Here is a 57,671-nt window from a genome sequence, read left to right on the forward strand (position 1 = left end):
AAATCCGATTAAAGTCAAGGTGACAGTTAAGATTAGAGGAGAGGAAATGATGCTGGATTTTGAGGGCACTGATCCTCAAGTCAAAGGCTTTGTCAACTCAGCATTGGTAACAAGTACTACTGCTGCTTGGATTGGTGCGCTTTGGGCGCTTGGTCCTGATATTCCTCGAAATAGTGGAGCTTTTCGAGCGATTAAGGTTCTTTTACCTGAGGGCAGTTTAGTTAATCCTCATGATCCAGCGCCAGTAACGTTAAGTACACTGACTCCGGCAAGTGAAATTATTAGTGCTATATTCCAAGCATTAGACTCCGTAGCAGGTGAGCGATTGCCTGCTGGTTTTGGACGTTATTGCGGTCCATCGTTTTATGGAATCGACCCTCGCAATCAAGAATTTTATGTGGGATTTGCTTTTTGTGCCTTGGGTTCAGGTGGGGGAATAGCGGGAAGGGATGGTTATCCATATATGGCTCCATTGTCGAACTATGGAGGAGTTCGTGCACCAAACATAGAAGCCAATGAAATCCAATACCCGCATTTAACCTTGTGCCATGAAATCGAAATCGATAGCGCAGGAGCTGGCATGTGGCGCGGGGGACCAGGAATTCGTTATAGCATACAGTTTAATGGTGAACCCACAAATATTGTGATGTTTGGGGATGGGATGAAGGTTCCTCCGTTTGGTACAGCTTCAGGGCAAGCTGGAAGTTTAAACCGTGTTGAATTGGCAACATTAGACGGAGAAAAAATTTCTCTGACGAGTAAAGAAAGTGCGCGTTTGTTGCCGAAGGGGACAGTACTCACAGTAGTTTCCTCAGGCGGCGGAGGGTGGGGAGATCCTTGGCTGAGAGCCCCAGAGAGTGTATGGCAAGATTTCTTAAATGGAGTTATTTCTGCGAGCAAGGCCAAGCAGGATTATGGAGTCGTCCTATTCAAGGAGGGTGTGGATTGGGCAGCAACTGCTGAGCTTCGGTCAGTGGGTTATCGGATGTAAAGTGAGTCCGTAAATGTCTTAGAGATATCTAACGAATACATCATTAAAAAAGCTAAAACAGCGATCAGCATAAGATAGGAGAACCCAATCTTTAACCTGAAACTGGGCGCCACGCTCAAATATTGAGCAGTCACTGATTTTTGCCGATACATGGTGATTACTTCGTAAACCCCAAAGAATAAGATAATCAGCAGTATATAGGCATGCAGTTTCCAAATGAGAAAGAGAGCCATAACTAGTCCTATCAACCAAATAAAGGGGGAAATCGCCTTTGAAATTCTACCCCCGTCTAAGGAGCCGAAGGGGAGTAGATTAAAGAGATTTATGAAAGCGCTAAGATAGGCTAATCCTGCCCAATAGGGATTACTCGTTAGCAAGTAGAGTCCTAAACAAACAAACGTGATAAACGTCCCGGCTGTTGGACCGCCTATGGCTGATATTGCCTCTTCCCGGACACTTTTGGGTATACTTTTCATTTTTATGAAAGCACCAAGAAAAGGAATGAAAGTAGGAGCAGATACATCTATCCCAAGCCTTTTACTCGTTATGTAATGACCCATCTCGTGAACGAAAATGACAACAACAAATCCCACAGCAAATAACCAACCATATATTTGAGCATATAGAATGACTGTCAATCCCATACTTATAAAGGTTCCTGCAAATTTAGACGCCTTTAACAGCGTAAAGAGGAGCTTGGCAATTACAGCAAGTTTACTAAAATTTAGCAGGCCCAAGAGAGCAGTGACAACGATACTAAAGATGGTTTTGGTATTTCTCTTTGTTGGTTTTTCTACGTAATTGTCATCACGTCTGTTTTCGTCGTGAAGCATATAATAGTCTCCCCCCTCATTATCTAATTTTCTTGTTTAATTTGATCGTCATTGGCGGTAATTTTGGGCTTATCGGAAGCCCCCATGCTCCGGGAGTTGGAAGTGGTTAAAAATTTTGTTATTATATAATTAATTATGTCAGCTCGACCAGTATAACGTGTTATGATAGATAGCCTAACTTAGCTTAGCATAGAAACCTGAGATATTGAAAGACATGGTTGTTACTGTTAGCAACTAGATTTTTCAAAATCACCTTAGGAATCGAGTTGTAAAATGAAAGGTGGTTGTTAAATGTTCAAAATTACTGAAGATTGCATTCAAAAGAAGACTTTTACTGAGTACTTCAGCTCAGAGGCCAAAAAGGGGACTGAGGAATTTGAACAGCTTATTAAAAAGTTTGAATCTGAACCGCAGTATATATTCCGTATGCGAGACCACGATCAAGAAGTCTACTACATCGGATATTCAGATGATTGTACTCGCAAGAGTGGATTTGATCCTCTCGATATGTATGGAGAGTACTACGGGTGTATTGATATCCAATATATAAATGCGAATGGTGAGTATGAAAGACTATAAGTAATTGAACAAATAAATTCCCCAATTAAAATTTTGTGCAGAGCATGAATAAATCGAGGAATTTATTTGTTATTTTGTAGAAAACAAATAAAATATTGTGACAGAGAAATTAGTTTATAATTTGTTAATAAATTGTTTATATATATTCAAGATAATTAGTTTAAAATATGAGTATAGGACTTCCTTAAAAGGGGGAGTTGTTCCAACGAGTCTGGTATCAAGGCCTGATCCATGACGGCAGTTGGATATCTGAGCGGTAAGTCTAGACGTGGACGTTACCGCTCAGTGGTACATGCTGTTGCTCAAAGTTTATTAAACACTTCGTTACCGTCTTAATTATGGTTAATTGAAAGGGAGGGGCTCGTATGGAAGGATTAGATTTTTTGCTAACTGCCATCTGTTTTTCAGTTTTAGGGTATGGATTATGCTATATGACTCTTTCGGTTAATCATAAATCTGAAACTCAAAATGTCAAACCGGAAAATTCATTGCAAAGATGAGAATGATCTGTTCAGAAGAGACTTGATAGATGAATGATCAATAGACTTGAATCTAAGAGGACTTAACAAAATATACTGGTGCCTATAGGCTGGACAAAAGAGTGTTTAGCCTGTAGGTGCTTTTTTGATATAGTCAGTTTATTTATGTCCCATGGCGCACTATTTACGCGCAAATTTCCAATCACAGGTTTTAGTTGCGGATAAATTGCTTACTATTAATTTGAAAATATCTTGAAGCTCTATGCTATAATTTTAACGGAACAACATTCATTATTGGTGATAGCTTGAGTCAGACGGGAGGAATCTAATCTAATGATGTCTGTAAAGGGTATTGCCAAAACTGGGTTGTAAGGCTATATTCAGTATTGTATTGAAGCATAATACTGAATGGTTACAAATTTAGAATATGAGGGATTATAAATGTATCCAATCAATTTAAACTATAAGATGCCGCCAGAGTGGACGAAGCATGCGCGTACCTTTATTTCGTGGCCAATAAAGGCGTCTATGTGTTACCCAGAGGATTTTGATGCTGTTTGTAAGGGCTATACAGAGATTATTCAAGCAATAGCTGAATTTGAGCCGGTAACGGTTGTGGTGAGTTCAGAGGATTTGGAGAAACTTTCAGGCTTATTTCATGGTGAACAGATTGAACTCTTGGCTATTGAGCATAATGATGCGTGGCTGAGGGATAATGGACCTACATTTCTTGTCCGTGATGGCGGGGATGTGGCAGGGGTCAATTGGAAGTTTAATGCTTGGGGCGGTAAATACTCCCCGTGGGATTTAGACGATCTTGTAGCCACTAAAATCTTAGATCATGTCGGAGTAAAACGATTTGATGCTCCTCTGGTTATGGAGGGAGGCTCCTTCCATGTGGACGGAGAAGGTACACTGCTGACTACGGAGCAGTGTCTCTTAAATCTTAATCGCAACCCTGACTTAACAAGAGAACAGATTGAAGTTGGGTTGAAGAGATTTCTCAATATCCAGAAAGTGGTCTGGTTAAAAAAAGGGCTAGATGGGGATGAGACTGATGGTCATGTAGATAATCTTGCCTGCTTTGCAGCTCCGGGTAAAATCCTGCTTCAGATTTGCGAAGATCCTAAGGACGAAAATTATGGGATTACCAAAGAGAACCTTGAAATTTTAAAAAAGGAGACGGACGCCAAAGGAAGGTCCTTTGAAATTATACCTATTCAACAACCTCCTAAAATGTATGATCCAGTTTCTAATGAACGATTAACCTTGAGTTATTTAAACTTTTACTTTGTTAATGAAGGAATTATTTTGCCGATTTTCGGAGGAAAGGCAAAAGAGTCTGATGAGTTAGCGGTACAAATGTTGAGCCAAACATTTCCTCAAAGGCGGATCCGTCCAGTTAATGGAATGGGGCTTATTCGAGAGGGCGGAAATGTTCATTGTGCAACTCAACAGATGCCAGCGAGGAGGAATCAAATGTGAGAAACGTTAAAGTTGCGGCTACTCAGATGAGTTGTGCTGAGAGTATCGAAGAAAACATTGCTAAGGCGGACGTCTTAGTGAGGGAAGCCGCTGCTAAGGGTGCTCAGATTATCTTGTTGCAAGAGTTGTTTGAAACCCCATATTTCTGTCAAAAAGAAAAATCTAAGTATTATACGTATGCCACAGAACTAGAGCAGAATCATGCGGTAAGGCACTTTAAAAAGGTAGCTGAAGAGCTTCAGGTAGTGTTGCCGATCAGCTTCTATGAGAAAAAAAACTATGCCCGTTATAACTCTCTGGCCGTCATTGATGCTAATGGAGAGGTGCTGGGAAAGTATCGCAAGAGTCATATACCAGATGGCCCGGGGTATGAAGAAAAGTTCTATTTTAATCCAGGAGATACAGGTTTTAAAGTCTGGAATACGCGTTTTGGCAAAATTGGTGTCGGAGTCTGCTGGGATCAATGGTATCCCGAAGCTGCTCGATGTATGGCTCTGATGGGTGCTGAGTTGCTTTTTTATCCAACAGCTATTGGTTCAGAGCCCCAAGATGGATTGATTGACTCCAAAGAACATTGGCAGACTTGTATGCTTGGGCATGCGGCAGCAAACCTAATTCCCGTGATTGCTTCTAACAGAATCGGAGTTGAGGAGGACGATGATTCCAATATCACGTTCTATGGATCTTCCTTCATTGCGGGTCCGCAAGGGAATAAAGTTATTGAAGCTGGCCGTGCAGAAGAAACCGTGCTTGTTGCTGAATTTGACTTGGAGCAGCTAGAAACGCAGCGACTTGAGTGGGGAATTTTTCGAGATCGTCGACCTGATTTATACAGAATCATTTCAACGTCTGATGGGGAATTAAACCCTAAATGGGACTAGTCATGATATTGGAGGCCCCGGTTAAAAAACCGGGGTTTTTTGTTTGCCAGTTAGAAAGTATAACCTATTGTCAGATACTTTCTGAAAGCATAAGCAGTAAAGTGGCTTCTTTTAAGATAATAAGAATTATGACAAAGGGAAGCATAGGTGCTCAAGCCGACTCACTGGTAGAAACGAAATAGGCCATAGCAACTTCATAGAGGAAATTAATTGATTTAGGATTTTTTCCAGCTAAGAGAGCATTGAGCTTTTCGAGTGTTGGGTCGGAATCCTCTGAAGCAGTATAGAGCAAAACGGTAGGTTCAACTTCTAGGGCGGTGCCTATTCTTGCTAATAGGTCTAGTGAAGGAGCCCTAAGGCCACGTTCCAGATAACCTATATAGGAACTACTGACATTAACCAGTTCAGCAAGTTTTTCTTGTGTGAGGCCCCTTGTCTGGCGGAATAAGCGTATATTTTTTCCTGCAACCTCTTGTATGTTGTTAGACACACTATCACCTCTCCATCCAATTTTATGTTAGTCATCAGAAACATCTTACCGACTGTGTGTGCTTAATTATGTTGAAAAAGGCGACATATAGTTATACAATATGAAATTAGTAGTCTGAAATATATAGCGATAATGAGTCTAGAAGTTAAATAATGTATATTTAATAGAAAGGAGGAAGCAAAATTGTCGGGATATATTTTAGTTGTCGATGACCAATTCGGGGTCAGACTTCTTATTCATAAGGTTTTAGAGGAATCAGGCTATAACGTAAAAGCAGTGGCAAGCGGGTCGGAATGTTTGAATCATGCCATCTCATTAAACCGCCCATCTCTTATTCTATTAGATCAAAGAATGCCGGCAATGACAGGGCTTCAAGTATTGTCTCGACTTAGTCAGGATGATCAGGCTAAGGATATTCCAGTAATTATGATAAGTGCAGAAACTGATTTGGAGGACCTTGCGCGATGTTTTGGTGTGCAAAATTTCTTAAGCAAACCTCTGGACTTAAATATTTTGCTTAAAACTGTTCAGGAAACTTTAGCAGGAGCGAGCTTGGGATAAAGCAACAATGCAGGGACTAATAGCTTGTTGTGGCAGAAAGTTAAAATTTTAAGTTTTTAATGTACAGCTTTGCATGGATCTGGAGGTATTCGATGAATGTAGTTCTTGAAAAATTACCACCAGGATTGTTTTTACAAAAACTAGCCCCCGTGGACTTGTTTGATACCAGTGGTCTTCTTTTATTAACAAGAGGGCAGCTAATAACAGATAGGGTCAGGGAACGATTGGTAAGAAGCGAGGTTTACACTTTAATATCTGAGAAAGATCATGTCAATTCATCTGGTACTGAGTTAAAGACTTTTCCAAGAGATCTTTATTTGGACATTGTAGGTTCAATATGGAGTATTTATCATGATACAGGGCTAATTACATCGGAGCAAATAGCCCAAACGATGGTTCTTATAGAGTTGATTATTATGGAAATTAACGGTAAATGGATGTGCATAGATAATGATTCTCTGCGAGTGGATTTGGCTAGTTTAAAAGAACATGACTACTGTACTTTTGTACACGCAGTTAATGTTGCTATTCTCTCTACAATAATCGCAAGAGGATTAGGCTATCAGGGGCAACGTTTAAGGTATCTGACAATGGGGGCAATCCTCCATGATATTGGGAAGATTAAAGTACCCTGTGAAATTTTAAATAAGCCTGGGTTATTAAGTGAAAAGGAATTAATAATTATTAAGCGGCACCCTATTGAGGGAGAGAAAATGCTGCATAATACAGATGTTTCACCAATTATATTAAATTCGGTAAGACTGCATCATGAACGTTGGAGTGGTAATGGATATCCCGATGGACTTAGTGGATCCCGAATCCTCCTTGATGCCCAAATTATTGCGATAGCAGATGTTTATGATGCCCTAACGGCAGATCGACCTTATCGTAAAGCACTTCCACCTTATCATGCTCTTGAAATGATTTTAACCATGGAAAAGGATTTTAATCCAATAGTTGTCACTGCATTTCGTAATTCCTTAAATCTATATCCTAAAGATACCTTAGTAACTTTAAATACTGGGGAAATAGGTGTAGTTGTTGCTGTGCCGACTAATTTCCCGACGCGTCCACTTGTGAGACTTATGTTTGATTGCAATGGGAAATATTCAGATAAAGAAATTTATATAGATTTAATGAATGAGTTGACGTATTTTATTAAGAGTCCTTCAGTATAATTCGAGAACAATTGATAATTTGGAGATGGTAAATTTATATAAGACATACTAAAAATGGATAAGATAAAGACATGTTAAGAGAATGATAGAAAAGGAAGAATAGCATGTCTTTTCCAAATACACAACAATCCAAACTAAGTCCAAATCGCCAAGCATTTCCTTTAGTTAACGAATTTATCCTGAAGAGCAAACTTCTGAGGGTTGGAGTGAAAAAACAAAATGAGGTAACTGTAATAGACTGCGGAGTTCAAGTACAAGGCAGCTGGGAAGCTGGCGTTTTGTTTGCTGCAGTCTGCCTCGGCGGGTTGGCACAGGTTAAAATACATTGGTTAGACTTTAGCGGGTTTCGCTGGCCCACGGTGGAGGTTGTTACTGCTCATCCGGTTCAAGCTTGCCTGGCGTCTCAATATGCTGGCTGGCCTATCAAAAATGGCGATTTAACCGCAATGGGTTCCGGACCAGGGCGTGCCATTATTCATCAGGGCAGTCTGTATGACAGGAATGGATACAAAGATTATTCGAAGACGGCCGTTATATGTCTGGAAAGTGAGGAGCTCCCAACTGCGGCCGCAGTCCAATACTTAGTAGAAGAATTAGGGTGTGAGCCTAAGGATCTCTATATTTTGGCAGCTCCAACCGCGTCTCTAGCGGGTTCAGTCCAGATAGCTGCACGGGCTTTGGAAACGGGTTTATCTAAGCTTGCTGTACTGGGGTATGATTTAGAAAGAATAGATTCTGGCTGGGGAACTTGTCCGCTTCCGCCTGTTGCAGGCAGTAACCTCAATGCTTTAGGAAGGTCAAATGATGGGATACTTTATGGTTCTACAGTACTTTATAATCTTAAAGATAATGATAAAACCTTAGATTCGTTAGTAAATCAAATTCCGTTCTGTTTTTCTCGGGAATATGAACGGCCTTTTATAGAAATCTTTGAGGAATATGGGGATTTCTATAACATTGATCCCATGGTATTTAGCCCTGCCGAGGTATGGTTATGTAACTTGAATAGCGGGCGTTCTTTTCATGCTGGGGGCTTACGTCCGGACCTTTTACGCAATTCATTTGGGATATAAGATCTTCTGCCTAAAGATAGACAGAAGATCTATATCTTGAAATTGACTAGATCGAATAAAGTATGGTAAGATTTAATTTGTTCCGAGTAAATCAAAACTATATAGTTCTCTATCGCTTAATTCAATTTTTTGAAGCGGAGAAACCAATTTAGGGGTGAATCCTTCGCAGTATGTTTTCAGATTTGCGAGGGTAGGGTTACTTTTCAATCCGAATCCGTCAGCTAACTTCGTAAGCGTTGAAAGGGAGGAACCAATGGCATGATCTAGCTTTGCTTTGCAATCTATAGGTCTTAATTGGCTGAACCTTTGACAATAGTCGGGGTTTTTCTTGATTTTAGGGTCACTTAAGTAAGTGGAGGTTATTTAAATAGTTCAAAATGTTCTCTTTCTCACTTATTTCGACGTGAATTAGTGGTTGTTGTTTTCCTGCAATGACCCCAGCCCATTTAAGATAAATTGTTTGGTTATAGGATTTATGAACAATAGGATCAGCGTAGCTTAGGCTAATGATGATAAAATGGGGATGGATATTGGCTTCGTCTAATACTTTGTCTTTGAGGTTAAGAAGTAAACTTGTGGTTGTATCCCTGGGAATATCATTTACAACGGTATAATCGTCAATAAGAATGGGCTTTTCTAACAACTGTTGCTCAAAAACTATGATTCTACTTGAAAGAGTTGTTGCAGGATGGGTCCCAACGTTCTTGAATCTGAATTCAAATTCGAAACTTGATTCCTTTGTAAAATGGAGTGAAGGAGATTCGATAAAGGTCAAATATGGGCGTGCCGCTTCACGCTGTATTTTCCAGGTAGTAACAGAAATATATACAGAAATTAGAGAAACGAGGGCAAAGATTAGAGTAGATATTGTGACGACGGAGCCTGACCAATTCCAATTTTTAAAGTTCCAAGACATGCTTGCCCCCTTATTTTGAACATCTTATTTTGTTAATATATATTAATTAATTAAGGGAAAAATTCATTTGCTTTCCAAATTAAGAAAGCTGTCTTAACCTGAAGAGTTTACGCGGAAGTATAAGTCGATTATATTTCAAGCGGCACAGGGTATGATTTAAGAATAGGCATTGCGAACAACCTTGTATACTATAATACAGAATCTACAATAACAATGACATATTACGATAGGCACTTAAGATATAAAAAAATTTAGAAAGGGAGATTATATGAATTATGTTAATATGAATTTGTCTGAAGAGAATACATTGACCAAGTTGAGCAGAATGGCTGAAGAAAGTGGTTTTATTAAACCTGAATTATATAGGAAATATGAAGTAAAGCGGGGGTTGCGTGATTTAGATGGAAAAGGGGTACTTGTTGGCTTAACAGAGATCGGTGAGGTCCATTCGTACATTATGGATGAAGGGGAAAAGGTTTCTGTCCCAGGACGTTTAATATATCGAGGTATAGACATCAGAGATATCGTAATGGGTTTTATTGAAGATAATCGCTATGGGTTTGAAGAGACAGCCTACTTGCTGCTTTTTGGAAATCTACCAGATCTTAACGCACAAAAGGAATTTGAGCAACTTCTTTCACTTTATCAAAGACTCCCGGAAGATTTCACTCGCGATGTTATCCTAAAGGCACCAAGCAAAGATATCATGAACACGCTAGCAAGAAGTGTTTTGGCATTATATTCCTTTGACGAAAATCCAGATGATACATCTATGCAAAATGTTTTAAAACAATGTCTGAGGCTGGTTGCTTGTTTTCCATCCTTGGCAGTTTACGGATATCACGCCTTAAGCCATTACCATGGAAGCCAAAGTCTTTATATCCATAGTCCCCGGGCTGATTTAAGCATTGCTGAGAACATCTTAGCTATGTTGAGACCGGATAGTAGTTATACTCAGTTAGAGGCAACACTGCTGGATCTGGCTCTCGTTCTTCATGCCGAGCATGGTGGAGGGAATAACTCATCATTTGTCACTCATGTTGTTACTTCTACTGGTACGGATACCTATTCTGCTATGGCGGCAGCAATTGGAGCGCTTAAAGGGCCGCGACATGGAGGAGCCAATATTAAAGTTGTTCAAATGTTTGAAGATATGAAAGAAAAATTAAAGGATTGGGAGGATGACGAGGAGATAGAGCAATACCTTACGCGCATCCTCTCCAAGGACGCATTTGATCGTACTGGCTTAATCTATGGGATTGGGCATGCAGTATACTCAATATCGGATCCTAGGACAGTCATTCTTAAAGGTTATGTTTCTCAACTGGCTCAAGAAAAGGGACTGGAAGATGAATTTAATCTCTATGCTAAGGTTGAGACCTTAGCGCCTCAGGTTATTTCAAAGTTTAATACAATGTATAAGACTGTAAGTGCCAATGTCGATTTCTACTCAGGTTTTGTATATAAAATGCTTAATATCCCAATGGAAATGTTTACACCGATTTTTGCAATTTCTAGAATTGTTGGTTGGAGTGCTCATCGCATCGAAGAAATCGCTAACAGTGGAAAGATTATTAGACCGGCTTACAAAAGTGTAGCTCCGAGACGAAGTTACCTTAGGATGAATGAGAGATAGAGGGATATGTAGCGACAATCATAATGTGGCAGGTGGTTCCCCAGGGAATCACCTTTTTAATGTTAATGTACTAAGGCGAAAAAGAGACTATATCCCCAGTGCCCCAATTACCTTATCTGATTAAATATTAATTTAGAAACTAAAAAAACTGTTTTTAACAAACTAAATAATAGAGGATATTACCCTTTTTTGTTGAAATGTAATGCAATCTAGAATTAAAAGGAAAATGAGGCGATGATATGGAAACTAAGCTTGTGAAACAAAAGTCTAATATAAGCTATGGAGTCCGAATCAAATTATTGTCAGGTTTTTTTGCAGTCTTACTTTTAACCCTACTTGTAGGGGGCGTGGGTTACTATGGTGTTTATAAGATCAATCTTGAAGCAGAAGATTTAGGGGGGCACTGGCTGAAAGCAACTAGTGCCTTGGCAGTAGTGATAGAGGATACGGAAGATACTCGACGCTATCTTATGGGGGGATTTCTGATGCGTTCAGAAGCCCAAGCTTTTCTAGACTATAAAAATCAATTTGTAATAGCAAAAGCGAAATGGGAGATGGATTTTGCTGAGTATAATAACTATGTGACATCTGCTGATGGAAAAGCAAGCAGTGAGGAAATGAGAAAATCATTTAATGCTTACATAGAGGATGCTGAGAAGGTTTGGCTGTTAACTCAAGAAGGTAAAGATGTTGAGGCTAGACCCATATTGACTCAAACAAGCAAGGCTAGTTTTGATAAGTTGCTTAAAAATATGGAAGCTCAGATGGTCTATATGGAAGCTGGAGGGGCAGAAGCTACCCATCATGCTCAAACTACAAAAAACTCTGTAATAAAGCTTCTTATCATTTTCGTGATACTTGCTTTGATTGTTGGGGCAGTTTTAGCAATTATGCTTGCCCAACATATTAGCCGCCCTCTTGTTGCAGTGACACAGGTTGCACAATCTGTTGCAGATGGAGACTTGAACGTTAAAATACCAGAGATTAAGAATAAAGACGAAATCGGCATACTGTCTATAGCTGTCAGTGAGATGGTGCAATCCTTAAGAGGAGTCATTGGAGAAGTTCTAACTCAATCAGAGAGTGTGGCAGCAACCAGTCAGGAATTGTCGGCTGCCTCAGAGCAAGCAACTGCATCAAGTGAGCAAGTTGCTGAAACGCTTGGTCAAGTTGCAGCGGGTTCAACGAATACAGCGGTTTCGATAGGAGATATTGTAAAAGTCATTGACCAATTGTCGGCTAATGCTCAACAAGTAGCAGAAAATGCTGAGACGGTTAGTCAAAGCAGTGAAAAGACAGCTCAGGCGGCAGACTTGGGAGCCCTTCAATCGGAAAATGCAGTGCAAAAAATGGAAGCAGTACGAGAGGTTTCAGCTCAGTCAGCTGAAGTTATTTCTCGGTTAGGTGATGAATCAAAACAAATTGGGCAAATTGTTGATGTGATCAGAGGAATTGCTGATCAGACTAATTTATTAGCTCTTAATGCAGCAATTGAGGCCGCTAGGGCGGGAGAACAAGGACGAGGATTTGCAGTTGTCGCTGAAGAGGTGCGTAAATTGGCGGAACAGTCCTCTGCTTCCACAGTTGAGATCGCAACTCTAATTGAAAATATCCAACGAGAGGCGGAACATGCAGTTGGAGTAATGGAGAAAGGAAAGGTTGAAGTCGCTGCAGGAGTTGAAGCAGTTAATTTAGCCGGAAATTCCTTCCGAACCATTGTAGAAGAAGTTAACAAAGTCGTTGAGCAAATTCAGCTAATTACAGAAGCTTCACAGCAAATGGCTATTGGGACCTCTGCAGCGGCCAAATCAGCCGAAAACATTGGTGTTACTGCTCAGCAAGCCGCTGCCAGTACACAAGAGGTTGCTGCAACTTCTGAAGAACAAGCTGCCACAATGGTATCAGTAAGTCAATCTGCAGAAGCCTTAGCTCAGCTTGGAGAAAGACTGATGAGTGCTGTTGTGAAATTCAAGCTATATTAAGCTGTTATCAAAATAAACTTGGAAGCAAATCCGGCCTAAAATATGGGCCGGATTTTTTAGCGTTTTGTTTACATTAATAACCAAACATTGTTTGTTTAATTAAGGCAATACTATATGAGGTTATTAAATTTTTAGGAGGAATTAATATGAGTAATGGTAAAGAAGGTATCAAAGAATTAAAATCTCTAGCCGCTGAAGATGTTCGGGCTGATATGGAGGTAGCCATGGAATTAGGGCAGTTGAAAGATCAATTTTATCGGATGGAGCAAGCCTTTTCCACCTTCAAGAATCAGACTCAACAGAGTTCCCAGGGTCAAACACAACAATCTCAGGATCAGGGGCAACAACAATTAAATCAATTAGTACAACATATGACTCAATTTAAGACCCAGTCACAACAACAGCAACAACAAGCTTTTACTCAATTGCAACAAACCATACAACAAGGTATGCAAGCCTTGAACCAAGCAAATCAATATATTCAATCAACTCAAGTTCTAACTCAAATGAATAATTTTATTGAACAAGCTCAACAACAACTTCAAACTATGACTCAAAATCCGCAGCAAGGTCAAGGGCAACAAGGGCAGGCTCAGGGTCAAGGTCAAGGTCAACAAATGTATGGTCAAGGCCAAGGTCAAGGCCAGCAAATGCAACAAGGACAACAGGGTCAAGGATGGTTTCAGTAGCAATCAGGAAACAGCCATTAAGAGCTTTCTAATAAGCGTTTTCGGTCAAATTATAAAGGTGCGACCCCAAAGCTTTTGCTTTGAGGTCGTACCTTTATTTACTCTGATGGAGTTTTGTGTCAAAAGTATGATTCATGAAAAAAACCTGTTTAAACATTTCGGAATGGCTATTGGAGTTTTGAAAATATGAGGTTACCGTAGAATTGAGTAGAATAGCCTATTTTCAACCCATAATGTTAATTGTAAAACATGCTAGACAAGATTTACGCGAATTCGACATTTAGAGTGTGCGATAATAACAATTAATATCTGGTAGTTAGGGTTATGGCGTTATATCAACTTCAGAGGGAGTTAGATGAAGATTCCTATGATTATTTTACTCTTACAAGGAATACCTGAAGGAACTGCACTTACGGCTCTAGCTTTTGTGATTTCTAGAATTCCTCTAAAACTCAAACAGATTCTATTGGTTGGGACTGCTTTAGCCGTTTGTGTGAATATAATAAGACTGTTTTCTATCCCTATGGGTCTTCATACTATTTTGGCAACCTTGATCTTGTTTTTAATTCTAACTAGATTAAGTAAGGGGGATGTCGGTCTATCCTTTATAGCAAGTATGTTGAGCTGCCTAACTCTAATAATATTTGAGACAGCTTGCTTACCTTTGTTAAAGCCTGTTTCTATTTTAGCACCAAAAACTTTATCAACTTATCATGCTGTTAGGATCATATTAGGAGATATTCATGTCCTTCTTTTATTTATCTCAGCTTTTCTACTAAAAAAAATCATTTCTAACAAGAGTTAAAGGTTCCCTATTCGTCAATTTCAATATTTAGGTCTTCTAATGTTGACGTTTAGTACGAGAGGTTGTGTGATATTATTAATATTCCTTTCATTGCTTTACTCTTACAAGGCATACCTGAACAAATTGCAGTTGTAACTTTAGCTTGTGTAATTGCCAGAATACCTTTAAAGTGGGAAAAAATTATTATGTCTGGTATCATTTTAGCATTTGTTTCGTATGCAGTAAGAATGTTTATCATCTCCTTTGGTCTTCATACTATTTTATTAGTCGTTATATTATTTATAGCTTTAACTTGGCTAGGTAAGGGGGATTTTAGTTTATCTCTTATTGCAAGTTTATTAAGTTTCTTAGCTTTAGTAATCATTGAATTTGTTTGTCTATCGCTGTTAATGCCTGTTTTTGGAATCACACCTGAAAAGTTATTCCCCAACTTGGTTATAAGGATTGTGATAACAGAACCGCAAGTATTTCTCATATTTATCTGTGCGTTTTTATTGAATAAGTTTATGAAAACGAGGTGGGAAGTATGAATTTTTCTGAGAATATTAGCAATAGACTTACTGAACTAATAACAAATGAACTAAATTATAACGAAGATAAGAAGGAGATTATAACATATGCCATTGAAACTGCACTATTATTTGCCTTAGGCTCATTATTCTTGATAGTTTTAGGATATTCTTTTAATGCGTTAATGCCAACTGTTAATGCTGCCGTTTTTGGAGGCTTATTAAGACGAGTATCAGGTGGGGCACATTTTAATACCCCTCTTAAATGTTTGGGTTTTGGTTCTATAGTATATATTTCTATAGGAATGCTTTCGAAAAAAATTGTTGATTATGACTTAACAAATCAGTATGTTCTTATTAGTTGTTTGCTTGTTTCTCTTTTACTTGTAGCTTTCCTAGCTCCTGTAGACAGCGAAGCAAAACCAATCCATTCTAGTAGCCTGAAATTTAAACTCAAGATTGCATCAATGGTTTTTGTAATTATTTCGTTCTTATTAATTTCTTTTATTGATAATAAATTAGTAAATGTTAGTGTAGTTTTAGGTGTAGTTTACCAAAGCCTAACCCTTCTGCCTATTTTTAATAGGGAAGGAGGTGAGTATAGATTATGAAAAGGTATTTGCTAGTTGCAGTTGCCTCCTTCCTTATGCTCCTAGCTAGTGCAACCTCTGTTTTTGCGTGTGGATTTTGGGCATATCAGCCTAAAACTCCGAAAGCATTGCAAAGATGATTCGAGGGTCATAAACACATTTCGTTGCCAACAATATAAGGAGCTGGGTGGATATCCCAGCTTCTTATATTGCAATAAGCTTTCATATGCCTACTTGTTTTTCTATTTTTGGACAGCTGGAGGATAACTTGATGGCTATTAATATCAAAGATATTTTCAAAAGACAATCTATTCTTCAATCTACTTTATTTAAAGTAATTTTTAGTATTTTTGCTTTTCTTATTTTATTTATACTTCTTTATGGACAGAATTTTTGGGAGAAACAAGCACTAAAATTTAATTACGATTTATTGTTAAATGCTTCAGGAGTTCAAACAAAAATACAATCTATGATTTTGGACATAAAAGAATTAAAAAGAGATAATAATTTAACGAAGGATAATAAAATTATAAAAATAAATGAAGTTATCCAGTTAATGCTTAATAAAAATGATAATTATATCATAGGTTATTATGATAATGAATTAGATTTAGTTGTTAAAGAACCAGAACCATATAGTGATGCTATTTCATGTGAGGAAATTCGCTTTGAAATAGTATCATCACTAAGCGAACCTAATAACATATCAAATAATGACAGGGAAATTAGGGCTATCCTACCAATATATGATCAGGGAATAATAGTAGGTTATGTTTGGGCCTATGCTCAGGATGCTGATTTAGTATTAACGTCATTTAATGAATTGAGCGCAATAGTAATACTAGCTTTAACTTTATCAGTATTAATTATAATTTCAATCAGAAATCATATGAAGCAGATTGAATTATATTTAGAAAGATTTTGCACAATTATAATGGATAATAATAGTGATCATGAAAATATTTTAATTAAATTACCAGAATTGAAACCTGTTTTAAATAAGATCACTTGTTTTACAGATGATTTAAAACAAGTAAACGTAGCCTTGGAAGCCTCAAAACTTAACATAATTAAAATTATGGAAGGGATTTCAGACGGGTTTTATGCCTTAGACCGCAATGTGCAGTTTACCTTTATTAACAAGGAAACACAAAAGTTTATTGGCGGGAATAATGTTGAACTTATAGGAAAAAGCATATGGGAAGTATTTCCAAATATTAAAGGTTCTGTAACTTACGATAAGATATACGAAGCAATGTCTCAAAATGAATCAGTTCATTGGGAAGCAGAAGGCTTAGCAAACCCTGATCAAAACCATGAATTTCATGCTTACCCCTATAACGAAGGCTTGACAGTATTTTTCAGAGATATAACGGAGTTGAAACGACAGCAACAAGAGCTTGATCGGTTAGAAAGGCTTAATCTGATCGGCCAATTAGCAGCTGGAATCAGCCATGAAATAAGAAATCCGCTAACGACTGTCAAAGGTTTTTTACAGTTTTTTGGTGCAAAATCTCAATACATAAATGATAAAGAATATCTGGATTTGATGATTTCTGAGATTGACCGTGCCAATACAATAATAACTGACTTTTTATCTTTGGCGAAAGCAAACTCAGATAATATCATGCGCCAAAATATTAATGAAGTTATTAATAAAGTTTTACCTATGATCCAAGCCGATGCTTATAACAATAACAAAGAAGTTATTGTAGATTTAAATCTGGTGCCGGATATTATGATCAATGAAAATGAGATAAAACAACTTATTTTGAACTTAGTTCGTAATGGATTAGAGGCCACTGCGGAACGGGGATGTGTTAAAATTAGCACCTATCTAAAAGAGGATAAGGTTGTTTTAGAAATTAAGGATCAAGGAGATGGTATTCCTCAAGAAATACAAGGGAAAATGGGCACTCCATTTTTCACAACAAAAGACAGTGGTACAGGTCTCGGGCTAGCAATATCTATTGGAATTGCTCAAAGACATGGAGCTGGTTTCGAATTTAAAACAGGGAACAGCGGAACAGTTTTTTATACAACTTTTACTTCTTAGAGAGTAGTTAGTTATGTTGAATAGTGATTTTATTATCAATTTTATTAACATTTGAGCATCAAGGTATATCGAAGAGCTCTCTAAGCTCACTTTCGGTTAGCTTGGAGAGCATGGTTTCTCCAGGCTGAATAACTGAATCAACCAGCTTCTTTTTCCTTGCTTGTAAGACGTTGATTTTTTCTTCGATGGTTCCTTGGGTAATAAGTTTGATCACTTGAACAGCGTTATTTTGGCCGATGCGGTGAGCTCGATCTGTAGCTTGATCTTCAACAGCGGGATTCCACCATGGGTCGTAGTGAATAACCATGTCCGCCCCAGTCAGGTTTAATCCTGTGCCGCCAGCTTTTAAGGAAATCAGGAAGACCTTGCCTTGATTGGAATTGAATGAATTGGCCATGTTCAAACGTTCAACTGCTTTAGTAGAACCCGAAAGATAGAAATGCTCGATATTCTCGGAAATGAGATGGCTTTGAATAATATCTAACATGGTTGTGAACTGAGAGAATATTAAAATGCGGTGGCCGCTGTCTAGAGCATCCGTGAGGATTTCCTGCAAAAGTAGCATCTTACCGCTTTCACCAGTGTAATTTTCAATGAACATTGAAGGATGACAGCAAATTTGTCTAAGCCTGGTCAGGGCTGCCAGAATCTTCATGTGACTTTTGTTAAAACCCACTGTGGCAATTTCTTGGGCTATTTTGCTTTTTGCTTCTTGCAAATAGGCGACATATAGCTTTTTTTGTTCTTCTGTCAAGGGAGCATTTAGTTGGGTTTCGATCTTGTCAGGGAGCTCTTTTAGCACGTCCTTTTTTAGACGTCGTAAAATAAAGGGATTAACATGCCGACTTAATTCTGTAATGACGGCAGGGTTCTCGCCTTTGATAATTGGAATTTCGTATTGCTTTCGAAATTCTTGGAGAGTAAGGAGATATCCCGGCATTACGAAATTGAAGAGGGACCAGAGTTCGGAAAGAGCGTTTTCAATGGGTGTTCCTGTTAAAGCGAAATACCCTTTCGCTTGAATTTGTTGAGTTGATTTAGCGTTAAGTGTTTGAGGATTTTTAGTATGTTGTGCCTCATCTAAGAAACAGTATGAAAACTCAACCTTGGCAAATTCATCAATGTCTCGCCGCAGTATGGGGTAGGAAGTAACCACCAAGTCCCAATGGGTTTCTAAATTCTTTAAAAGAGCCTGTCTTTCTTGGGGAGTACCTTCTACGACTAGCACTCGCAGGGCGGGAGTGAATTTCTTTGCTTCTTCTTGCCAATTATAGATCAAAGAGGTAGGGGCGATGACGAGAGCCGGTCCTTTGGCGGTTGGTTTTTCTGACAAAATAAAAGAGAGGACTTGCAGGGTCTTTCCTAACCCCATATCATCGGCCAGGATACCGCCTAATCCAAAGGCGGCTAAAGTCTTCAACCACTTAAAACCGGTCTTCTGATAATCTCTTAAGATATTTTGTAGTTCTGCAGGGATTTCAAACTCTCCATCTTGGGGTTCGAGAATGCTTTGCACCAATTGCTTAAAGGCCTTATTCCGCTGTACTCCCGGGAGGTTAGCCTGACGTAAAAAACTGTCTATGTACATTGCTCTGTATTTGGGTAAATTGAGCAGTTTCTTGTTTAGATCATCGGCACCAAGGTTTAAGTTATCTAAGAGTTCAGCAACTGTTGTTAATTCGGGCTGATTCAGGTCGAGGAATGAACCGTCACGAAGGCGATGATATTTTTTCTTTAAATGGAGAGAATCGAAAATACTGGCCAATTCGTCTTGGGGGATATCATTATATTGGAAGGAGATTTCCAATATGTCTAAAGTTTCATCTAACCGAACATGACCGGAAAAAGTGGTTGCAGTACGTATTTTCAGCTTAAATTGATCAGAATAGTACAGTTCAGCCAGGTCCCGAAGTTGGGGAAGCCAGTTGACGGTAAATTCAAAGATTTTTTCATCCTCTTCAAGGTGGATGCTTCCTTTAGAGACTGTAAAATCAGCATGTTCGAGAATACTTATAATTCTGCGTTCTTTTTCTGCAGAACGAATAAGAATTACATCATTGGCATCGAAATCATTGACGGTTTCTCGAGTTGAGGCAAATGGGTTTATGATGGTATTCCCATAGTGAAATTCTAAGCGGGCTGTAATACCGATATCTGATGCGCGATCAAGATAGATCTTGGCTTGTAAATCCTGATAGGCGAATTTGTCTTCAAGGAGGGGATCGATTGAAACTTGCCCCAGTTTTCCAATCAAGGGTAAGGCTTCTGAGGCGAAAAACTCCTTCTGTGCTGAAGGAATAACAATATGGGTTTTAGCCCCTTCACGAAGTGCAGTTATAATTGGAGGGAGCAGGTCCTTCTGAGTAAGAGAGGCTTGGTAAATTTTATTTTGGTAGGCGTAATAATTGCCATCTCGCGTAAGTAGAAGGGGCACCTCATCCGTTTCTAGGGCTAAAGCGAGATCTTGACCTTGTAACTGTAAAGAGAATTCCATGGGTAACCCATCCCGAACAATCTGGGTGGGCTCTAGAGGACTGGATCCGATTCCCCAAAGAAACATTTTGTCCCCCAGGGCGTCTAAAAATTTGGTTAGGTAATAACCAGTTAAAGGCAATGCTTTTTGGTTTAACACCGCTGTGGAATAATACGGGCCCTGCATTTCAGTTAAGGCTGTATGCTGGTCGAACATTTCCTGCAGCATAGTAATCACAGCGCGGTCTTCTTCTTTGAAGGTCTGCCTTGCAGGTTCAAAAGTAAATTGCTTGCCAAATTCCAGTGATTGTCCTGTTTTAATAGCCTTAAGTAATTGTCCTATGTCTTTAACAACATAGAGGCGTTGAAGACCCAATTTCAGTTGCAGATGAGTAGAAAGCCTGTGGTTCGGCATGGTTTGAAGTTCCACGTTCATAGTTAACTTATCCAAGAGGGTCTCCTGGGGATGATTGGCGAAGGCAGCAAGAAGGTCGTTAACAACGTGGTTCAGGGCGATGGGAGCCGGCCAGGCAACGGGTAATTTTGCTTGGGAAGCCTTCAGTACAGCTATAACATGTTTGCATGCTCCTGGATAGTCTGTGAAGGCGGGGCAGGTGCAACGGTAAGAGCGAATCGAGCCCTCACGTTCAAAGGCAAGTTGTACTACGTACCGTAAACCGCCTACGACTGAAGCATTAACAAGCCCTTTATCGGGTGAAAAGGTGAAATTTATCACTCTGCCTGCCATGTAATAAGACAGGCCCTTTCTATATACACGATCATTATCTGCAAGATCTAGAATTATTTGTTCAGTGAGAATAAAACGAGACATACAATACTCCTTTGACAGTATATTTCCGTGTGTGGAGATTAACTAAGAATATCATAGTTGATAGCTGCTCGTCTAATAAGAGGGAGTTCTCATTTGGGCGGTTCAATAACCCAATTTCAGTCCTGTTATGATTACGCTGTTATGACTCTAGTTACTGTAAACTGCCGAGTTGTAAAGGTATGTCGAATATTGTATCATTGAAGATAGAGGAAAAAGGTACAACTGCGCAGAATCAATATAAGAATAATGAGACTGGAATTCGAAGCTTAGGGGGGGATGTTCCTTGCTTATTACCTGCGATAATAACATGCAAATGGGCTATATCTACCTAATGCCTAATGAAACTGTTGACGACTATACCCTCGAAAAAAGTGATATCGGTCTTTACTATGATGTGAACACTCTTAACATTCCAAGAATTAAATGGCTCAGCATGGGCCAAAGTTTGAGTCAAATGCGTTTGGCCACGAAGACATATAGAGAGGCTGTTGATAAGGCGTTTCATTGTGAATATTGGAATGATCTAGATGGTGAAGGTTATATGATGGGAATCGAACTATCTTTGACCGAGGACATCTTTTTAACTCTGGTTGCACATCAGGCTTTTAAACTTTATGATACTCGTTGGCGTAATTGTGATTTTAGAGTTCTTACCTTGGATGCACACCATGATGTTTTTAATAAAAACAATGTTATTTATCCTTTATCTGCAAAAAAAGATGCCTTTGTCATTTTAATGATTGATCCGTCAACAAAGGTTGCTAAGATTATGGCACTCATTTCTGCAAGAGATGATTTGTACCCAATTGATTACTTGCGGAATCCACTTTTTATTTTAGCAAATTCAAGTCGCTATTTTAATGAAGTTAGTATGAAGTGATCCACAAAAAAATCTAAGAAGGTTTGAACGATCCTCTTGTTATACAACTCGAATAAAATGGGGCTGAAATGAACTGAATGGTTTGTTTCAGCCCCTCACTTATTTAATATATTAGTCCTTTTGATAGACTATTTTTCCACTGGCTAAGGTCATCATAACTTTGGACATGGTGTTGAAGGGGTCACCAGTATAGATGGCGATATCAGCATCAAACCCTTCTTGAAGCTTCCCTATTCGATTGTCGCAATCCAGCAATTCAGCTGGATGGACTGTCAGGCATCTTAACGCGTCCAGTTCGGAAAGACCTTCGGAGATAGCAAGTCCTGCCACTGTCCTTAGTTGATCGATGGAATTGTACGGATGATCTGAGATTAAGGAAACTTTAACACCCGCTTCGGTTAGTTTCAACACTGAATTGTAATTTCTAGCCTTCAGCTCCATCTTGATCCGAGGTGTAAGCATAGGGCCAAATGCAACGGGGATATTTCTTTCAACTAAGTAATCAGCGACTAAATGGGCCTCTGTACCATGCTCAACCACAAGCTTTTTAATCTTAAACTCTTCGGCAATCCTCACAGCAGTAACAATATCGTCTGCTCTGTGAGCGTGAGCCCGCAATGAAATATCGCCACTTAATACAGAGATTACTGCTTCTAAGCGGATATCCCTGTAATCTATCTTGCCCGATCTCTTTAATTCTAAATAATCCTGAGCTCTCATAAATAAATCTCTTATTAATCCAGTGATGCCCATTCTCGTGACAGGGCACTTACCATGTGCTCCATAAGTAGCCATAGGGTTTTCACCGAGCGAGATTTTAAGACCAGCCGGACTTCTAACAATCATCTGGTCAATAATGTTACCATGGGTTTTAATAACTAAGTTTAATCCACCTATAGCGTTATTACTTCCTGGACCAGTCATCACCGTTGTGACTCCTGCTCGAATAGCATCCCTAAAAGCTATGTCCTGCGGGTTAATGGCATCTAGACCTCGTAAATGTGGGGTAACAGAGTCAGATGTCTCATTGTTATCGACCCCTATATTACCAATAGCCTCCTCAATGATGCCTAAATGTGTATGGCAATCGATTAATCCCGGCAGTACATAACGTTCTCCAATCTCGTATGTTTTACAAGTTGAAGGAGGATTCTCGATAGTTTGAGAGATTTGGCTAATGATTCCATTTTCAATTAAAATGTCACGAACTATTTTTTCACCGGTTTCTGGGTTGATGGTCAGACAATTCTTTAATAAAAGGGTATCCATTTAACACCTCACTGTTCTTTAGCTATAAGTAGAAAATAATCAATTTACATACTTAAACACTAACATAATAGTTATATCCAAATAGGAGATAAAAATTAACAATTAAAACAAATGCCAACATATATTTAGTCTAAATCCTTAACCCAAACTTTACCTAGCGATAATTCCTTTTTAACAATCAGCCTATATAATAAGTTATACGGAGATTTAAGAGACTAATTTTAGAAAAGTGATGAGGTGTAAAAAATGGAACTGTTAGTTGATTTGCATACCCATACCATTGCCAGCGGACATGCGTACAGTACTGTAACAGAAAATGCACTGGCAGCTTCTCGCCGAGGAATTAAATTATTGGGAATGACAGACCACGGCCCCAAAATGCCAGGTGCTCCTCACCTTTTTCATTTTGACAACTTATCAATCCTTCCAGATGAGCTATTCGGGGTTAAAATTTTACCTGGTGTTGAAGCTAATATCACGAACTATGAAGGCGATTTAGATATGCCGATGAGATATTTAGAGCAACTGAAGCTTATCCTCGCAGGGTTGCATCCCATTTGTTATCCAGGTGGGACATGCGAACAAAATACTCAAGCTTATCTCAAGGCAATGTTAAATCCCTATATAGATATAATGGTTCATCCAGGTCGACCTGATTTTGAGATGGATCTCGAAAAGATCGCACACGCTTCTGCCCTTTTGAACGTCCCTATGGAGGTCAATAACAGTTCACTTGCAACGATTAGTGGAAAGGACAGAGCAAGGAATAATTGCAATTCTATTGCCCGCTACATGTCAAAGTATAAAAGCCCGGTAATTTTGGGAAGCGATGCTCACTTTTGGGACCGAGTCGGCGAGTTTAACGAAGCGTTAGAGTTGGTGAGGGAGACCGGGATTTCTGAACAGCAGATTCTTAACACTTCGCCCGAGCGAGTTCTTGATTATTTAGTTGAACGACGTAAACGTCGTACAGAATTCAACCCAATATCGCTCAAGTACAGGCTGAGTATTGCCTAAGGTTAATTCACTAAGGGGTGTAGCCCTTTAACAAGAGAGAATTTGTTTTAAGATAGCAATTAACTGCAAAGTGGAGAAGTCATCGATGTTATTATACATCTGATGGCTTTCTTTGGTTTATGTCGGGATATTTGCAGGAATACTTGAGCCTAACATTGTATCGCAAATATGTTCAAATATCCTTAAAATTGGATCATAGGCTAGTTTTAGCGTATAATTGGTACAATCGGTGCAGGGGATTTATTGGATTGCATTAAATTCTAAGCGTTTGAAGGAATGTGCTGAGTTTCGACGAATTATGATAGTGCAGAAATAAGAAATACAGAAGAGAGGTTCGAATAATTTTATGTTAACTGTGGAGAAAATCGGTGGAACATCTATGTTGCAATTTCAAAATGTACTCAAGGATATAATCGGCTTTCCAAGTTCAGAAGGTTTTCGTTATGGAAGAGTATTCGTTGTCTCGGCATATGCAGGGGTAACCAATATGCTTCTCGAAGATAAAAAGACCAAAGCTCCGGGAGTTTATCAACGATTTATCAAAGGCGAAGATTATGAATCAGCTATGGATGACTTGTTAGGTATGGCCTTGGATATCAATGAAACTTTTACTAAACTTGGCCTGGATTCTAAAGTGTGTCGAGATTTTTTAGTAGAACGAGTTGTGCAAACGAAGGCATATCTTAATAGTATGGAAGATATTGTTGCTTCCGGTTATGTGGGACGAGACAGTATCTATTCTGCCGCGAGAGAGTTACTGGCATCGATAGGAGAGGCGCATTCCGCTTTCAATACGGTGAATATTCTTCGTAATAATGGAATTCTCGCCGAGTTGGTTGACCTAACGGGTTTCCGAGATTCTAAACAACTCTCAATTAGTGAACGTATTGAAAAGTCTTTCAAGAACATAAATCCTCATGAAGCGATCATTGTGGCAACTGGTTATACAAAAGGGATCGAGGGAATTATGCGAGAATACGAAAGGGGATACTCTGAAATAACCTTTTCAAAGATCGCAACCCATCTTCATGCAGATGAAGCAATTATCCATAAAGAATATCATTTGTCATCAGCTGATCCCAAAATTGTGGGTGTAGATAAGGCAATTCCAGTGGGCAGGACAAATTACGATGTTGCAGACCAACTTGCTGATATAGGCATGGAAGCAATTCATCCAAATGCGTCTAAACCATTAGAAATGGCTGAAATAAACCTTCGAATTAAGAACACCTTTGAACCTAACCACCCTGGAACAGTTATTTCAAACGATTATATTGGTCCCCAGGCGAAGATCGAAATTATCGCCGGTTCGGATAAAATAATTATCTTAGAAATTCACGATACATCTATGGTAGGTGAAACAGGATTCGATCTGGAAATTATGAAGAAGTTTAAAAAGTATAATATTAGCTATATCATGAAAACCACAAATGCTAATAGCATTTCCCTCGTAATATGGCAGGCAGATCTTGCTGAATCCTTGGTAGCTGAATTAGAAGCTGAGTATCGAACGGTTACAGTCCAGGAAGCTGCGATTGTTTGTTGTATCGGCTCAAATATTGCTATGCCTCGGATTCTAGCCAGAGCCGCTAATGCCTTGGCTAAAAATGATATTAACATTAAATGTGTGTCGCAGTCTCTTCGCCAGGTTAACATGCAATTTGTCATTGATCGGGTAATGTATTCAAAAGCAATAATCTGTCTAAATGAAGATTTATGTTGGGCGAATCATAAATAATTGGAGGATTCGGGTTATGTCTGTGGAGTCAGTAGCTGCTTTTTTAGAGCAGAACAAAAAAGATATTAAGATATTAAAGTTTCAGGATACAAGTACTGTAGCAAAGGCAGCGGATGCTTTGGGAGTAACCCCGGGAGAAATCGCTAAGTCATTGCTATTTAAAGTGAAAGACGATTTTATCATGATCCTAATGGCCGGTGATAAGCGGCTTGATAATAGAAAGTTCAAAGAAATTTTCCATACTAAGGCAAAGATGCCTGAAGCGGAGGAAGTATCTGAGGCAACAGGGCATCCGGTAGGCGGGGTTTGTCCGTTTGGATTGAAGCATCCGATACCTATTTATCTGGATCATTCACTGAAATCTTATACCCAAGTTTTTCCGGCTGCCGGTGCTTCAAATACTGCTATAAAGTTAACCGTGGAAGAATTAGAAGAATTGACAAAGGCTCAATGGGTGGATGTAATTCAATCTTAAGAGTTAGCGTTGTTTAAAGATAACTAAGTGGGCTAAAGGATATGGCAGTAAGGGGTTTATACAGCAGAGAACCTAACGTTAGGTTCTTTTTGCGTTTTATGATGAGACTGCTGTATGGTTCAAAGTGGCATGGTAAAGCAATGTAATTTGACCATTTCTACGATAAGGACTATTATTTAAAGATGGAAAAGTAGAATTGATAATCGGAAGGACAAAAAATGAACTTGATTTTACCAAGAAAAGAACATGGTCTAAGACATTACTTAACTAATAGATATTGGGTCATCGTTATTGCCCTTTTTTGCGCTGTTCTTTGGGGGAGTGCCTTTCCAGTCTTAAAAGTAAGCTATTTAGAACTCGGTATACTGCCGGACGATCGTTCCGCGATTATAGTATTCGCTGGAATACGCTTCTTTTTGGCCGCAATTTTGATTTTTCTTTTAACTGTGGTGGGATTTCAGCAGTCGCTAAAGGTAAGAGGAACTATCTTACCTCAACTTTTTTTACTGGGTTTACTGCAAATCAGTTTGCAATACTTTTTTTTCTATAATGGATTAGCTCACACCTCCGGGATGAAAGCCGCAATTTTATCTTCGGCAAGTACTTTTTTTGTTGTGGTCTTAGCCCACTTCGTTTATTGCGATGATCGATTAGATTTTCGCAAAGTATTGGGTTTAATTGCTGGTTTAGTGGGGATTATCTTGATTAATTCAGGTCAAGACTTTACTCTGGATTTCTCATGGCAAGGCGAAGGATTCATGATCTTATCCGGCCTTGTGAGCGCTTTAGGGACAATCTTAGCAAAACGGATTTCGAAAGAGGTTCATCCCTTTGTTCTGACGGGGTGGCAAATGTTATTAGGATCTCTGCTTCTTATTGCGGTCGGAATACCGGGGTTGAAACCTCACACTTTGGTTTTTTCGAATAAAGCTGTTCTGCTCCTAGTTTATTCCGCCTTTCTTTCTGCTGCCGCTTTTTCTTTATGGTATGCAATTTTAAAATACAATAAGGCGGGAGAAATTAGTGTTTACAAGTTTATGACACCTGTCTCCGGAGCTATTTTGTCTGCTTTAATAATTCCAGGGGAACGTTTAACAGTCAATATGTTCATGGCCTTAGCCTTAGTCGCACTTGGCCTAATCATTGTCAACTATCAGAGAAGTGTCCCAAAAGAAACACTTCTCCGTCAAGGCCCGTATTAATCGAAATTCGAGATTCGAAGCAGATTTAAGTCCAAATAAAAAAGGATTCTGTATATAGACGGAGCAGTTAGCTGTGTTGTTGCTAAATATGTAAAACAAGAACAAAGTGATTGTCCGAAAAGTCAATATAATATTCTATTTAGGATTTAAGTGAATTAAGGTTAAGAGAAAACCTGAGAATATGTTGTTAAGACAAAAAGATGAGGAGCTATGACATGGGAAAGACACTAATATTAACGGAAAAACCGTCAGTTGGTCGTGAAATCGCGAGAATCCTCAATTGCAATCAAAAGGGCAACGGATGCTTCATCGGCGCAAAATACGTGGTAGTATGGGCTCTAGGGCATTTAGTGACTTTAGCTGACCCGGAAATGTACGACGAAAAATATAAGTCCTGGAAGATAGAGGATTTGCCGATGTTGCCTGCTAAGATGGAATTAGTCGTTATGAAAGAAACCTCTAAGCAATTTGGCGTGGTTAAAAACCTTATGAAGAGCGCGGAATTTGTGGACCTGATTATCGCGACAGATGCGGGCAGGGAAGGGGAATTGGTAGCACGCTGGATAATAAAAAAAGCCGGATGGAGAAAGCCTATCAAAAGACTGTGGATTTCTTCCTTAACTGAGCGGGCCATCAAAGAGGGGTTTAACAATTTAAAACCAGGTAAAGAGTACGAGTCTTTATACGCCGCCGCAGAATGTCGTGCGGAAGCAGATTGGTTAGTCGGGTTAAACGTTACTAGAGCGTTGACCTGTAAATACAATGCCCAGCTTTCCGCGGGGAGGGTGCAAACTCCTACCTTGGCGATGATAGTTGAACGAGAGACTGAAATTAAACAATTTGTTCCTAAAGATTTTTGGTCGATTAACGTTTTGACAAATGGCTTTACACTCCGCTGGCAAGATCAAAGTGGTCAAACCCGGATCTTTGATAAGAATAAAGCGGAGGCGTTGCTAGCTAAAGTGTCTGGAAAAACCGGAGAAGTGGTCGAGGTTAAAAAAGAAGGGAAAAAAGAACTTCCTCCCCTGGCCTATGATCTAACGGAGCTTCAACGGGATGCTAATCGCAAATATGGTTTTTCAGCCAAGACTACGTCCTCAGTGATGCAACAATTATACGAGAATCATAAACTAGTGACCTATCCACGCACAGATTCTCGTCATATTAGTGAAGATATCGTATCCACCTTACCCGAACGCCTAAAAAGCGTTGCTTTGGGACCTTATGTAGATTTAGCTCGAAGCATTTTACGAAACAAACTTATCATCACAAAACGCTTTGTTGATGGATCGAAGGTTTCCGATCACCACGCAATTATCCCGACAGAACAGCCCCCAACGCTGTCTAGGCTTAGTTCGGAGGAACTGAAAATTTATGATTTGATTGTTAAACGGTTTCTTGCCGTTCTTTCACCAGCGTTTGAATATGAACAAACCTTCGTTAAGGTAGCTATTAACGGGGAGCTCTTTAGCGCCAAAGGAAAAATAGTGAAGCTTAAAGGGTGGCGAAAGGTATACGAAGGTCAGGGTCACTTTGATGATGAGTCAGCAAATGGAGAAGGGGAGGAAGAACAAACTCTCCCAGAAATTCGCAAGGGGGATATGTTCAAAAACCCCTCTGTTAAGTTGATGTCCGGTAAAACTAAACCGCCCGCAAGACACACTGAGGCTACATTGCTGTCAGCGATGGAACATCCGGGGAAATTAATTGGAGATTTGAAATTGCGGGAAGCGATGGACCAAAGTCATGGACTGGGAACCCCTGCAACACGTGCAGAGATCATAGAGAAACTCTTCAATTCCTTCTATATGAGCCGACAGGGCAAAGAGATCATTCCTACATCAAAAGGGATCCAGCTCATCGGTTTGGTTCCTTCAGAACTAAAGTCCCCGGTCCTGACCGCTAAGTGGGAACAGCAGTTGACTGAAATAAGTAAAGGGCGGGCTAAAAGTCAATCCTTTCTGACGGGAATAAGAGGATATGCGACACAACTCGTATCAACGGTGACAGGCAGTTCTCAAACGTTCAAGCATGATAACTTGACAAGGAACAAGTGCCCAGAGTGTGGAAAATACCTTTTGCAAGTAAAAGGTAAAAAGGGTGAGATGCTTGTCTGTCAAGATCGAGAATGCGGTTACCGAAAAGGGCTCTCTCAAGTTTCAAATGCAAGGTGTCCGGAATGCCATAAAAAGATGGAGATCAAAGGCGACGGGGACAACAAACTATTCTCCTGTGTTTGTGGGTATCGTGAAAAACTTTCTGCCTTTACAAAACGAAAAGAAGGTGAGAAGGGGAATCTAAATAAGCGAGATGTCAGTAAATATTTACAGAACCAACAGGATAGTGGTCCGATAAATACAGCCTTGGCAGATGCCTTAGCTAAGCTAAAGAAATAGTTGTTGAAGCCGATAATTCTCAATTAAGTGGATTATCGGCTTCAATATTTATGTATATTATTAGGATTTCTCCTCAGGCTAAGCCATATTGTTTGAGTTTATAATAAAGGGTGCCACGCGATATGCCGAGAAGTTTTGCAGCGGCTGTTTTGTTGCCGTTTGTTTTTTCCAAGGTGAATGCAATGTGTTTTACTTCCCCCGAATTTTCCCCTGTGTGGAGATTTCGTCGCATAATTTGGGATGTTAAGGGGGAGGGTGATGATGGGATGCCAGTGTTATAGGGCGATAGATTAGAAGGAAGATACTGAGCATTCAGTATCGTGCCCTCGGCCAGTATAGCCAGCCGTTCAATTACATTACGTAATTCACGGATGTTACCAGGCCAATCATACCTTAAGAAATTAAGCATTATCTCGGGGTCGAGAGTTGGTATTGGTTTATTGTATTTAATCGTAAATTCTTGGAGAAAGGTTTGTATCAAATCTGGAATATCTTCTGTTCGAGCTCGCAGAGGCGGTATTTCGAGGGCGATTACATTTAAACGGTAGTACAGATCTTCGCGAAATTCTCCGCTTTTAATCATCTTATCTAAGTCACGGTTGGTTGCTGCGACAATCCGAGTATCTACAGTCAGAGGCTCTGTACCTCCTACACGGTAGAAGCACTTATCTTGCAAAACCCGCAACAATTTTACCTGAAGCTGAGTTGGCAACTCTCCGATTTCATCTAAGAAGAGGGTGCCGCCGTTGGCTAATTCCAATTTACCCGGTTTACCTTTGCGTTCAGCTCCTGTGAAGGCCCCACCCCTATATCCAAATAATTCGCTTTCAAAGAGGGCCATTGGTATAGCCCCACAATTGACAGCAATAAAAGGTTTAGAAGCCCGTAGACTGTCTTTATGGATTGCTTGGGCAAAGAGCTCTTTTCCTACACCGCTTTCTCCCGTGATAAGAATAGTAGCTTCGCTGTTAGCAACTTTACGCGCGATAGATATCGTATGTTGGATTGAAGGGCCTTTGCCAATAATTCTGCCGAAGGGGTCATTGGAAGGGGCTGTTTTCTGTTTGAGGTCTAGCAATTGAGAACTTGCATAGGATAATTCTTCGTTGAGGCGAACCACTTGGGTTATGTCTTGTTCTGTTGATATTGCACCAACAATCTTACCCTCTACGATTACAGGGGAGGCATTAATTTGAACATGTGTTTCTGGACGAGGTCTGTGGTAAGCTTGGCGAATAGGCCGTCCTTCGTCAAGAATTGCCAGTGTTGCTAAGGCTGTTGGTTCAAAGAAATCAGAAATAGGTTTCCCAATGATAGAGTACTCGGGTATGGAGTACATAGTTTGGGCGTTGGAATTCCAATGGCTTACAATCCCTTCTTGAGTAACCACGGCGACTGCTTCATTAACAGTATCAAGCAGGGTATTGAAAAAAGTATTTAAAGTGTTCCAGGAGCCGAACAAACTTTTAACTAAAAGGGAGGGAGTGACTACTCCTAATAGCTCTCCATTGGCACTCATTATGACAACAGGACGTAAGTCGTTAAGGTGTTCTTGGCAAAAAACGAGGGTATCCATTTCTGGTTCAATGATTAATGGAGGTACCCAGTGGAGTTCATTTAACAACTGGTTTGTTGGAGTGAGTATACCAGCTTGTTCTATGGTAAGGACCCCAATCAACTGGGTTTCAGCTTTGATGACTAGATGATGGGTAATCGCCTTTTCTAAAGCTTCACGAAGACTTTGATTGGCCTGAATGACCGAGACGTTTTGATCCATTAGTAATGAAAGGGTTTGAGATTTCATATTACCACTCCTCGTATATTAAATGTACCCTAAGAAGTGTTATTTGCCTAGAGGGTGTTTAAACACTTTAAACAAAAGTGTTTAAAGTGTTTAAACATATTGCCCGTTGTGTGTATGTACAAAAGGCTTTTTAAGATAATTTATTGTATTAAAAGGACCATATCCCCACTAAACACATAAAAATACAATATTTCTTTTAAAGTACTGCAGGGATTTCTAAAATTCTGTCAAATAGTACATATCAGTATATCTATAAAAAGAAGGAGGAAAAAAATGTTTCACAAGAAGAGAAAATCCCTGGTTGTTATGAGTGTAATTATGTCCGCTTTGATCATGGTGAGTGGTTGCGGGGCCAGTAAGCCAGCGGCAACACCAACTGCACCGACTGCAGACAGCAAAGAGCCTATTAAGATTGGTTTCCTGGGTGCTAAGACTGGGGACGTGGCAATGTATGGCCTAAATACGTTGAAGGGTCTTAACATGGCAGTAGAAGAACTTAATAAAGAGGGTGTTCTCGGACGTCAGGTCAAATTGGTGGAAGAGGATAATGCGGGACAAAAGGATCAGGCGATTAACATTACCAATAAGTTGATCACTCAAGACAAGGTTGCGGCTATTATCGGGGATCCAACAACGGGTATCACTCGTGTGGCCGGACAGATTGCCAATAGCAAAAAGACAGTTATCTTGTCTGCAGGTTCGACAGGTATGAATGTTGTAGAAATCGGACCATACGTTTTCCGGGATACGTTGCTTGATACAATTGCTGCTCCTGCAACTATGAAGTACGTTATTCAAGAAAAAGGCTGGAAGAACGTGGCTTTGATTACTTCTAAGAACAATGATTACAGCGTATCGTTATCTAAAATCTTTAGCGATGCTATTGATGCAAATGGCGGTAAGGTTGTAATAGAAGAATTTATCCAAGATAAAGATACGGATTTTAGTGGACAGATCACCAAAATAAAGTCGGCTAACCCAGATGTTATCGTTTTTTCCGGTTACTATACCGAGGGAGCCCTGATCATGAAGAAAGCTCGTGAAGTAGGGATTAAGGCAATAATGGTTGGAGGAGACGGCCTTCAAGGGGACGATCTCATGAAAATCGGAGGAGCTGCTGTAGAAGGCTCAATCTCTTATGCTGGATTCTCCCCTGAGCAACCAACACCTAATACCGAAAAGTTCATTAACGCTTATAAAGCAAAATACAACAACGAATTGCCAGATCTATTTGCTGCCCAAGGGTATGATGCTTTAATGCTCATAGCTACGGCTATCAAGGATGCTAATAGTGCTGATTCTGAGAAATTTAAAGACTCCCTTGCGAAAACTAAGAATTATGATGGTGTCTCTGGATCTATTACCTTCCAAGAAAACCGTGAGCCAATTAAGAGTCCAGTGTATCTATTAGAAGTTAAAGATGGCAAGTTTGCCTTATTGAAGAAGGTTCCTGTAGAAATAAAATAACCTGTCCTCGAATTCGTTTCCTTAACTAATAGCTGTAGCAGCACCAGGTCCTAGGACCAGTGCTGCTACAAAACATTAAGACAAATTCAGAATAGTCCAATTAATTTTTCTATTTAAGGAGGGCGCCGAATTTGCCGATTTTGAACAATTTGATGCAGCAGCTGGTCAACGGACTTGCCCTAGGTAGTATATATGCCCTGATTGCCTTAGGCTACACCATGGTGTACGGTATCATAGGTATGATTAATTTCGCTTATGGCGAAATCTTTATGTTTGGCGCATATGCTGGACTAGTTTTAGCATTGACAAATTATGTTAATGTTTACGTCGCGTTATTAGGTGCAACGTTTATAACTATGGTGCTTGGGGTTGTTATCGAACGGGTCGCTTATAGACCCTTGCGTCGATCATCAAGACTTTCTGCGCTAATTAGTGCTATTGGAGTATCGTTCTTTCTGTCGTCTTTAATGGTTCGGGTTAAGGGACCTAATACTAGGGGGTTTCCTACCCTTTTTGAAAATCGAATTTTTGAAATCGGTGATTTCCAGATTACTATTTACCAGATTGTAATTATCGGAGTAGCCGGTCTCTTGATGCTTAGCTTACATCTTTTTGTAACGTACTCTAAAATGGGGAGAGCTATGCGTGCTTGTGCTCAGGACCAGGATGCAGCCAGCCTTATGGGGGTTAATATTGACCGAGTAATATCTGTAACCTTTGCCATAGGATCCGGCTTAGCAGGGGCCGCAGGAGTATTAGCTGGTATTTATTTTAACGCAGTTCAACCTTACATGGGGCTTTTAGCGGGTCTTAAAGCATTTGCAGCAGCTGTCCTTGGAGGAATCGGAAGCATTCCAGGAGCAATGATCGGTGGACTAGTGATTGGTTTAACTGAAATACTGGGCGTGACCGTGAATTTGTCTGAGTACAAGGATGCCTTCGCCTTTGCCATCCTAATATTGGTGCTCCTGTTTAAACCAGCCGGAATCATGGGGCGAAAAGCCAATAAGAAGGTGTAAGGAGGGGATGGCAATGAAGAAATTACTCAACAATTGGCTTATTCAAGTTCTGCTGTTCCTCAGTTTGCTTGGCTTAACTGCGTACGGCTCACAAATCATTAACGACATTACGTCCCCGTATGTTCTCACGATTGGGTTGTTTATAGGGATAAATCTAATCATGGCTCTGGGCTTAAATCTGATCACGGGGGTAACAGGTCAGCTCTCCCTGGGTCATGCGGCTTTCATGAGCATTGGGGCTTATGCTTCAGCAATTGCTACCGTGAATTATCACTTGCCTTTTCTGGTTGGAGTACTAATTGGCGGTCTGATAGCATGTTTCTTTGGAATTATTATTGGCTTTCCGACCTTGCGTCTAACTGGGGATTATCTAGCTATTGCAACACTGGGTTTTGCAGAAATCGTACGAGTCCAATTCACGAATATGAAAATTACCAATGGTGCTATTGGTTTCCTAGGAATTGAGGGATCGACGACCTTCCCCATCGTTATGACTATTGCAGTTCAAACCATATGCGCCATGGTCTGGTTAGAAAATTCTCGGAATGGCCGGGCTATGCTTGCTATTCGGGAGGATGAGGTTGCCTCCTCAGCAGTTGGGATTAACACCACACTATATAAAATTCAGGCCTTTGCCATTGGCGCTTTCTGCGCAGGGGTGGGGGGCGCTTTGTTTGCTCATACGACAACGTTTATACAACCCACTGATTTTGGTTTTCAAAAGTCCGTTGATATTTTAAGTATTATTGTTCTAGGTGGTTTAGGGAGTATTCCCGGAACGATAATTGGTGCTATAGTTCTTACCGCCGCTCCGGAAATTTTGAGACCTCTCGCTAACTATAGAATGATCGTTTACGGGTTACTGCTCGTCGTGATCATGATCTTTCGTCCCTATGGTTTAATGGGCGGAGTAAACTTAAGGCAGGCCGTTCGCCGTGCAATGATGTTTCCTAAGAAAAAACAGGCCGGACGGGAGGAATAGGGATGAGTTTATTAACATTAGACAACGTAACCATCCGCTTTGGCGGTCTGACTGCGGTAGATACTGTAAATCTAGAAATTAAGCAGGGCGAAATATTGGCTTTGATTGGGCCTAATGGAGCGGGTAAAAGCACGGTGTTTAACTTGATCACAAGTATCTATAAACCCACAGAAGGTACAATTTCATTAGCTGGCAAACCTTTAGTTGGTATCCCTACTCACAAGATTGCAGAAATGGGTGTCACTAGAACTTTTCAGACTATCCGTCTGTTCAGTGAACTTTCCGTGTTAGATAATGTAAAGATTGGTGCCCACTGTCGAGGAAAAGCGGGCTTGTTTCAAGCATTTACTCGCTTGCCAGGCATGAAACGAGAAGAGGCAGAAATAGAAGAGAAAGCAATTAAAGCGCTGAAATTCCTTGACTTGGAAACAAAATGTGAGGAAATGGCAAAAAACCTCTCGTATGGAGAACAGAGACGTTTAGAGATTGCAAGAGCCTTAGTATCCAAACCGAAGTTACTCCTTTTAGATGAGCCTGCTGCAGGAATGAACCCCCAGGAAAAGGTAGTTTTAATGGAAATGATTCGAAGAATTCGTGATACCGGTATTACAATTTTTCTGGTTGAGCACGATATGAAGCTGGTCATGGGTATTTCTGAGAGAATAGCCGTGCTGGACTATGGTAAATTGATTGCTGAGGGGACGCCTTTAGAGGTTCGAAGCAACAACGCCGTTATCGAGGCATACTTGGGCTCCGGTAAATTTAAAAGCAGAATTCGTCGCTAGGGAGGGCCAAGACATGTTGACGTTAGAAAAGATAAATGTAAGCTATGGCTCAATTAGGGCGTTACACGGCATTTCCTTAGAAGTAAAAAAAGGAGAGATCGTCGCCTTAATCGGGGCCAATGGAGCAGGGAAGAGCACAACTTTACGCACAATCTCTGGACTTCTGAAACCATCCAATAAAGACAGCAGGATAACCTTTAAAGATGTCCAAATTCAGGGCATGCTTCCTCATAAAATTGTGGAGATGGGTCTGTCTCACGTACCGGAAGGGCGTCGAGTATTTCCAGAGATGTCTGTCTATGAGAACCTTCTAATGGGTGCGCATACCAGGAAGGGCAAGCCGGGACAGGCAGATTTTGATCGTGTATATCATCATTTTCCCAGACTAAAGGAGAGAATTAAGCAGTTAGCGGGTACCTTATCCGGAGGAGAACAACAGATGCTTGCTATGGGCAGGGCCCTGATGGCCAGGCCTGACCTTCTGATCCTTGATGAACCTAGTATGGGTCTTGCCCCAATGTTGGTGGAAGAGATTTTTCACATCATTGAGGATATTAATGTAGCTGGAACGACAATTCTTTTAGTAGAGCAGAATGCTCACTTAGCCTTGGAAATTTCTAATCGGGCTTATGTCCTAGAGACCGGGGAAATCGTACTGGAAGGTCTGGCCCAAGATTTAGCAACCAATGAGGATATACGTAAGTCTTATCTCGGAGAATAGTTATTCAACCTAAGTAACATTATCCCCATTGATTGGGAGGGCCAAAGAATGGAATATTGGGGGTTCTTCTTTCAATCTTGATGGTGTTCGGAATCACTGACACTTACAAGATTTGAGAGAAGGACTCTCTTTTTTTCCTTAGTCTTCTTATATATAAAGCTAATAAATTGTGGATTATCTTAACCACTAAAATCATGGCACAGGAATTGCATGCTAATATGACATGAAAGGACATTCTTTCAACTATTTATAAATAGGGGAGTGAGTTTTTTTATGCGTATCACCGAGCATCCGATTTTAGAATTTCTGCGTGGAGAAGAGATCTCTTTCTTCTTCAATGGGCAGGAACTTAAGGGCTTTGAGGGTGAAACTATTGCTGCTGCACTTCATGCGGCTGGAGTTAGAGTTTTGGGCCACAGCCACGCAATGCATCGTCCCCGGGGTCTCTTTTGTGCGATTGGAAATTGTTCGTCCTGTCTAATGGATGTCGACGGAGAACCTAATATTAGAATTTGTGTGGAAAAGTTGAAACCCGGAATGAGGGTAGAGACTCAGCAGGGAAAGGGGTGCCTAAGGTGAAAGAGACTGAGATCCTTATTGTTGGTGGCGGACCAGCAGGCCTAAGTGCTGCTTCTGCTGCGGCTAATCTGGGTGCCAGCGTCCTAGTCTTGGAACGGGACGGAAAACCCGGCGGTCAATTGATCAAACAAACACATAAATTCTTCGGTTCTAAGAAGCAATATGCTGGTGATCGAGGTTACCAGATTGGCGATTTACTTATAGAGCAGTGCGGAAATAATCCTAACGTTGAAGTTTGGACTGACACTACTGCACTTGGAATTTACGAAGATGGAGTGGTAACTGCTGAAGGTCAAGCCAAACATCTAAAAATAAATCCCAAAAAGATCATTGTAGCCACTGGCGCTTCTGAAAAAATGATTGCCTTCCCCAATAATGACCTCCCGGGCATTTACGGGGCAGGAGCAGTACAAACCTTAATGAATGTTCATGGCATTGTCCCCGGAAAACGAGTCTTAATGATCGGAGCGGGCAATATTGGACTAATTGTCTCCTACCAATTAATGCAGGCAGGTGTGGAGATAGCGGCGATTATTGAGGCTGCACCAACCATCGGTGGTTATCTCGTTCATGCCTCTAAGATTCAACGGGCTGGGGTGCCAATTTTAACTTCGCATACTATTACTGAAGCTTATGGTGATGAAAGTGTTGCGGGTGCGATTATCTGCAAGCTCGACGAGAGCTGGCAACCGGTTTCAGGGAGTGAGCAAGATCTGAAAGTCGATGTGATTTGTCTGGCGGTTGGGTTGAGCCCATTAACTGAACTATGCTTTCAAGCAGATTGCCAGATGAAATACGTCTCAGAGCTTTCCGGACATGTCCCTGTTAGAAATGAATATTTAGAAACCACTCGCCCAGGACTTTACGTTGCGGGGGATGTCAGCGGGGTGGAAGAAGCAAGTTCGGCTATGGTAGAAGGTCGTTTGGCAGGTATAAGTGCTGCTTGCAGTTTGGGGTATGGAGAGGATATTGCTCCAAAGCTTCAAGCGGAAGCCCTGGCCGAATTAAGCGAACTTCGTGCTGGTCCCGCCGGTCAAAAGACGCTGAGGGGAATAATGAACCTAATGGACAAGGGGGGAGCGGTATGCTAAACAAAACGGGTATTCCAACAGCTGAAGATGTTAAAAAGGTTTCCCCTTCCGAAGACAGGCTAAAAAAAGGGCCTGTAGCCATCATCGAATGTTTTCAGGAGATTCCCTGCAATCCTTGCACAGAAGCCTGTAAGCAAGGTGCAATTCAGCCGATGGAGGATATTAATAATCTGCCGAAACTTGATTTTGATAAATGTAATGGATGCGGTGTCTGCCTTAGCCGTTGCCCTGGGTTAGCCATATTCATTGTGGATGCCTCTTATAGCGATACGGAAGCGGTTGTCAGGATTCCTTTTGAATATCTTCCTGTCCCTCAAGTAAGCGATAAAGTAGTTGGCTTGAGCAGAGCCGGCGAAGAACTTGGCGTTTTTGAAGTGATTAAAGTTCAGTCAGGCGGCCAGAAAAACAAGACATACACACTATGGCTAGTCGTACCTAATGATCTGGCCATGGACGTTCGCAGTATTCGTTTGGGAGGGGTTAGGCATGCAAACTAAGGAAACGATAGTCTGCCGATGTGAGGATATCACTCTGGAGGAAATAAAGTCGTTGATTGATCAAGGTTACCGTACTATTGATGAAATTAAACGTGTCATTCGCGCCGGAATGGGTCCTTGCCAAGGACGTACTTGTCGGATGCTGATCGCGCAGGAATTGGCAAAATATTACGGGATCCCTGTTGGTGAAGTTTTGATGCCTACCTTTCGGCCAACAGTGAGGCCGGTGAAACTGGGAACGTTTGCGGGGGGTGAATAAATTGCAAAAATCAGCTAACGTTGTGATTATCGGCGGTGGGATTACAGGGTGCGCCACTGCGTATGAATTGGCCGTGCGTGGAGTTAAGGATATCGTAGTTATCGAAAAGCAATACCTGTCATCGGGAGCAACGGGACGATGCGGTGCCGGTGTTCGCCAACAATGGGGAACGGAAACCAACGCTATTCTTGCTCGTGACAGTGTGAAGCGTTTTGAGGGTATGAATGAAGAACTGGAATATGATAGAGACATCGAGTTTAAGCAAGGCGGTTACCTGATGGTTTCCTACACTCAAAACGAATGGAACCAGTACAAAAAGAATGTCGCCATTCAGCATAGTCTGGGGATACCTACTAAAATGATCACTCCTCAGGAAGCTCAAGAAATCGTACCCCATCTGAATATTAATGGACTAATCGGTGCTACCTTCTGTCAGTCGGACGGTCATGCTAACCCGTTTCACGTTGTGGATGCCTACTATAAAGCTGCCAGTCGGCTGGGGGTTAAATTTGAGACCTACACTTCCGTCACTGGAATCACGCGGGAAAATGGTAAGGTGACATCTGTTCAGACCTCTAAAGGTGATATCGCGGCTTCGATCGTGATTAACGCCTGCGGGTATGCGGCGGGTACGATCTGTAAAATGGTCGGTTTTGAACTGCCCCTTTATCCCCAGCGGCATCAGGCGCTGGTTACCGAACCGGTTGAACCATGCCAGGGGCCGATGGTTATCTCTCTTCACCATCGTTTATACTGTCAGCAGACCCCACACGGCAGTTTTATTATGGGAGTAGGTGACCCTAATGAACCCAAGGACTTTAACATTAATTCCAGCTGGGAGTTCTTAGAGGATGTGGCTCGTCAAGCGACCACAGTCTTGCCTCTTTTAAAGAACCTGCGGGTTGTTCGTCAATGGTCTGGTCTCTATGATATGAGCCCTGATGCTAATCCAATTTTAGATGAAGTACCGGACGCTAAAGGAATGTGGGTGGCTGCAGGGTTTAGCGGTCATGGTTTTATGGTTGCTCCTCAAACAGCGGTTCTTCTGGCTCAGAAGATTCTAGGCCAAAATTGTTTTATGCCCATTGAACGATTTGGTTTGGAACGCTTCAGCGGGGGAGAATTGTTACTTGAATCAGCAGTGGTATGATGTGAAAAAAACTAGGAGGAATGTTAAAAATGAACAATGCATATTTTCAACTTAAACTTCCGGAAAATGAACCAATTAAAGGTTATATGCCGGGATCACCTGAGCGGGTTGCTTTAAAAGCAGAACTTGAAAGACAATTAGTTAACCCAGTCGAAGTACCGATTATTATTGGTGGAAAAGAAATTCGTACAGAGAATAAAGAAAAAATGATTTGCCCTCATGATCATCAGAAAGTACTTGGCCAATACTATGTAGCTGGTGAAAAAGAACTCCTTATGGCAATCGACGCAGCAGAAGCGGCCAAAGAAGAATGGGAAAACATGCCTTGGGAACATAGGGCTACTATTTTCTTAAAAGCAGCAGATTTGTTGACTGGAAAATACAGAGCAAAATTATCGGCTTCTTGTATGCTTGGTCAAAGCAAGAATCCTTTTCAAGCAGAAATCGATGTAATCTGTGAATTAGCAGATTTCCTTCGCTTTAATACTTACTATGTACAAGAGATATACAAACAACAACCCAACAACTCAAGTGGTATTTGGAACCGCGTAGAATATCGTGCGCTTGACGGTTTTGTTGCAGCGATCACACCTTTTAACTTTACTGCAATCGGTGGTAACCTTGCTACTGCTCCAGCTATGGCCGGTAACACTGTTTTATGGAAGCCCTCATCGACATCTGTACTTTCAAACTACTATGTCATGCAAATTCTTATAGAAGCTGGTTTGCCTGCAGGGGTTATCAACTTCGTACCTTGCCGAGGGGTTGACTTTGGTAAAGTTGTAGTCAGTCATCCTAAAATGGCAGGCTTCCACTTTACAGGATCGACAAGTGTATTTAACAACATTTGGAATCAAGTAGGTGGAAATATTGATAAGTATGTTACTTATCCTCGTCTTGTTGGTGAAACAGGTGGTAAAGACTTTATCTTTGCTCATGAATCGGCAGATATTGAAGCACTTACCTGTGCAATCGTTCTTGGTTCTTTCGAATATCAAGGGCAAAAGTGTTCTGCTGCGTCCCGCGCTTATATCCCTGAAAGTTTATGGAGCGATTTAAAAAGACGTCTTGAAAAAGAAATTGGCAAGATCAAGATGGGTGACGTACGTGATTTTAAAAACCTTGTGAATGCTGTTATTGATCAAAAATCGTTTAGAAATATTCAAAGTTATCTTGATTATGTGAGGGAATCTAAAGATGCTGACATTATCATTGGTGGGGGAAGCGATGATAGTGTAGGATACTTTGTAGAGCCCACAATAATCTTAGCAAAGACGCCGACATTCAAGACAATGGTAGAAGAAATCTTTGGGCCGGTTATGACCATTTATGTATATCCAAATGACAAATTAGAAGAAACTTTAAAAGAATGTGATACAGCAACCACTTATGGATTGACAGGTTCTGTATTTGCACAAGACAGAGCTGCAATTATCAAGATGGCAAAAGCCTTGGATCATGCAGCAGGTAACTTCTATATCAATGACAAACCTACTGGTGCGGTTGTTGGACAACAACCATTCGGCGGCAGTCGTGGATCAGGTACAAATGATAAAGCTGGCAGTGCAATCAACTTATATCGTTGGATGAGTCAACGTACAATTAAAGAGACATTTGTGCCGCGTACAGTAGTTAACTATCCTTACATGGAAGAGGAATAAAATAATTTGTTGCTTATTGTATTCTGACTAGTGTAGTTTGAATTCCTCTGCAATGGGAGAATACTCTGATAAATCGTAAACAATCTGGATTATCCCAAGAACAGAATGCGTAAAACAAGGGGTCTGTTCAAAACTGTAATGAGTTTTGGACAGACCTTCCTCTTAATTTTATCCCTAAATTTCCATCAATTGATTTATTCAAAATATAAATATAGAGATATTGATATTTATATTTTGAATAAATCAATATTAATAGGATAACCGCTAAGCAATGTTAAACACTAAAAAGAAAAGGTTATTATCTGTGTAGAGGAACTAAACGGTTCGTGGAGAATTAAAAGATCTATACCCTATTAAATTCATCTTCGAGTATAACGATCTGCTAGGGAAAGGGAACGTTAATCTTTAGCACTGAATTAGTTCTAAAAAAGCAGGAGTGGTGGAATTTTGCTTAAGGCCAAGATTTTTAACATTATGAAGTACTCCATCCATGATGGGCCGGGCATTCGGACGACAATATTTTTTAAAGGTTGTCTTCTCTGCTGTCCCTGGTGTCATAACCCAGAGGGCCAGAGATTCGATCAGGAGTTAATGTATCGGCAGGACAGGTGTATTAGTTGCGGGCAGTGTATAAAAGTCTGCCCAAGCAAAGCGATTGTTTCTATTGAGGGACAACTGGTTTATTTAAGAGAAAAGTGTCTGGCCTGTGGAGAATGCAGCAGGATTTGCCATGCCGGGGTGAGAGAGCTCGTTGCTAAGGAGATGTCCTTGAAAGAAGTCATGGCTGAGATCGAGAAAGATTTAATATTCTATGACGAATCCGGAGGAGGAGTAACTTTTTCCGGTGGAGAAGCGCTTGGGCAACCGGACTTTCTGCTGGAGATACTTAAGGAGTGCCGAAGAAAGGAAATTCACACTGCGGTAGAGACAGCTGGATTTGTGAGATTAGATTCCTTGCAAATGATCAGCCCCTATGTGGATCTCTTCTTATATGATTTGAAACTTATGGATAGCAGGAAGCACCAAGATGTAACTGGGGTTCCTAATGAACTAATTAAAGCAAACCTTCGTTGGCTTGCCGAGAACCATCCACAAGTTATTGTCCGTGTAGCAATCATTCCTGGGATCAATGATGATAAAGATAATCTTCGACAAATGGGTGAATTTGTTTCGGCGTTAAAATGTATAGCAGAAATTCATTGTTTGCCATACCACAAAGCGGGAGTGGATAAGTATCTGCGGCTTGGTCTGGAGTATAGTCTGGCGGATATACAGTCCCCTGTCGATGAACGCATGGTACAGATAGCAAAGAGGTTGGAGCAGTTTGGGTTGAAGGTGAAAATTGGGGGATAATATACGGCCAATGACATAGTGCAGCAATGGATGATTAGGGTGAAGATTCAAAGGAGGAGTATTTTATGCCTAAAAAATCTTTTAACGAGAAACTTAACAATTCAGGAGATTTGCCGAAGCTTGAATTCATAGGGTATGACAATAATATGGCCAAGCGCTTTGGGTGCGGCAATATGCTTATAGCAGCCCCTATTGAATATGATGAGGCAATGAAAAGAATTCCCGCAGGGAAAATAATTACTTCGGGCGAAATTAGAGAATACCTTGCCAAAAAACATAATGCCGACTTCACTTGCCACCTTACCGCGGGGATTTTTATCAATATTGCCGCGAATGCGTCCCAAGAACGTGAAAATTTGGGAAGCAGAGATATAACCCCTTACTGGCGTACTTTGAAAAAAGGTGGAGAGTTAAATGAAAAGTACCCAGGGGGTATAGAACAACAAAGAATGTTGTTGGAGATGGAAGGCCATGAAGTGATAAAGAAAGGTAAGCGTTACTTTGTAAAAGACTATGAAAAGGCATTATATCAATTGCAATAATAGCAAATTGCCTAGTTGGCTTATATAGTGCTATAAAGCGAGGGTAAGGTAAATCTACAAGCAAAGGAAGTGACCTAAGAATGAATAAACGAGTGACTATGCTCAGACAACGTAGCCTTGAGGCTGAAGCTTATATATCCGCAGAAAGAGCGGAGTTGATCACAGAATTCTATCGTTCGGCAGGAAATACTTCCGTTCCTGTCCAACGGGCTTTAGCGTTTAAATATTTGTTGGAGCACAAGGAGATTTGCATTAATGAGGACGAATTGATCGTAGGAGAAAGAGGGCCGGCTCCAAAGGCTACATATACATACCCCGAACTGTGTTGTCATAGTCTGAAGGATCTGGATATCCTGAATTCGCGTCCGAAAATATCGTTCAAAGTCAGTCCAGAAGTGCGTCAAGCTTATGACGAACGAATCATCCCCTATTGGCAAGGCAATTCTATGCGGGATTTGATTTTTGCGGAAATGTCCGAGGAATGGAAGAATTCTTATGATGCAGGCATCTTTACAGAGTTTATGGAGCAGAGAGCCCCTGGGCACACCGTACTCGATGATAAAATTTATCGCTTAGGTTTTCACGACTTTATCGCAAAGATCGATGCGCATTTGAACAAATTGGACTACTTTAACGATGCGGAAGCATACTACAAGCAAGAACAACTAAAAGCTATGCGGATCAGTGCAGAAGCCATCATTAGGTTTGCTGAACGTCACGCTGAAAAGGCCCAAGAACTAGCCCAAGTTGAAACAGACTGTATTCGTAAGGCAGAATTGGAGAGGATTGCCGAGGTTTGTTCTTATGTTCCAGCCCATGCCCCGCGGAATTTCTGGGAGGCTTTGCAAGCCTATTGGTTTGTGCATTTAGGGGTCATCACAGAACTTAATACCTGGGATGCCTTTAGTCCGGGACGACTGGATCAACATTTGTATCCCTTCTATAAGAATGGTTTAGATGAGGGAACGTTGATTGAGGAACAAGCTAGAGAACTCCTTCAGTGTTTTTGGGTAAAGTTTAATAATCAACCAGCGCCTCCTAAAGTGGGGGTAACTGCTGCTGAAAGCGGAACGTATACGGATTTCGCGAATATCAACAGCGGCGGACTTAAGGCGGATGGCTCAGACGGGGTCAATGACGTCACTTACCTGGTCTTAGATGTAATCGATGAAATGCGCCTCTTACAGCCAAGCTCAAACATTCAGTTAAGCAAGAAAAACCCGGATCGTTTCTTGAAACGTGCGGCACGGATCATCCGCAAGGGCTGGGGTCAACCTTCAGTATTTAATGCAGATACGGTTGTCGAGGAGCTTCTGCGCCAGGGTAAACTGATCGAGGATGCCCGGCAAGGGGGAACGAGCGGCTGTGTGGAGACTGGGGCCTTTGGCAAGGAAAGTTATATTTTAACAGGGTATTTTAATCTGTCGAAAGTTTTTGAATTAGTCTTGCATAATGGGCTAGACCCCAAAACAGGCCGGCAACTGGGCTTGGAAACTGGAGATCCCAGGAGTTTTGAGTCCTTTAATGAGTTGTTTGAAGCTTTTAAGAAACAACTTCACTATTTTATGGATATTAAGGTTAAAGGGAGTAATATCATTGAACGTCTTTATGCAACCTATATGCCGTCTCCGTTTCTTTCTTTGCTAATTGATGACTGTATTGCTGAGGGCAAGGATTATAATGATGGTGGTGCTCGATATAACACCAACTATGTGCAAGGGGTTGGCCTTGGAAGTCTGACAGACACATTATCTGGAGTAAAATACCATATATTTGAGCAGAAGAATCTTGCCATAGATCAGTTGCTCGATGCGTTAAACGCTAATTTCTCGGGACATGAGGCGGTGCGCCAGTTGCTGATAAACAAGACACCCCACTTTGGAAATGATCATGACTATGCTGACGAAGTAATGGTGGATATTTTTAATACTTACTATAGTGAAGTTAATGACAGGCCTAATACTAAGGGCGGAGTTTATCGGATCAATATGTTGCCGACGACTTGCCACGTTTATTTTGGTTCCGTCATTGGTGCTTCTGCGGAAGGGCGGAAAGCTTGGGAACCGCTTTCGGAAGGGATTTCTCCAGTTCAGGGAATGGACCTTTTGGGCCCAACTGCGGTCATTAAATCAGCTTCCAAACTCGATCATGCACGGACTGGAGGGACCTTGTTAAATCTGAAGTTTACACCTCAAGTCTTAGAGGGAGAAGAGGGAATTGATAAATTGGCTCATTTGGTGCGCTCGTATTTCAAATTAGGGGGACACCATATTCAATTTAACGTGGTCAGTGCCAAGACCTTGCGAGCAGCCCAAGCTGAACCGGAAAAATATCGTGACCTAATCGTACGAGTGGCAGGGTATAGTGACTATTTCTGTGATCTAAGTGAGGCGTTGCAGGAGGAGATTATCACCCGGACGGAACATACAACCTTCTAGGCTGAAGCTGTTTTGATCTAATGGTCTGATAAGGCCGATTATTATTAACAGATCCTTATATTTATAGAAGGAAAAGGGTATAAAGAAGTTTGGGGAATTTTAGTTAAAGGAAGGGGAGGGGAAAAACGAACACCCGAAAAATTGGTGCAATTATCACTGGAACTGCTACGTTAATCATGATATGTTTTACAATTCATAGAATTATCGTCGGAAAAGATGTTGGATTTAATGAAATATCATCAATTGCTATAGGGTTGATGATGTTTTTCCAAACTATTACTTGGGGGACTAGGAGAGAAAAAGATGGAATATTGCAGAAGGAAGAGTTTGGAAAGAAAATTACGGAAAAGAGCTTAAAGAGATCATAATAGTACAAAAGCATTGAACCTTGGCCATTGGAAAAATCTCCCGTGTGATGATCACACGGGAGATTTTTATTTTAAAACTAAGAGGAGATTTCTTTCAATGCAGCTCAAATGAATTTAGCTTATTCTTTAACCAATTTGTAACTATTATTAAGATCTCTGTAAAAAACAATTTAGGGATTAGGTGTATTGTAGAAGTATGGCGAAAAGAGTGTTTTTTTTGAGACAGAGACAAGATGTAGAGAGAGGAAGAGAGAACTATGTCCAAAATGAAAATCGCAGGTCTGGTTTTTATGGCGAGCTTTTTAAGTATTAGCGTTTTTTGGGTGGGGGTATTTCCTCACTGGAGTATCGCTACTCAATCAATTGCTCGACTGCACGATTCGCCGAAGCTGAAAGAGGATTTAGCGCCTTTACCTAACAGTATGGCAGAGGTGGATGAAACGAGTGAAATTGACAGTAAAGAAGATCAATTGGCGACATCTCCAAGTTCTGCACTGCTCGCTCAGGGGAAATATCCGGAAGAATCGTCCTTGTCCCAACCCGATCAAAGCAAGTTGCTAACAGAGAAGGCCCCATCTCAATCAGAGGCAATTAACACCCGGTACGAAGATTCTCAGTCTTCAGATCAAAAAGCTGAGTCGTTATCTGAGTCGTCATCCGGGACGTCACTGCAAGAACCCTCCCATTCTAATGTAAAACCAAATATAATCATCTCGGGCACAGCGGAAGATTTATCCCCGACTCCACTACCTGGGCCACCAGGCACGCCCATTCGACCATACTATGATGAGGCGGGCAACCCGCCAACAGCTCCGGGTTTAGCTATGCGCCAGCGTAAATTCCAGTCGGAAAGTGAAAAAATGGCGTATTTGACGTTTGATGATGGTCCGTATCCTAGTACCACGCCAAAAATTCTTGATATATTGGCCAAAGAAAATGTCCGCGCCACCTTTTTTAATATCGGGCAACAGGTGGAGCTTTATCCGGATTTACTAAAGGCTGTGTATGAGCAGGATCATGTGATCGGCAACCATACATATTCTCATAATATGGCTGAGGTGTATAAGAGACCTAAGAATTTCCTGGATGACGTAAGGAAAGCAGAAGAGATCATTTATCATACCATTGGTATACGCCCCCAAATAGTTCGTGCCCCTGGAGGGACGGTAGGTCATTTTAATATTGACTATTTTAATACTATAGACGCCGCAGGTTATTTAATGGAAGACTGGAATGTTGATCCGGGAGACACAGATGCTCGATTATTCTCTGAGGACCAGTTAATTAGGAATGTTGAAGAGCAGATTCAGGGTAAGACTCGAGTTGTTATATTGTTACATGATCTAGTAGGTAAAAATACAACGATTGATGCGTTGCCAGAGATTATTGAGCTGTTAAAAAAACAAGGATTTTCGTTTGGGGTGTTAGGTCCTGATGTTTTGCCAATAGTATTTTCTGGAGGTTTGCAAAACTAAGACAATTCCTGTAAAAAAATCCCCTTAGCTGTGCTAAATGGTTTAGAATAAAGGTACAGGGTTCAAAACCCTGCAATAACAGATACGCGGAGTGGTCAGATGAAGGATGTAAAAGTAAAAGTACTAGTTGTTGAAGATGAAGAGCCTATCCGACGCTTTATTACACTTAACCTTAGCGCGGCAGGGTATTTAGTGGGTGATGCTGCGTCTGGAGAGGAAGCCCTGGAGATGTTGAAATCGTTTGTCCCTAAGGTAGTTGTGTTAGATCTCATGTTGCCGGGTATCAGCGGATTGGAAGTTTGTCAAAAAATCAGGGAGACTATGCAAGAAACATTCGTGATTATGCTTACCGCCAAGGGCCAAGACACAGATAAAATTCTTGGCTTGGAACTGGGCGCAGATGATTATATGGTAAAACCGTTTAACCCTTTAGAATTGATTGCTCGTGTAAAGGCTGTTTTGCGAAGAGGCAATGGGTGTAAAGACCCAAAAGAGGTTTATAGTTGCAGGGACTTATGCTTGAATGTTACTGCTAACAAATTATTCAAGAGTGATCAGGAGATTGATTTAACCCCTATCGAATTTGCTTTGATACAAGTATTTATGAAAAACCCTGGTAGGGCACTTAAGCGGGAAGAGATGCTGAATACTGTCTGGGGTGATGATTATTTTGGGGATACAAAAACATTGGATGTCCATATTAGGCGCTTGCGGGAAAAGATTGAGGATAATCCTTCGCAACCGGAATATATTAAAACGGTTTGGGGTTCCGGTTACCGATGGCAACAGGAACCTTAAAATGACAGGAATTAGAGCCAGGCTGACAGCCAATTTTATGATCATCATCATTATCACTGTGACGATTCTCGAAGTGCTTCTTATCTATACAGTACGCCAAAACTACTATGGAAGCTTAGAAGGAAGTCTCACTAACCAGATTAAGATTTCTGCTGATTTGTATGCTAAGTATTTTTCTGACACCTCACTTCAGGAAAATGTCTTATATAATGTAGACGCTTTCTGGAACCAAAGTAACGCTGAAGTGGAAATTGTGGATAAGGATGGCAGTATTGTAATGGATTCTCTGGGTGTGATTCCCACAGGGAATGTAGCAATAAACGATATCAAGGAAGCCTTAGACGGAAACACTGGGAAATGGATTGGGAGATTAAATGGACAAAAAGTAATGGCTGTGGCCTACCCTTTAAAGGCTAACAATGAAGTAGTGGGGGCCTTACGCTTTATAACTTCCTTAAGCGCTGTTGATAAGGATATTCAAAACACAGCTTATATCTTTATCTCAATCGGTCTGGCAGTAGTTTTTATCGCCGGGATGATCAGTGTTTTTTTAGCCAATACAATTATCGTGCCTTTAAAAGAAGTTACAAAAGCAGCTCAAGAAATGGCTTCTGGCAATTTTCAAGCTCGCAGTAAGAAAACAAATGAAGATGAGATCGGTAAGCTCTCAGATACTTTGAATTATATGGCGGATGAGATTGTGAAAAAGGAACAGCTTAAGAATGATTTTATCTCATCGGTTTCCCATGAACTGCGCACACCCCTAACTTCGATCATGGGCTGGGCAATTACTTTACAGAATGAACAATTCCAACAAAAGGATATGTTAGCAGACGGTCTGGGGATTATTGCCAAGGAGAGTGAACGACTAACTTTGATGGTTGAAGAACTGCTGGATTTTTCTAAGTTCGTCTCCAGCCGAGTGAAATTGCAAAAGGCTGAGGTTGATTTAGCCTCGCTTATCGAGCACATCCAAAAACAATTAACTCCAAGGGCAGTGCGGGAAAATATCAACTTCACCGTTCAATGTCCTAAAGATTTACCCGATTTTTTCTCGGATGCCAATAGGCTTAAACAGTTGTTTATAAACGTTTTAGATAATGCCTTTAATTTCACGACTGCAGGCGGAGTAGTTAGTTTCGATATAGAGATGCAAAACAAGGAATTGTTATTCACTATTTCGGATACTGGGTGTGGAATAGCCGTTGATGAACTCCCCATGGTCAAAGAGAAATTCTATAAGGGAAAAACTTCACGCTCCCAAAATGGAATAGGGCTGTCAATATGCGAAGAAATTGTGAACCTAATGGGTGGTAAGTTAGAGATCACAAGTATACTTAATCAAGGGACAAAGGTATTTATCACCCTGCCTAAAGGGGAGAGTTTCTATGCATAGAGCGTTTAGTGTGTTGATTATAAGTTTTTCCCTCCTCTTGCTCGGCGGTTGTGCCAACCTTTCTTGGACAACGGCGGGTAAGATTATTCCACCCGTACATGATCTTTGCCCATTGGAAGGTCAATGGCAAGTGATTCAGGAGATGCAACCCAACGGGAATTCCGGAGCAGATAATTCGAGTTGGGAAGGTAAGATTCAATTTACGGCGGAAGTTGCCATGCTCGGTGAGTATGTTTGGAGCAAACCGATGTTTAAGATAAAAAAAGTAAACTCTTCAAACTATTTAATGACTAAATATTTAAGTTTAGCAAATACTTTAATGCCAGACAGTAAAGAAGTTGAAGTCATTACTGTATCCTCAGAGGAGAATTTTCTAGGCGAATTTATGAGAATCGATGATGCAAAGCTCGTAGCTTTTGTTCAAAATAAAGTGTTATATCTCGAGAAGGTCTCTGATCAAGCAGACAGTTCTTTAGCGTCCGCTAACCTTAATGACTTCAAAACCAACGAACATAGCAATTCTGGAGCATCCGGTGTTTTGGTGGGTCTAAAGATACCGAAGGGATCGGATGTTAACGATAATGCAGATAATTTTGGCTTCACGTACCAGACTTTATGGCTGGCTATAGATAATAAGAAACTGCATCCGGTTTTAATAGGTGACAATATCTTTTTCCCGCGCAGCAGTGGCTTTTGGGAGTTGCAGATACGCCAACTTAAGGAAGGACCATACATGCAGGATATATATTCAGCTCATGATGTTTCTACTAAAGTGCAGGAGCCGCAACTGAGGACCATGACAATTAGCCGAGGGGAAGTTAAGACAGGAGCTGGTCAAAAGATCATTGATTATGTTGGTAATGACTTTGTTGCTGTGGAGACCGACCAGGTTGAAAATCGTTTACAGGTCCTGCCGGTGGATAAAATCTCTGCTTTAGAGGGGATTAAGCTGTCTGACCTGTTAGGAAACAACGGGTTGGTTGCTTTTAGCAACGCTAGGGCTCAGGCACTCCGGTCTTTAAACAACAATATTAATGTTACATCCATAAATAATGACGGCTATGAGCAAAATTTCGGTCTGATCCGTAAAAATGGACATTGGTATCTTAGAGGCAGAATAAATTACTATTTTCAAGATGCTAATGACCCCAGCTATACGGATTTTAATGTTAATTTAGTTCCCCCGGCTAAATTGATTTTCTATGATACGTTGTGTCTTAGCTGGCAATACATTAAGGATCGCGTTCCAGATGCCGTGGATGCCTTCACCTCTCCTAATCAAGATATGGCTCTTGTCATAACCAAGACCAAACTTCAGGTTTACTCAATCAGTGCAGGTCAATTAGGAAGTGAACCATTGGCAAAAATAGACTTGCAGACCGGAACATCAATTATTATGGCTGAGTGGGCCACAGGATCTTATGTTGATAATTGGGAAAAAGCGTTTCTCGCCAACGGTGCAGATGCAGTAGTTAAGTGAAAAGGGAATCTTTATTAAAGAATAAATATCATTGTAAAATAATTATTAATAGAGTAGAATATTAAATAGGAAATATTCTAGAAACATACCGGGTCATGATTGATAATAGTTATATATCAATGATACTTAGGTATTGGAGAGAAAGAGGGTCATAAAGTTTATGAGAGAGACCTTTCACCCCCCTACGGATTATTATTGTGAATCATTAGCACCAATTGATGAGGAGATCTGTGCTCTCATTGCCAAGCGGAAAGTGCTTTCTGAAAACAATCCGGGATTTCCGAGTCTCAATTTAATAACAACATGGTGTAACCGACATGAACTGAACGAAAAAATGATCAAGAGCCTTTTTGGAACCATATATAATGAGAACAACTTTTTAGACCATTTCCAAGTAGAACCCACAAGATTTCTAAAGTACGTATCGATATTAAAATGGGTAGAAATTGAAAGTGTGTTGTATTCGGTTACGCACATGAAACAATACAACAACGCCAGTGTAGTTTATATTGAATATGAAGTTAATAACTCTGAGCCACATGTAAAGCTTGGGCATGCCCGAGTAGAATTGTTTATCTCACCTGACTATCAATGTCAACAATATCGCGGTAACGGGCAAGACAAAGGGATGCAGTATTCATTTAAGGTGATACCACCGTTGCCTGACGATGTAACGGGTCTTGAGTTTCGTCTTAGTATAAAACCATTCCCTGAAATTCCAGAGATGCAAACAGTTAACTTATCAGAATCTACTGTGATCATTAAGTGAAAAAAATATAAAGTTTAATGCTTTTAGTCTGTGGTAGAAATAACCGTTAGATAGATGGTATAGACTAAGCTTTGATTAGGCCTGAAAAAGGAGGGGAAATCCTTGAAACGTCAAATAACTAAAGTTAACTTCTCCTTAGTCAACAAAGAACTGAACTACTTTGAAAGCTCCGGTCTTATCACAGGGGAGCAAAAGATTGGAATATTGGAGACTTACGAAATTAAGGGTGGTCTAAACTTTATTCAGGTTGTTGTTACGATTGGTGCTATTCTCGTAGGTCTCGGGGTTTTAAGTTTTATAGCTAGCAACTGGGACGGGATCAGTCATTTTATTAAGCTCCTTATTATCTTTTGCGCATTCGGCGGAGTAAACCTTGCAGGATATATGTTGACGGAAAATAATCCGAGGACAGGTCGGAGTTTAATCTATTTAGGGACTCTGGTTTATGGAGCAGGTATTTTTCTCATTGGACAGATGTACAATTTTGGAGGAGACTTTCCTACCGCATTTCTGCTCTGGTCCATAGGTGTGCTTCCGTTGGCATTTCAGCTTAAGGAAAAATATTTAATGCTTTTTGCTAATTGCCTGTTTGGAGTCTACCTCTTAGGCTCGTTTGATCAAGGGTTTCCTTATGCAGGGTGGGCAGGGGTTCCCATCACATACCTTGCTTTTAACTACTTCAATAAATCAAGGCTCCTCTTGTTTTTTGCTAACTTGACAAGTTTGAGCTTTATCTTTCAAATCGCTTTAAGATCTGAAGCTGAGGGATTATATGTCGCTTTGCTCTTTTTCTTCATAGGACTTGTTATGTATGGAGCAAAACATAACTTTGAGCAGGACATTTTTCGAGTTCAGGGTAACATCCTGTTTGGGGTAACCGGTGTGATTTTGACCTTCCCCGATATATGGGATGTCTTGGTTAATGTTCAATCGACACGTTTGGTGAGTATCCTCTTTGCCCTTGCTTTTGTCGCTGTTCTATTTTTCCTAATCAGAAAGGGCAACCTCATAAGCCTAATCTTTGTTTGTCTAACTATCTTCCGATATTACACGGATACCATTGCGTTTTTGCCTAAATCCCTGTTCTTTATTGTAGGGGGACTGCTCTTATTAGCCTTTGGTTTTTACTTCGAACGCATGAAAACAAAAGGGGGGACATTGGCATGACTAAGAAAAAATCCTTCTTTCTTGCCATGGCGATTCCCTTGCTCATTCTCCTGGCTATGACCATCAAACCACAAGCAACCGTTCTCTTTGGAAAAGAGGTCGTTCTCGAAACGAAGGCTTATGACCCGACAGATCTTTTCAGGGGAGACTATGTTGCCATCAATTTTGCAATTTCAGATGTTCCAAAGTCTAAAGTTCCCCTATCCATAGACGAAGTATACAATAAGAACCTTTATGTCAGTCTTAAACAAGAGGGCAAGTATTATGTCGTCGATCAAGTCAGCGAAACGAAACCTAAGCAAGGGCTCTATCTAAAAGGAAAGTTCCAAAATTCATTTAATGAAACTAATACGTATCGTGTAGACTACAGCTTGGACAAATATTTCGTTGAACAAGGCAGCGGTAAGGAGCTCGAACAGGAATCTTTCCAGGGGGGTCTTGTGGGAACGGTTAAAGTCCTTGGCGGGTATGGAGTTCTGACCGGAATCACACCACGTTAGGGAGTAACTAGTTAACTAAAAGTGAATAATAACAATAACAAAAGCAAACTGTATCAGTGCGATACAGTTTGCTTTTGTTATTCTCTAAGGAAGGTTCAGCTTGGCACTAACCAAGTTTCATAAATATAAGCTTGGCTTGTATTAATGAGTAGGGAGAGGAGGCTAATATCTGCCTTAGTAAAATACTGTATTATTGTCGCAAAAGTCTGGACTTTTTAGTCCTACTATAATATATTTCATATAACTATAATCGATAAAAGAAATTAGAGGTATTTCATGGAAAATATATACGAACGAATTCGGAGTCTTCGTGTCAGCATGAACATGACGCTTAAAGAATTGAGTGAAAAAACTGGGTTATCTATCAGTTTCCTTTCCCAAGTAGAACGGGGTAACAGCTCCTTGGCTATCACTTCTCTTCAAAAGATTGCAGACGTATTTAATGTTTCGATGTCCTCCTTTTTTGAAAGCACAGTAAGCAACAGTTTCTTTACCCCAGTTGTTGATCGTAAGCCTTTTCAAATTGAGAGATCCAATTCGGTATTTACACGCTTGGGAGGTGACTTTTCAGGAAAGGTATTGGAACCGATTCACATAGTATTAGCGCCGCGGCAAGGGCAGGATGTTGTGTTTAATCATCCGGGTGAGGAGTTCTACTATATATTAAAGGGCAAGGTCTTAATGATGGTCGGGGACAAAGAATATGAAATGAACGAGGGTGACACGATTCATTTTCCCTCTATGTTAGATCATACCTGGCATAACATGACAGATGAACCAGTCCACATGATAGCAGTACTTACCCCAATAATATTTCATGAATAATCTCATTCCTTAATTTATGTGTTTCCCTCAGTCTAAGAGAATCCTATTGTCAAAATAACTCCAGCTCAAAAGGAAGAAGATAAAGGAGAAAACACTTAATGAAAATTGTAACAAACAAAGATGTTAAAGCAGCAAATCGTTGTGATGTGATCATGAAAACCCTTTTTGGTGAGGATGCAGTAAAGAATGCCAAAGTGACCATGGGGACAGTGGTGTTTCCCCCGGGAGCAAGAGTTCCGGCAGAAGGAGCTGGAGTTCATACTGAACATGAATACTCGTTTATAATGAGCGGATCAATTCTAACCATGAGTGGAGGAACAGAATGTCGAATATCCGCAGGTCAAGCATCTATAATTCCTGCCGGTGAAGAACACTGGGCCTTCAACGATGGAACAGAGAATTGCGAAATAATTTGGTTTTTGGTGAAATAGTTAACATTATCATTACGGTTATGGAAATTCGAAGTCTGGGAAAATGCCTAAGACTCACAAGGAGGATATTGAATCTATGGTTGGATATATTGCGAGAATCAAGAAAATCCAAGCAATTATGAAAGAGCAAAGCACGGATTATCTGGTATTGGCTCCTTCCTCTAACTTGTTTTATCTCACCGGATTAAAGACCGTAGCAGATGAGAGGCTGCAGGCCTTTCTGGTACCGGCAGAGGGCAAGCCAGTTATGATTCTGCCTGAGATGTATCGGGAAGTGGCTGAAAATCTTGGACAGAATAGTTTTGAATTACTTACCTGGGCTGATGGGACCGATCCGGTGGATTTATTAATTCCGTTGATAAACAAGCATTCAGCAATAGCGGCGATCGACGAAAGAATGTGGGCAGGGCATTTTTTAAGTGTAAGAAAGGCCTTTCCAGGGTACGAGTTTATTGGTGCTTCAGTCTTGATGCGGCAAGTGCGAATGATAAAGGACCAAAATGAGATGAATCTTTTAGAAAAGGCCGGAGGATTAACAGATAAGGTTATGGGAGAAGTGCTTATGGTGATTCAACCAGGTATTTCTGAAAAGGAATTGGCTTTTTTTGTGGAAAGTAAACTCAAGGAATATGGAGCAGAGGAGCTTTCTTTCAAACCTATTATAGCCTCAGGACCTAACACCTCCTCGCCTCACCACAATACGGGTGAAAGAAAGTTAATGCTCGGTGATTTGGTTGTATTAGATTTCGGGGGACTCTTTCAAGGGTATTGTTCTGACATGACTCGAACCTTTTCTATTGGTAAAGCATCAGTGGACGTCAAGAAGATATACAATGCCGTAAGAGAAGCCAACGAAGCTGGCTTCCAAGCAGTTCAAGAAGGGACTTCTTGTGAAAAAGTGGATGAGGCCGCCCGTAATGCCATTTCCCGAGCGGGATATGGACAGCATTTTGTCCATCGGACAGGTCATGGTATAGGGCTGGATATCCATGAAGATCCATTTATAGTTTTCGGTAACCAAGAAACTTTGAAGACTGGAATGACGTTCAGTATTGAACCAGGAATATATTTACCGGGGCAATATGGGGTTCGCATTGAAGATATTGTCGGACTATCTGAAAAAGGGCCGGTTCGTTTTAATAATTTTTCAAGAGAATTAATCGAGGTCTAAATTCTCTTGTTCTAAACTGATAAATATTATGAATGATTGTGAGACATGTCGATGAGTGATGATTTATTAGATAAGGATTTACTTAGAATAAGCAACCTAAATGTTCAATTCAGGACTTCCGAAGGAGTTTTTAAGGCTGTTCGAGATGTAAGTATATCAATACGTTCCGGGGAGACGCTCGGCATTGTAGGGGAAAGCGGCAGTGGTAAAAGTGTTACTGCGCTCTCAATTATGAACTTGATTCCTAATCCCCCTGGAGAAATTAAGGGAGATATCTTTTTTAATGGTCAAAATCTCAGGGAAATGTCCCTGGAAGAAGTACGAAAGGTTCGAGGCAATGAAATATCGATGATCTTTCAGGAGCCAATGACCTCGTTAAATCCGATTCATACTTGTGGCAAACAAATCATGGAACCACTTTTGTTACATAAAGGCTTCACCAAACATGAGGCAAAAGCACGTACTATAGAACTCTTAAAGATGGTTGGCATTCCTCTTCCTGAGCAAAGATTCAAGGAGTATCCGCATCAATTATCCGGTGGAATGCGGCAGAGGATTATGATTGCCATGGCCTTGGCTTGTCGTCCTAAACTGCTTTTGGCTGATGAACCGACAACAGCTCTGGATGTCACAATACAGGCGCAGATATTAGAACTAATGAAGAATCTGCGCAATGAAATAGACTCTGCCATTATCATGATTACCCATGATTTGGGAATAATTACTGAAATGTGTCATTCCGTGGCAGTAATGTATGCCGGACAGGTAGTCGAGTCCAGTCCGCTTAAAGAATTGATAAGAGAGCCGTTGCACCCTTACACGGAAGGACTGTTAAGGTCAATTCCTACAATAACAAAAGAAAAGCAACGCTTGTATACGATTGATGGCACGGTTCCAAGCCCCTTTAACATGCCTCCAGGTTGCAGCTT

53 protein-coding genes and 1 riboswitch (2 of these 54 cut by a window edge) are annotated in these 57,671 nt (G+C 40.7%); of the genes, 47 read left to right on the forward strand and 6 right to left on the reverse strand.

Annotation, left to right across the window (positions count from 1 at the left end; all coding sequences use genetic code 11):
- Positions 1 to 991, forward strand: the 3' portion of a protein-coding gene (locus M8E35_RS12655; RefSeq protein WP_252469488.1) for a hydantoinase B/oxoprolinase family protein. The gene continues 752 nt to the left of window position 1, outside the view; the window shows 991 of its 1,743 coding nt (coding positions 753-1,743); its start codon lies beyond the left edge, outside the window; the stop codon is at positions 989 to 991.
- On the opposite strand, the gene M8E35_RS12660 is transcribed toward M8E35_RS12655, so the two are convergent.
- Entirely contained in the window at positions 979 to 1,824 is an 846-nt protein-coding gene (locus M8E35_RS12660; RefSeq protein WP_252469489.1) for a site-2 protease family protein, read from the reverse strand. The genes M8E35_RS12655 and M8E35_RS12660 overlap by 13 nt on opposite strands.
- A gap of 291 nt (positions 1,825 to 2,115) precedes the next feature.
- On the opposite strand from M8E35_RS12660, the gene M8E35_RS12665 reads away from it, so the two are divergent.
- From M8E35_RS12665 to aguB, 4 genes are all read left to right on the forward strand, one after another.
- Positions 2,116 to 2,403: a hypothetical protein gene (locus M8E35_RS12665; RefSeq protein WP_252469490.1), complete on the forward strand. Its 288-nt coding sequence runs from the start codon at positions 2,116 to 2,118 to the stop codon at positions 2,401 to 2,403.
- A 365-nt stretch (positions 2,404 to 2,768) separates the two neighbouring features.
- On the forward strand, positions 2,769 to 2,903 hold the full coding sequence (locus tag M8E35_RS26515) for a hypothetical protein (protein WP_282434015.1): 135 nt from the start codon (positions 2,769 to 2,771) through the stop codon (positions 2,901 to 2,903).
- Between the two features lie 420 nt (positions 2,904 to 3,323).
- Complete coding sequence (locus M8E35_RS12670) at positions 3,324 to 4,367, forward strand: agmatine deiminase family protein (protein ID WP_252469491.1); 1,044 nt, start codon at positions 3,324 to 3,326, stop codon at positions 4,365 to 4,367.
- A complete protein-coding gene (gene aguB / locus M8E35_RS12675; protein ID WP_252469492.1) occupies positions 4,364 to 5,248 on the forward strand; it encodes an N-carbamoylputrescine amidase in 885 nt (294 codons plus the stop codon). The genes M8E35_RS12670 and aguB overlap by 4 nt, the downstream gene beginning before the upstream one ends.
- A 151-nt stretch (positions 5,249 to 5,399) precedes the next feature.
- Here aguB and M8E35_RS12680 read toward each other — a convergent pair whose 3' ends face one another.
- Entirely contained in the window at positions 5,400 to 5,738 is a 339-nt protein-coding gene (locus M8E35_RS12680; protein ID WP_252469493.1) for a helix-turn-helix domain-containing protein, read from the reverse strand.
- A gap of 183 nt (positions 5,739 to 5,921) precedes the next feature.
- On the opposite strand from M8E35_RS12680, the gene M8E35_RS12685 reads away from it, so the two are divergent.
- The 3 genes from M8E35_RS12685 (at position 5,922) to mch (ending at position 8,550) form a co-directional block, all read left to right on the forward strand.
- Entirely contained in the window at positions 5,922 to 6,299 is a 378-nt protein-coding gene (locus M8E35_RS12685) for a response regulator (protein WP_252469494.1), read from the forward strand.
- 92 nt (positions 6,300 to 6,391) lie between these two features.
- The gene (locus M8E35_RS12690; RefSeq protein ID WP_252469495.1) at positions 6,392 to 7,477 is read left to right on the forward strand and encodes an HD-GYP domain-containing protein; all 1,086 of its coding nucleotides are present in this window, start codon (positions 6,392 to 6,394) and stop codon (positions 7,475 to 7,477) included.
- Between the two features lie 104 nt (positions 7,478 to 7,581).
- Positions 7,582 to 8,550 carry a methenyltetrahydromethanopterin cyclohydrolase gene (gene mch / locus M8E35_RS12695; RefSeq protein WP_252469496.1) on the forward strand — a complete coding sequence of 323 codons (969 nt, stop codon included), beginning with the start codon at positions 7,582 to 7,584 and terminating at the stop codon, positions 8,548 to 8,550.
- A 103-nt stretch (positions 8,551 to 8,653) separates the two neighbouring features.
- A riboswitch (cyclic di-AMP (ydaO/yuaA leader) is annotated at positions 8,654 to 8,802 on the forward strand.
- Positions 8,803 to 8,890: 88 nt separating this feature from the next.
- On the opposite strand, the gene M8E35_RS12700 is transcribed toward mch, so the two are convergent.
- Positions 8,891 to 9,466, reverse strand: coding sequence for a DUF8453 domain-containing protein (locus M8E35_RS12700; protein ID WP_252469497.1), 576 nt, complete (start codon positions 9,464 to 9,466; stop codon positions 8,891 to 8,893).
- A gap of 268 nt (positions 9,467 to 9,734) precedes the next feature.
- Here M8E35_RS12700 and M8E35_RS12705 point away from each other — a divergent pair, with 268 nt between their 5' ends.
- The 8 genes from M8E35_RS12705 to M8E35_RS12740 all read left to right on the forward strand — a co-directional run bounded on the left by M8E35_RS12705 (position 9,735) and on the right by M8E35_RS12740 (position 17,733).
- Positions 9,735 to 11,102: a citrate/2-methylcitrate synthase gene (locus tag M8E35_RS12705; RefSeq protein ID WP_252469498.1), complete on the forward strand. Its 1,368-nt coding sequence runs from the start codon at positions 9,735 to 9,737 to the stop codon at positions 11,100 to 11,102.
- Positions 11,103 to 11,341: 239 nt separating this feature from the next.
- Positions 11,342 to 13,084 (forward strand): methyl-accepting chemotaxis protein, encoded by a 1,743-nt coding sequence (locus M8E35_RS12710; protein WP_252469499.1) that lies wholly within the window; start codon positions 11,342 to 11,344, stop codon positions 13,082 to 13,084.
- Between the two features lie 146 nt (positions 13,085 to 13,230).
- Positions 13,231 to 13,773, forward strand: a complete 543-nt coding sequence (locus M8E35_RS12715; protein ID WP_252469500.1) for a hypothetical protein — start codon at positions 13,231 to 13,233, stop codon at positions 13,771 to 13,773.
- Between the two features lie 355 nt (positions 13,774 to 14,128).
- Positions 14,129 to 14,578, forward strand: coding sequence for a hypothetical protein (locus tag M8E35_RS12720; RefSeq protein WP_252469501.1), 450 nt, complete (start codon positions 14,129 to 14,131; stop codon positions 14,576 to 14,578).
- A gap of 62 nt (positions 14,579 to 14,640) precedes the next feature.
- The gene (locus tag M8E35_RS12725) at positions 14,641 to 15,108 is read left to right on the forward strand and encodes a hypothetical protein (protein WP_252469502.1); all 468 of its coding nucleotides are present in this window, start codon (positions 14,641 to 14,643) and stop codon (positions 15,106 to 15,108) included.
- Positions 15,105 to 15,698 carry an accessory gene regulator ArgB-like protein gene (locus M8E35_RS12730; RefSeq protein WP_252469503.1) on the forward strand — a complete coding sequence of 198 codons (594 nt, stop codon included), beginning with the start codon at positions 15,105 to 15,107 and terminating at the stop codon, positions 15,696 to 15,698. Before M8E35_RS12725 ends, M8E35_RS12730 begins: the two co-directional genes overlap by 4 nt.
- Entirely contained in the window at positions 15,695 to 15,817 is a 123-nt protein-coding gene (locus tag M8E35_RS12735; protein ID WP_252469504.1) for a cyclic lactone autoinducer peptide, read from the forward strand. The genes M8E35_RS12730 and M8E35_RS12735 overlap by 4 nt, the downstream gene beginning before the upstream one ends.
- Before the next feature lie 131 nt (positions 15,818 to 15,948).
- Complete coding sequence (locus tag M8E35_RS12740) at positions 15,949 to 17,733, forward strand: two-component system sensor histidine kinase NtrB (protein WP_252469505.1); 1,785 nt, start codon at positions 15,949 to 15,951, stop codon at positions 17,731 to 17,733.
- Positions 17,734 to 17,791: 58 nt separating this feature from the next.
- On the opposite strand, the gene M8E35_RS12745 is transcribed toward M8E35_RS12740, so the two are convergent.
- Positions 17,792 to 21,037 carry a DEAD/DEAH box helicase gene (locus tag M8E35_RS12745; RefSeq protein WP_252469506.1) on the reverse strand — a complete coding sequence of 1,082 codons (3,246 nt, stop codon included), beginning with the start codon at positions 21,035 to 21,037 and terminating at the stop codon, positions 17,792 to 17,794.
- A 283-nt stretch (positions 21,038 to 21,320) separates the two neighbouring features.
- Between M8E35_RS12745 and M8E35_RS12750 the strand changes: the two genes are divergently transcribed.
- Positions 21,321 to 21,917 carry a hypothetical protein gene (locus tag M8E35_RS12750; RefSeq protein WP_252469508.1) on the forward strand — a complete coding sequence of 199 codons (597 nt, stop codon included), beginning with the start codon at positions 21,321 to 21,323 and terminating at the stop codon, positions 21,915 to 21,917.
- Positions 21,918 to 22,028: 111 nt separating this feature from the next.
- Here M8E35_RS12750 and M8E35_RS12755 read toward each other — a convergent pair whose 3' ends face one another.
- Entirely contained in the window at positions 22,029 to 23,186 is a 1,158-nt protein-coding gene (locus M8E35_RS12755) for an amidohydrolase (RefSeq protein ID WP_252469509.1), read from the reverse strand.
- A gap of 246 nt (positions 23,187 to 23,432) precedes the next feature.
- Here M8E35_RS12755 and M8E35_RS12760 point away from each other — a divergent pair, with 246 nt between their 5' ends.
- From M8E35_RS12760 to M8E35_RS12780, 5 genes are all read left to right on the forward strand, one after another.
- A complete protein-coding gene (locus tag M8E35_RS12760; protein ID WP_252469510.1) occupies positions 23,433 to 24,203 on the forward strand; it encodes a phosphatase in 771 nt (256 codons plus the stop codon).
- A 346-nt stretch (positions 24,204 to 24,549) separates the two neighbouring features.
- On the forward strand, positions 24,550 to 25,941 hold the full coding sequence (locus M8E35_RS12765; RefSeq protein ID WP_252469511.1) for an aspartate kinase: 1,392 nt from the start codon (positions 24,550 to 24,552) through the stop codon (positions 25,939 to 25,941).
- Between the two features lie 16 nt (positions 25,942 to 25,957).
- Positions 25,958 to 26,416: a YbaK/EbsC family protein gene (locus M8E35_RS12770; RefSeq protein ID WP_252469512.1), complete on the forward strand. Its 459-nt coding sequence runs from the start codon at positions 25,958 to 25,960 to the stop codon at positions 26,414 to 26,416.
- Between the two features lie 218 nt (positions 26,417 to 26,634).
- Positions 26,635 to 27,618, forward strand: a complete 984-nt coding sequence (locus M8E35_RS12775; RefSeq protein ID WP_252469513.1) for a DMT family transporter — start codon at positions 26,635 to 26,637, stop codon at positions 27,616 to 27,618.
- 215 nt (positions 27,619 to 27,833) lie between these two features.
- The gene (locus M8E35_RS12780) at positions 27,834 to 30,014 is read left to right on the forward strand and encodes a DNA topoisomerase III (RefSeq protein ID WP_252469514.1); all 2,181 of its coding nucleotides are present in this window, start codon (positions 27,834 to 27,836) and stop codon (positions 30,012 to 30,014) included.
- Between the two features lie 73 nt (positions 30,015 to 30,087).
- On the opposite strand, the gene M8E35_RS12785 is transcribed toward M8E35_RS12780, so the two are convergent.
- On the reverse strand, positions 30,088 to 31,818 hold the full coding sequence (locus tag M8E35_RS12785; RefSeq protein ID WP_252469515.1) for a sigma 54-interacting transcriptional regulator: 1,731 nt from the start codon (positions 31,816 to 31,818) through the stop codon (positions 30,088 to 30,090).
- Positions 31,819 to 32,091: 273 nt separating this feature from the next.
- Between M8E35_RS12785 and M8E35_RS12790 the strand changes: the two genes are divergently transcribed.
- From M8E35_RS12790 to M8E35_RS12910, 25 genes are all read left to right on the forward strand, one after another.
- The gene (locus M8E35_RS12790; RefSeq protein ID WP_252469516.1) at positions 32,092 to 33,285 is read left to right on the forward strand and encodes an ABC transporter substrate-binding protein; all 1,194 of its coding nucleotides are present in this window, start codon (positions 32,092 to 32,094) and stop codon (positions 33,283 to 33,285) included.
- Between the two features lie 131 nt (positions 33,286 to 33,416).
- Positions 33,417 to 34,304 carry a branched-chain amino acid ABC transporter permease gene (locus M8E35_RS12795; protein ID WP_252469517.1) on the forward strand — a complete coding sequence of 296 codons (888 nt, stop codon included), beginning with the start codon at positions 33,417 to 33,419 and terminating at the stop codon, positions 34,302 to 34,304.
- Between the two features lie 13 nt (positions 34,305 to 34,317).
- A complete protein-coding gene (locus M8E35_RS12800; RefSeq protein WP_252469518.1) occupies positions 34,318 to 35,286 on the forward strand; it encodes a branched-chain amino acid ABC transporter permease in 969 nt (322 codons plus the stop codon).
- 2 nt (positions 35,287 to 35,288) lie between these two features.
- On the forward strand, positions 35,289 to 36,071 hold the full coding sequence (locus M8E35_RS12805) for an ABC transporter ATP-binding protein (protein WP_252469519.1): 783 nt from the start codon (positions 35,289 to 35,291) through the stop codon (positions 36,069 to 36,071).
- A gap of 13 nt (positions 36,072 to 36,084) precedes the next feature.
- Entirely contained in the window at positions 36,085 to 36,792 is a 708-nt protein-coding gene (locus tag M8E35_RS12810; protein WP_252469520.1) for an ABC transporter ATP-binding protein, read from the forward strand.
- 273 nt (positions 36,793 to 37,065) lie between these two features.
- Complete coding sequence (locus tag M8E35_RS12815; protein ID WP_252469521.1) at positions 37,066 to 37,371, forward strand: (2Fe-2S)-binding protein; 306 nt, start codon at positions 37,066 to 37,068, stop codon at positions 37,369 to 37,371.
- Complete coding sequence (locus tag M8E35_RS12820; protein WP_252469522.1) at positions 37,368 to 38,462, forward strand: NAD(P)/FAD-dependent oxidoreductase; 1,095 nt, start codon at positions 37,368 to 37,370, stop codon at positions 38,460 to 38,462. Before M8E35_RS12815 ends, M8E35_RS12820 begins: the two co-directional genes overlap by 4 nt.
- Positions 38,456 to 38,959, forward strand: a complete 504-nt coding sequence (locus tag M8E35_RS12825) for a 4Fe-4S dicluster domain-containing protein (RefSeq protein WP_252469523.1) — start codon at positions 38,456 to 38,458, stop codon at positions 38,957 to 38,959. The genes M8E35_RS12820 and M8E35_RS12825 overlap by 7 nt, the downstream gene beginning before the upstream one ends.
- Positions 38,949 to 39,218 carry a (2Fe-2S)-binding protein gene (locus tag M8E35_RS12830; protein ID WP_073031250.1) on the forward strand — a complete coding sequence of 90 codons (270 nt, stop codon included), beginning with the start codon at positions 38,949 to 38,951 and terminating at the stop codon, positions 39,216 to 39,218. The genes M8E35_RS12825 and M8E35_RS12830 overlap by 11 nt, the downstream gene beginning before the upstream one ends.
- Position 39,219: 1 nt before the next feature.
- Positions 39,220 to 40,368 carry an NAD(P)/FAD-dependent oxidoreductase gene (locus M8E35_RS12835; protein WP_289710815.1) on the forward strand — a complete coding sequence of 383 codons (1,149 nt, stop codon included), beginning with the start codon at positions 39,220 to 39,222 and terminating at the stop codon, positions 40,366 to 40,368.
- 29 nt (positions 40,369 to 40,397) lie between these two features.
- Positions 40,398 to 42,029 carry an L-glutamate gamma-semialdehyde dehydrogenase gene (gene pruA / locus M8E35_RS12840; protein WP_252469525.1) on the forward strand — a complete coding sequence of 544 codons (1,632 nt, stop codon included), beginning with the start codon at positions 40,398 to 40,400 and terminating at the stop codon, positions 42,027 to 42,029.
- 447 nt (positions 42,030 to 42,476) lie between these two features.
- Positions 42,477 to 43,382 carry a glycyl-radical enzyme activating protein gene (locus tag M8E35_RS12845; RefSeq protein ID WP_252469526.1) on the forward strand — a complete coding sequence of 302 codons (906 nt, stop codon included), beginning with the start codon at positions 42,477 to 42,479 and terminating at the stop codon, positions 43,380 to 43,382.
- 65 nt (positions 43,383 to 43,447) lie between these two features.
- Positions 43,448 to 43,924, forward strand: coding sequence for an MGMT family protein (locus M8E35_RS12850; protein WP_252469527.1), 477 nt, complete (start codon positions 43,448 to 43,450; stop codon positions 43,922 to 43,924).
- Positions 43,925 to 44,004: 80 nt separating this feature from the next.
- A complete protein-coding gene (gene hypD, locus M8E35_RS12855; protein ID WP_252469528.1) occupies positions 44,005 to 46,362 on the forward strand; it encodes a trans-4-hydroxy-L-proline dehydratase in 2,358 nt (785 codons plus the stop codon).
- Positions 46,363 to 46,987: 625 nt separating this feature from the next.
- The gene (locus tag M8E35_RS12860; RefSeq protein WP_252469529.1) at positions 46,988 to 48,205 is read left to right on the forward strand and encodes a polysaccharide deacetylase family protein; all 1,218 of its coding nucleotides are present in this window, start codon (positions 46,988 to 46,990) and stop codon (positions 48,203 to 48,205) included.
- A 99-nt stretch (positions 48,206 to 48,304) separates the two neighbouring features.
- The gene (locus M8E35_RS12865) at positions 48,305 to 49,003 is read left to right on the forward strand and encodes a response regulator transcription factor (RefSeq protein WP_073031242.1); all 699 of its coding nucleotides are present in this window, start codon (positions 48,305 to 48,307) and stop codon (positions 49,001 to 49,003) included.
- A 1-nt stretch (position 49,004) separates the two neighbouring features.
- On the forward strand, positions 49,005 to 50,399 hold the full coding sequence (locus M8E35_RS12870) for a sensor histidine kinase (RefSeq protein ID WP_252469530.1): 1,395 nt from the start codon (positions 49,005 to 49,007) through the stop codon (positions 50,397 to 50,399).
- Complete coding sequence (locus M8E35_RS12875) at positions 50,392 to 51,879, forward strand: hypothetical protein (protein ID WP_252469531.1); 1,488 nt, start codon at positions 50,392 to 50,394, stop codon at positions 51,877 to 51,879. Before M8E35_RS12870 ends, M8E35_RS12875 begins: the two co-directional genes overlap by 8 nt.
- Positions 51,880 to 52,039: 160 nt before the next feature.
- The gene (locus M8E35_RS12880; RefSeq protein ID WP_252469532.1) at positions 52,040 to 52,648 is read left to right on the forward strand and encodes a hypothetical protein; all 609 of its coding nucleotides are present in this window, start codon (positions 52,040 to 52,042) and stop codon (positions 52,646 to 52,648) included.
- Between the two features lie 102 nt (positions 52,649 to 52,750).
- Positions 52,751 to 53,815, forward strand: a complete 1,065-nt coding sequence (locus M8E35_RS12885) for a DUF2157 domain-containing protein (RefSeq protein WP_252469533.1) — start codon at positions 52,751 to 52,753, stop codon at positions 53,813 to 53,815.
- Positions 53,812 to 54,315, forward strand: a complete 504-nt coding sequence (locus M8E35_RS12890) for a GDYXXLXY domain-containing protein (RefSeq protein ID WP_252469534.1) — start codon at positions 53,812 to 53,814, stop codon at positions 54,313 to 54,315. Before M8E35_RS12885 ends, M8E35_RS12890 begins: the two co-directional genes overlap by 4 nt.
- Before the next feature lie 276 nt (positions 54,316 to 54,591).
- The gene (locus M8E35_RS12895) at positions 54,592 to 55,140 is read left to right on the forward strand and encodes a helix-turn-helix domain-containing protein (RefSeq protein WP_073031236.1); all 549 of its coding nucleotides are present in this window, start codon (positions 54,592 to 54,594) and stop codon (positions 55,138 to 55,140) included.
- Between the two features lie 98 nt (positions 55,141 to 55,238).
- On the forward strand, positions 55,239 to 55,571 hold the full coding sequence (locus M8E35_RS12900) for a cupin domain-containing protein (RefSeq protein WP_252469535.1): 333 nt from the start codon (positions 55,239 to 55,241) through the stop codon (positions 55,569 to 55,571).
- Between the two features lie 76 nt (positions 55,572 to 55,647).
- Entirely contained in the window at positions 55,648 to 56,742 is a 1,095-nt protein-coding gene (locus M8E35_RS12905; RefSeq protein ID WP_252469536.1) for a M24 family metallopeptidase, read from the forward strand.
- A 51-nt stretch (positions 56,743 to 56,793) separates the two neighbouring features.
- A protein-coding gene (locus tag M8E35_RS12910) for an ABC transporter ATP-binding protein (RefSeq protein ID WP_252469537.1) crosses the window boundary here: on the forward strand, positions 56,794 to 57,671 show its 5' portion. 142 nt of this gene lie beyond the right edge of the window; 878 of the gene's 1,020 nt are visible here — the first part of the coding sequence; the start codon lies at positions 56,794 to 56,796; its stop codon lies off the right edge, out of view.

It is taken from the genome of Desulfosporosinus nitroreducens (assembly GCF_023897015.1).
Classification (GTDB): domain Bacteria; phylum Bacillota; class Desulfitobacteriia; order Desulfitobacteriales; family Desulfitobacteriaceae; genus Desulfosporosinus; species Desulfosporosinus nitroreducens.

What these genes read in the sequence shown, in the direction of transcription:
- M8E35_RS12880 (WP_252469532.1), top strand. Translation starts at nt 52,040, where the DNA reads ATGAGAGAGACCTTTCACCCCCCTACGGATTATTATTGTGAATCATTA.
- M8E35_RS12730 (WP_252469503.1), top strand. Translation starts at nt 15,105, where the DNA reads ATGAATTTTTCTGAGAATATTAGCAATAGACTTACTGAACTAATAACA.
- M8E35_RS12850 (WP_252469527.1), top strand. Translation starts at nt 43,448, where the DNA reads ATGCCTAAAAAATCTTTTAACGAGAAACTTAACAATTCAGGAGATTTG.
- M8E35_RS12765 (WP_252469511.1), top strand. Translation starts at nt 24,550, where the DNA reads ATGTTAACTGTGGAGAAAATCGGTGGAACATCTATGTTGCAATTTCAA.
- M8E35_RS12890 (WP_252469534.1), top strand. Translation starts at nt 53,812, where the DNA reads ATGACTAAGAAAAAATCCTTCTTTCTTGCCATGGCGATTCCCTTGCTC.
- M8E35_RS12900 (WP_252469535.1), top strand. Translation starts at nt 55,239, where the DNA reads ATGAAAATTGTAACAAACAAAGATGTTAAAGCAGCAAATCGTTGTGAT.
- M8E35_RS12790 (WP_252469516.1), top strand. Translation starts at nt 32,092, where the DNA reads ATGTTTCACAAGAAGAGAAAATCCCTGGTTGTTATGAGTGTAATTATG.
- M8E35_RS12665 (WP_252469490.1), top strand. Translation starts at nt 2,116, where the DNA reads ATGTTCAAAATTACTGAAGATTGCATTCAAAAGAAGACTTTTACTGAG.
- M8E35_RS26515 (WP_282434015.1), top strand. Translation starts at nt 2,769, where the DNA reads ATGGAAGGATTAGATTTTTTGCTAACTGCCATCTGTTTTTCAGTTTTA.
- M8E35_RS12760 (WP_252469510.1), top strand. Translation starts at nt 23,433, where the DNA reads ATGGAACTGTTAGTTGATTTGCATACCCATACCATTGCCAGCGGACAT.
- M8E35_RS12720 (WP_252469501.1), top strand. Translation starts at nt 14,129, where the DNA reads ATGAAGATTCCTATGATTATTTTACTCTTACAAGGAATACCTGAAGGA.
- M8E35_RS12805 (WP_252469519.1), top strand. Translation starts at nt 35,289, where the DNA reads ATGAGTTTATTAACATTAGACAACGTAACCATCCGCTTTGGCGGTCTG.
- M8E35_RS12740 (WP_252469505.1), top strand. Translation starts at nt 15,949, where the DNA reads ATGGCTATTAATATCAAAGATATTTTCAAAAGACAATCTATTCTTCAA.
- M8E35_RS12825 (WP_252469523.1), top strand. Translation starts at nt 38,456, where the DNA reads ATGCTAAACAAAACGGGTATTCCAACAGCTGAAGATGTTAAAAAGGTT.
- M8E35_RS12870 (WP_252469530.1), top strand. Translation starts at nt 49,005, where the DNA reads ATGACAGGAATTAGAGCCAGGCTGACAGCCAATTTTATGATCATCATC.
- M8E35_RS12780 (WP_252469514.1), top strand. Translation starts at nt 27,834, where the DNA reads ATGGGAAAGACACTAATATTAACGGAAAAACCGTCAGTTGGTCGTGAA.
- M8E35_RS12770 (WP_252469512.1), top strand. Translation starts at nt 25,958, where the DNA reads ATGTCTGTGGAGTCAGTAGCTGCTTTTTTAGAGCAGAACAAAAAAGAT.
- M8E35_RS12830 (WP_073031250.1), top strand. Translation starts at nt 38,949, where the DNA reads ATGCAAACTAAGGAAACGATAGTCTGCCGATGTGAGGATATCACTCTG.
- M8E35_RS12690 (WP_252469495.1), top strand. Translation starts at nt 6,392, where the DNA reads ATGAATGTAGTTCTTGAAAAATTACCACCAGGATTGTTTTTACAAAAA.
- M8E35_RS12810 (WP_252469520.1), top strand. Translation starts at nt 36,085, where the DNA reads ATGTTGACGTTAGAAAAGATAAATGTAAGCTATGGCTCAATTAGGGCG.
- M8E35_RS12895 (WP_073031236.1), top strand. Translation starts at nt 54,592, where the DNA reads ATGGAAAATATATACGAACGAATTCGGAGTCTTCGTGTCAGCATGAAC.
- M8E35_RS12785 (WP_252469515.1), bottom strand. Translation starts at nt 31,818, where the DNA reads ATGAAATCTCAAACCCTTTCATTACTAATGGATCAAAACGTCTCGGTC.
- M8E35_RS12800 (WP_252469518.1), top strand. Translation starts at nt 34,318, where the DNA reads ATGAAGAAATTACTCAACAATTGGCTTATTCAAGTTCTGCTGTTCCTC.
- pruA (WP_252469525.1), top strand. Translation starts at nt 40,398, where the DNA reads ATGAACAATGCATATTTTCAACTTAAACTTCCGGAAAATGAACCAATT.
- M8E35_RS12815 (WP_252469521.1), top strand. Translation starts at nt 37,066, where the DNA reads ATGCGTATCACCGAGCATCCGATTTTAGAATTTCTGCGTGGAGAAGAG.
- M8E35_RS12755 (WP_252469509.1), bottom strand. Translation starts at nt 23,186, where the DNA reads ATGGATACCCTTTTATTAAAGAATTGTCTGACCATCAACCCAGAAACC.
- mch (WP_252469496.1), top strand. Translation starts at nt 7,582, where the DNA reads ATGTCTTTTCCAAATACACAACAATCCAAACTAAGTCCAAATCGCCAA.
- M8E35_RS12905 (WP_252469536.1), top strand. Translation starts at nt 55,648, where the DNA reads ATGGTTGGATATATTGCGAGAATCAAGAAAATCCAAGCAATTATGAAA.
- M8E35_RS12715 (WP_252469500.1), top strand. Translation starts at nt 13,231, where the DNA reads ATGAGTAATGGTAAAGAAGGTATCAAAGAATTAAAATCTCTAGCCGCT.
- M8E35_RS12775 (WP_252469513.1), top strand. Translation starts at nt 26,635, where the DNA reads ATGAACTTGATTTTACCAAGAAAAGAACATGGTCTAAGACATTACTTA.
- M8E35_RS12875 (WP_252469531.1), top strand. Translation starts at nt 50,392, where the DNA reads ATGCATAGAGCGTTTAGTGTGTTGATTATAAGTTTTTCCCTCCTCTTG.
- M8E35_RS12710 (WP_252469499.1), top strand. Translation starts at nt 11,342, where the DNA reads ATGGAAACTAAGCTTGTGAAACAAAAGTCTAATATAAGCTATGGAGTC.
- M8E35_RS12700 (WP_252469497.1), bottom strand. Translation starts at nt 9,466, where the DNA reads ATGTCTTGGAACTTTAAAAATTGGAATTGGTCAGGCTCCGTCGTCACA.
- M8E35_RS12670 (WP_252469491.1), top strand. Translation starts at nt 3,324, where the DNA reads ATGTATCCAATCAATTTAAACTATAAGATGCCGCCAGAGTGGACGAAG.
- M8E35_RS12865 (WP_073031242.1), top strand. Translation starts at nt 48,305, where the DNA reads ATGAAGGATGTAAAAGTAAAAGTACTAGTTGTTGAAGATGAAGAGCCT.
- M8E35_RS12705 (WP_252469498.1), top strand. Translation starts at nt 9,735, where the DNA reads ATGAATTATGTTAATATGAATTTGTCTGAAGAGAATACATTGACCAAG.
- M8E35_RS12735 (WP_252469504.1), top strand. Translation starts at nt 15,695, where the DNA reads ATGAAAAGGTATTTGCTAGTTGCAGTTGCCTCCTTCCTTATGCTCCTA.
- hypD (WP_252469528.1), top strand. Translation starts at nt 44,005, where the DNA reads ATGAATAAACGAGTGACTATGCTCAGACAACGTAGCCTTGAGGCTGAA.
- M8E35_RS12660 (WP_252469489.1), bottom strand. Translation starts at nt 1,824, where the DNA reads ATGCTTCACGACGAAAACAGACGTGATGACAATTACGTAGAAAAACCA.
- M8E35_RS12860 (WP_252469529.1), top strand. Translation starts at nt 46,988, where the DNA reads ATGTCCAAAATGAAAATCGCAGGTCTGGTTTTTATGGCGAGCTTTTTA.
- M8E35_RS12745 (WP_252469506.1), bottom strand. Translation starts at nt 21,037, where the DNA reads ATGTCTCGTTTTATTCTCACTGAACAAATAATTCTAGATCTTGCAGAT.